The organism is Paenibacillus sedimenti (assembly GCF_014534655.1).
Taxonomy (GTDB): domain Bacteria; phylum Bacillota; class Bacilli; order Paenibacillales; family NBRC-103111; genus Paenibacillus_E; species Paenibacillus_E sedimenti.
In genome coordinates this window covers 115,343-173,013 of record NZ_JACVVD010000001.1, presented here as the reverse complement: position 1 = coordinate 173,013, position 57,671 = coordinate 115,343, and the positions used below count along the sequence as shown (strand labels likewise).

Here is a 57,671-nt window from a genome sequence, read left to right as displayed (position 1 = left end):
ACGTCCGCTTCGATAAGCCTGCGGGTTAATCGCCGCAAAGCGGCTTCGTCTATATGGTGATCGGCGTCGAAAGGCGTAACCATGGCGGGAATGACGCCTGAAGGCTGCAGCATACGTTCCATACGATCTCTCCTTCTTTACCTTATTCCGAATAAATCGGGATGCGGTTTATTTTCAATAAAGCTGCCTGCGGTTCTCATTCTGTCTGGGCGCAAGCTCGACGGCGGAACGGATCGCTTCAAGCATGCTTCGTTCATCCGCCAAGCCGGTACCGGCAATGTCAAAAGCCGTCCCATGATCGACCGAAGTTCGGACGATGCCTCCGTTTAAGCCGACCGTAATATTGACTCCGGCCTCAATGCCCATCACTTTGATAGGTACATGACCTTGATCGTGATAACAAGCCACTACCATATCGAAATCTCCGCGCACCGCTCTGTAAAACAACGTATCTGCCGGATAAGGCCCGGTAACGTCCACGCCTTCTTCCACTGCCCGCATAATGCCGGGAATCAACTTCTCTTCTTCCTCGCCGTTACCGAATAAGCCGTTCTCTCCCGCGTGCGGATTGATGCCGCAGACGGCAATTCGCGGACGATCATTGCCTGCCCTCCGCAGCGTCTCATGCGCCAGCATGATCACCTTGTACGTCCGATTCGGATCGATCGACTCGATCGCCTGTATAAGACCGAGGTGAGTGGTCAAATGGATGACCTTCAGCTTCGGGGCTGAAAGCATCATGGAGTAATCTTCAGTGCGGGTCAACCCGGCCAATATTTCGGTATGACCCGGATACAGATGGCCGCCTTTGTGCAAAGCCTCCTTATTCAACGGTGCCGTGCAAATAGCGTCAATTTGTCCGCTGGCCGCTAACTCCACCGCTTTCTCGACGAACTTGTAAGCTGCATGCCCGGCTTCGGCGCTTACTTGTCCGAAAGGCAGGCCCTGCGGCAGCAGACGCATATCCAGGCAATCGATACTACCGTGCGTGTAACGCCCTTCCAAGGGCTCCTCTACGGTGCGAATTGATGCCGAACCGCCGACGATGCGGAGCGCGCGTTCCAGCATGACAGGATCGCCGATCACTAGCGGCCGGCACGTTTCGTAAACATGAACGTTATGCAGCGCTTTCACAATAATTTCCGGTCCGATGCCGCTGGCATCGCCCATCGTGATTCCGATTATTGGTTTCATCGCGTCCCTATCCCTCTATTCAATAATTCCAGCGCGCTCACCAGCGCATGATCGGAACCGAATCCCCCCGCTTTGGTAACCGCCGGAAGCGGTTTGTCCATCACGAGCAGCCCGGCCGGTATGCCGCTTTCCACCTCGTCAACCAAACGGAACTCGTTCGTTTGAAGAGCGGCGCATATTTGTTTGGCGGTATCGCCTCCGGTCATAATAATGCCGCATACCCCGGCGCGTTGCAGCAGCCTGGATACGGATTCACCTAATGCCCGGGCTACCTCATCACTGACTTGCTGCGTATCCAGTCCGTTTCGCCTGCCGGTTTCTTGCGCAAGCCGAATGTCTTCCCGATCCCCGGACGCATAAATCACCGTATGAAAATTCGCACATAAAGCAAGTTCGGCTTGCCCTACTGCATGAATCAACTCCCGCTCCCTTTCCAACTGCCCGGAAATGAGGCGGAAAGCCTCAACTCGTATGCCCCGGACCCGAGGATGGCTCAAAAGAACGTCCAATTGGCGGCGTGACCTTGAACTGACACTGCCGATGACGACAAGAACCGGTCCTGCTGCTTTACGGTTTGTCGGTAGCTCGAGCTGACGGGAGGCAGGGACTTGCTCGGACAAATGACGAGCCAGACCGGCCGAACCGGCCCATACGACCGAATCAGGCATCACCCCGATCAGGGAAACCATACGCCTCAGGTCGCCATCATCGGCCGAATCGGCAACGAAGTAGCGGCTCCCCCGCGATATGCAGCTTCGCAGAAACGGCTCCAGGCCGCTTCTCCCTTTCTCCACGAGCGCGGATGGAATGACTTCCACAGGGCGCTTCGTCTGCTTGCGCAGCAAATCGGGGATGTACGATCCGGTTACAGGCGTTTTCGGATCGCGGGCGAACTCGGTATCCTGCAAGGGCATGCCATGAACATACAGCGTGCCTTGCCGGACGAGCCTGCCCATTTCAGGAAATGACGGCGCGATGATGACGAAGTCGGGACGAAAAGTATCATACACGGCATCGATTTCGGCTCCAATATTCCCACGCAAAGTAGAGTCGATTTTTTTCAGCACGAGATCCGCTCCGAAAGCTTGAGCTTTCAGCGAAGCCTGCGCTGCTCGAAGATAGGCAGATCCGGCGTCAAGAGACCGGCTGTCGGTATCAAGAACGAGCACGTCTCCTTCCGTCCCGCCCCCCGTCTCGGTCATGCTTTGAAGCAGCACGCATACCTGCAGGCCGCGTTTGGAAAACTGTACGCCCGTATCGCTCGCTCCCGTAAAGTCATCGGCAATGACGGCAACTTTCATAGAGACTTCCTCCTATATATAGGGATCTTTGAGCGATAGCTCAAAGTCTCTCCTTTTCCCATAGGTCAGGGAAGCAGTTTACGGTAAATGGACTTGATCGCCGCCAAATCCATTGGCTTGGGATTGTTATGTAAAAGCCTTGTGACCTTGGAAGCCGCAACCGCCAAATCATCCACATCCCCTTCTGTAACGCCGAATGCTCGCAAATTTTGCGGGATGCGCATCTCCGCAGTCCACTCGAAAATCCGCCGGATAACCGCTTCAGAGGAAGCATTCCCTCCCTCCATTCCATCTTGCAGCCCCATTGCGCGGGCGACATGACCGAGCCGATCATGTATGGCGTCCATATTATAGGCCATGACGTGCGGCAGCAGCATCGAATTGGCGACGCCGTGGGTAATGTTGAATTTTCCTCCAAGCGGATAGGCCAGCGCATGCACGGCCGCTGTTCCGGCGCTGCTAAGCGCCATACCGCCATACATTGATCCGAGCAGCATGTTCTCTCTCGCTTCAAGATCGGATCCGGTATGGTATGCTCTACACAAACTGCCGGCAATTAAACGAATCGATTCGAGAGCGAACATATCGCTGATCGGATTGGCCTTATTCGATATATAAGACTCCAGTGCATGAGTAAACGCATCCATTCCCGTTGCGGCCGTGATGGCCTGCGGCAGACTTACCGTCAATACAGGATCGATTATGACCATCATTGGCAGCAAGTGCCTGCTTATGATACCGATTTTCAATTCCTGTTCGGGAATGGTCACAATCGCGTTCGGCGTCACTTCGGAACCGGTGCCTGAAGTCGTCGGAACCAACACCGTCGGAATTCCCGGCCTCAACACGAGATCGGTACCGATCAGACTCATCACGTCCACCGGATCGGTCAGCAAGACGGAAAATAATTTCGTTGCGTCGAGAACGCTGCCCCCGCCGATTCCGATCAACAAATCAACAGGTTCTGCGGAGATGTTGCTGTATACTTCGCGAATATTATCGACCGTAGGTTCCGGTTTCACCTCTGTTACACATCTGCTGGATATTCCCGCCTGATTCAGTTCATCGGCAATACGCTCAATGACCCCCATCGCTTTTAACGAAGGTTGCGTTACGATCACCGCATGCCGGAAATCACCGTGCATCTTAATCCGTGGAACTAGTTCGGATATTGCGTTTTGTCCGGCAATAATGCTGCCTGCTGTCTGGAACTTATATGGAACGAAACCGTGATTGGCCTTCACTCGAGCTCCTCCTTCCGAGCTATATCGCCTCATTTCCCCCTCATCCTACGCCCGCATATAGTCGATGTCAATGCAGCGGGAATGTTAAGATCGCATCGACCTATATATCGGATACAATCACCCACACAGCAAGAAAGCGGATAATTGTAACCTGAATTATGAGATATCGTTAAGTGGAAATATTTATCGCCAATCAGTTATGACGAGGAGCGTGTCAAGTTGAATATTCAGCCTTATCTCACGCCATATAAACTTGGAAGTCCGGTTCTTGTCGGTTCCGGGTTGCCCGGTAATTTTGATGAACGCGCCGTCGATTGTCCGTTCGTTTTTCAACATAACGGCATGTTTTATATGATGCATGTGGGGTTTGACGGTACCGGTTATCAAACGGCTTTGGCTGTAAGCCATGACCTCATTAACTGGGAGCACCGGAGCGTCATTCTCAAACGAAATGAAAACGCGGCCTGGGATTCGGTCAATATTGCCGGTACCTGGATTTTAAAAGATAATCGACTGGATGCCCCTCCTGTATTGAAAAAATGGAACGACAAATATTGGCTGGTGTATCACGCATATCCTGAAAAAGGTTATGAAGAAGGCTCCGCCAAAATCGGAATCGCCTGGACGAAAGATGAGCAGCTGCTCGAATGGCACCGATGTCCCGATCCGATCTTAACCCCTGATGAAGGGGCTGATTGGGAAAAGGGAGGCCTCTACAAAGAATGCCTCGTTGAGCATGAAGGCAAGTTTTATTTGTTCTACAACGCCAAAAATAAAAATAAGGGACGATGGATCGAACAGACGGGCGTCGCCTTCTCCACGGATTTAAAACAATGGTACAGATATGAGAACAATCCTGTCCTGCCCGTTACGCCGGAAGGCTGGGACTCCGGATTTGCCAGCGATCCGTGTGTGCTGTATGACCGGGACCGCGACCGGTGGGTCATGTATTACTTCGGTTATAACTATAAAAAAGCGCAAGAAGGAATTGCGCTTTCCAGCGATCTTTTACATTGGGAGAAATATCCGGATCCGATCATTCGCGTAGGCGCCGAGGGCGACATCGACTCCATATTTGCCCATAAGCCGTCCGTCATTACGCATCAGGGCGTACTTTATCACTTCTATTGCTCTTGCCGGCCGTATCGCGAAGGGGATCCGACCAAAAACTACGGCAAAGAGTTCCGAACGATCAGCGTCGCCACTTCACATCCGATTTTTTCTCCATCACGGTGAGAAAGGGGAGCGAAACCGATGCAAGTGGATGAAATGTTTGTGGAAAGCCGTATCCGCCCCCTCGGGATTGATGTCCTGCAGCCGGCATTCGGCTGGAGTTTCTCAGACGCGACCGAACGCTCGCAAATGCAGACGGCATACCGAATCATCGTTTCTGAGAGCGAGGCTAACTTGCGGCTTGAACATGGCGACGTGTGGGACAGCGGTCAACGCTTAAGTAGGAAAAACGTACACATCTTATACGAAGGAGCCCCGCTTCAATCCCGGGTCCGGTATTATTGGAAGGTACAGATTTGGGACCGGCAAGACAGAATGACCGAAAGCTCTGTATCATGGTGGGAAATGGGTCTTGTCCATGAGAACGATTGGTCGGCGAGCTGGATCGGACATTCCGAAAGCGAGCACGCTGAACGCCCTGCCCTTCCCTTATTCAGACATGAATTCAACCTCGGCAAGCCTGTGGCGAAAGCCAGAGCCTACATATGCGGTCTAGGACAGTACGAGCTGCGGTTAAACGGGAAAAAAGTCGGCGACAGCGTGCTTGAACCGGGCTGGACAAACTATGATAAAACGTGTCTCTACTGCGTTTACGACGTGACGGACGAACTGAACGAAGGCGCCAATGCGATCGGCGTTATGCTGGGGAACGGATTTTTCAACGTGACGGGCGGCCGTTACAGTAAATTCAAAAGCTCTTTTGGCACCCCCAGATGCCTGATCCAGCTGGAAATCACGCATGACGACGGCAAGACGGTCACCATTGTAAGCGATAAGAACTGGCGCTCCGCTTCCGGACCGATCATTTTCTCCTGCATGTACGGAGGCGAAGATTATGACGCTCGCCGCCTTCAAGCGGGCTGGGATCGGCCAGGTCTGCCCTCAAGCGAATTGTGGAAACCCGCCGCCGAAGTGGACCGGCCAGCTGGAAAGCTGAAAGCACAAGCAATTTCCCCTTTGAAGGTGATGGAAACGTTCAAGCCTGTGCATATATCTCAGCCGATTCCCGGGGTGTACGTGGCGGATTTCGGGCAAAACTTTTCGGGTTGGGTTGAAATCAGCGTAAAAGGCCCGCAAGGCGCGCAAATTACTTTGACCCCTGCCGAACTGCTGAAGGAAAACGGCACCGCCAATCAAAAGTGGACCGGTTCCCCTAACAAGTTTACCTACATCATTAGCGGAGGCGCCCACGAGGAAGTATGGTCGCCGCGTTTCAGCTATCACGGTTTTCGTTACGTGCAAATCGAAGGCGCGGTTCCCGACGCTTTTGCGGCGAACGATAAGGACGTTCCCGTTCTTGTCCGCCTGGAAGGCCAGATGATCTATCCGGACACGAAGGTTTGCGGAAACTTCGAAAGCTCGGATTCGATGCTGAACCGTACGCACGAGATCATTAACAGGGCGATCCTCAGCAACATGAAGAGCATATTCACGGATTGTCCGCATCGGGAAAAGCTGGGATGGCTCGAGCAAATCCACTTGATGGGCCCTTCCGTCGCTTTTAATTATGATGTCGAGCGTCTTTTTGTGAAAACGATGGAGGACATCCGGGATGCGCAGCTGCCTGACGGGATGGTGCCGACGACGGCGCCCGAATATGTCGTATTCTCCGACAAATGGCGCTGCTTCCGCGATTCCGTATCATGGGGCGCAACTTACGTGCTCACAGGCTGGAATTTGCTGCAAATGTACGGCAATCGCCGGATTTTGGCCGAGCATTATGAGGGGATGAAGGCATATATCGATTATATAACCGCAAGCTCCGATCGATTGATCGTACATAGCGGTCTCGGAGATTGGTACGATGTTGGAGATAATCCCCCGGGTTTCGTTCAAAATACGCCGGTTGCTCACACCGAAACGGCCATGTTTTACCATATCGTTGATGTGTTCGCACAAATCGCAAGTCTGTTGGCATACGACGAGGATGCGATCCGATATGCGGAGCTTCGTGAAAAGATTAAAACAGCATTTAATGATGCTTTTTTCGACCGCAAGACGTATCAATATGCGACAGGCAGTCAAACCTCCAATGCCATGCCGCTAGTTTTGGGCCTTGCCCACAAGCCTTACGCGGAAACCGTTCTTGCCCACGTTATAGATGACATTCGTCAGCGCGGTTATCATACGACCGCAGGCGATGTCGGCCACCGTTATGTCCTGCTAGCGCTCGCTCAAAGCGGCCGTTCGGACATCATTTATGAAATGACGCGTAAAACCGATCACCCGAGCTACGGATATCAAATCGTTCACGGCGCGACGACGTTGACGGAAGCGTGGGACGGACCTACTGTAGGCAAATCGCAGAATCATTTCATGCTCGGTCACATTGAGGAATGGTTCTATACCGACCTTGCAGGTATTCGCTACAGGTTTGATCCCGATTTCGAAAGTTACAAACTGTCGATTCGACCTGTTCTGCCTGAAGGCTTGGACGAAGTCACGGCTGAATATCGCTTGCCCGCCGGGCGCATTCGTGTCGCGTGGAAACGCAGCGGTTTAAATCGGCTAACGCTCGGCGTGAACATCCCGGCAAATTGTATGGCGGAAATTTATGTTCCTGCATTATCAACGGATACCCTCTTGGAAAACGGGGCTTCGATTATGGAAACCGAGTCCGTTGAAATCGTCCGCCGCGAAAGCGGCCATATGGTTGTACGCGTAGGTTCTGGCAAGTACCATTTTGAAAGCGCTGTATGAAAATAGATGAGCTCATCGGCTTTAATATTACAAACTTGGGGTGCTGCTATGATTGATCGAAAAGCATTAGTCCAACGCCACAATCCAGTCATTGCCGGCTTTGACAAGTTTTCTTCCCTGACGGTCGGTAACGGGAATTACGCCTTTACTGTCGATGCTACCGGATTACAAACGTTTCCGGGGCTATATGCAGACGGAGGCGTACCGCTGGGAAACTTATCCAACTGGGCGTGGCATACCTCACCAAATCCGGAAGGATATCAGGTGGAAAAGTTCCCGCTTACCTATTACCCTACATTCGGAGGCAGAAGCGTCGGTTTTCCGTATATGCCGCCCGGTCAAGTGACCGATGAATACAAGTGGCTGAAGTTTAATCCACATAAGCTGCATTTGGGTATGGTTCGATTCCGGCTGATTTTGCCGTCCGGGGAAGAGGCGTCCCCGGACGACTTGAATGAGATCGAGCAGATGCTCGATTTGTGGTCGGGCGTAGTTGAAAGCGGATTTTCTGTCAGCGGAACTAGAACGAGCGTCACCACCTGCTGTCATCCGGGTCAGGATTTGGTCGCGGTTCGCGTTAAATCCGAATTGATCCGGCAGGGGCGCTTGCAGCTCGCCTTTCATTTCCCGTACGGCACATGGAAGTTCGCTGCCGTCGATTGGGGAAAGCCTGATCGGCATGAAACGGAAATCATTCGCTGCAGCGGCAGTTCCGTCCATATCCGCCGGAAATTGGATCAAGACTCGTATGACATGTCTGCCGCATGGTCGAACGGTACGAGCACGTTTGCACGCGACAAGCGCGACAAACATTTGTTTCTTTTGACCCCTTCCCCGGACAGTGATGAATTCGAGCTCCGGTTCCGCTATGCGCCAGAGGATGACGGAGGCGAGTTGCCGACTTTCGAAGCAACGCTAGCCGCATCCGAGCGGTACTGGAGAAGCTTCTGGACTTCAGGCGGCGCCATCGAACTTATCGGCAGCAAGGATGAACGGGCGCACGAGCTGGAGCGAAGAATTGTGCTTTCGCAGTATGTGACGGCCATCCAATCTTCCGGCGACTTGCCTCCCGCTGAATCCGGCTTGACCCATAACAGCTGGGCAGGCAAATTTCATCTGGAGATGCACTGGTGGCATTCCGTCCATTTCGCGCTCTGGAATCGGGTTGACCTCCTTGCGAACAGTCTGGAATGGTACGGCGGCATCTTGGATAAAGCCCGGGCATTAGCCGCTTCACAAGGCTATGAAGGCGCACGCTGGCCAAAATGCGTTGCTCCGGACGGCGTCAACGGACCTTGTTACATTGAGCCGTTTCTCATCTGGCAGCAGCCGCATCCGATTTATTATGCCGAGCTGATTTATAAAATCAAGGGTGATCGGGACACTTTGGAGAAGTACGCCGAGATCGTCTTCGAAAGCGCGGCATTCATGGCTTCCTTTGCGGAATGGGATAACGGTCAGCAGCGGTATGTGCTCGGACCGCCCGTCGCTCCCGCTCAGGAAATATTCGATCATGCGACGACCATGAATCCTGCCTTCGAGTTGTCTTACTGGGCGTTCGGGTTATCGGCGGCGAATGCATGGAGGGAAAGACTCGGGCTCCCGAGGGTGGAGAAATGGGATCATGTGCTGAAGCATTTGTCCAAACTGCCTGAAATTGGCGGTCTATATGTAGCCGCAGAAACAGCTCCCGATACATTCACCGCAGGGACAGGCACGAAAGATCATCCGACCATGCTCGCTCCGCTCGGCATTCTTCCCGGTGACATGGTCGATCGTGAAACGATGCGCCGCACACTGCACGAAGTGATGAAAGTATGGGACTGGGATGCGACCTGGGGATGGGACTATCCGATGGTTGCGATGACGGCGGCAAGGCTAGGCGAATGTCAGCTGGCTATCGACATGCTCTTAATGGATAAGATCACTAACACCTATCTTCCTAACGGGCACAACTACCAGAGGAAGCCATTAACGGTATACCTCCCAGGAAACGGTGGCCTCCTGAGCGCAGTTGCGATGATGGCAGCCGGCTGGGAAGGCGGACCGGACGCTCACGCACCGGGATTTCCGCAAGACGGTTCATGGAATGTAAGATATGAGGGCCTTGCAAAAATGTTATGATTGAACATCTGGGTATAACGATGTGGACATGATGTGTTTTTTCAAGATAATCCAGTAGCAAAGCAAAGGCTGCCAAATGGCAGCCTTTTTGACCACATAAGAAAGTATAAGTTTTCGGTTCCCGAAAACAGCTTTCTTATTGGCGATAAAACTTACCTCTAAACGCGGTCGCTCATCATTGAATGGCCTCGATAGAGGTTTTCTCATAACTAAAAGTTCAATTCGTTAATTTAGCATATACAACAAAGAACACCATCACTTCCCCAATGATCAAGTAATTGGGTACAAGGAAAAACAAATCCACCGTGAAAAAAACGCCAAGTAACCCTAACAATAATGCTAAATGATATATTCCCAGTCTTTGATCTTCGTGTCTATATTTATGGAAGACCAACGAAGTTGAAAAAAAATAGAGAAGCACAGATCCAAAAATAAAGTTTAACATAAATGTATAATGTACTTGCTTCAAAAATAACAATTGGATCGAAGCTGCAATCATACACAGAGATAAATAAATGAATAAATGACCATAAATGATCGTTTGCCCGGCAGTCTCTATGGTCTTGTTCACTTTCTTTTCAACATTGTCAAAATATTGCCACCACATAGCAATAATTAATAAAAATGTTAGTGAGGCAAATAAGATAGATTGCCACGTCCAGTAACTAGACTGCAATACTGCTAGTATACTGATTACCGATTCGCCAAGAAGAATGAGTGTAAACAACGAGAAGCGTTCTAATAAATGATGAGTATTTATAGGGCTTTTCACCAAGTATTGCCGACCGATTAATGGGAGCAAAATGTCTATAGCAATTCCAGCATATAAAACTGCATAACGAATCCACGAGTCAAAGAAAAGTGAGAAAGAAGATATCACCAGTCCAATCCAAAAGCGACTCCCTAAATAACGGGCAGTCATCTTGCTATATGCTTCTTCTTTTTTATGTACTGAAAGATATTGAATGGCTGTCATCGCTCTTAACCCAACATAGCCTATTAAGAATGGAACATAGTTTTGGTCAAAATTAACCGATAGGCTGGCCGTCATGATTAATACAAAAAATAATTGTAAAATCAGAAAAATTCGGTGTGATAAGATATCTTGTCCAAACCGATTTACAAAGAGGGATTGCCCCACCCAAGCCCACCAGATCGGAACAAAAATTAGGACGAACTTGATTAAGTATTCTACTGGTATTAAACCAGATTCGACATGTAACAAAACATGACTCGCTTTTGAAACTGCCGCTACAAAAAGTAGATCGTAAAATAGTTCAAGCCAGGTAACTTTCTTCTCAGCAAAAACTTTGTTATGTTGAAATCCTGGTATGTGTTGATTCATCATTTGCTCCTTTGCTATAACTCAAATTATTTAATAGATCAATAGGAATCTAATAGATTTCCCTACTTTCCATTAAACCCCATTTTTGTAGATGTGACAATTGGCCAACAGTCATAAAATTGACTTCTGTCGACTAAACCAAAAAGGTACTTGAAAAAACTAAAGGAAGCATAAATTTGCTAAACGGCAAATTATGCTTCCTTTAACATACGGCTTTTCAGTTATGCCGGACTTGCTTGTTTTTTACCTGCTAAGCTAAGCGTCCGCGCTGTTGAAGTATGAATTTCGTGGATAAGCTCCGGGTTTTTCAAAAGGGACACGCCATAAGAAGGAATCATTTCTTTTATTTTCGGTTCCCACGCTTTTATATGTTGCGGGAAGCATTTTTTCATTAACTCAAGCATGACGGAAACGGCGGTAGAAGCACCTGGAGAAGCGCCGAGCAATGCAGCTATCGAGCCATCAGCGGCACTAATAACTTCAGTACCAAATTGAAGCGTCCCTTTGCCGGCAGCCGTATTTTTGATAATTTGCACACGCTGGCCCGCTACCACTAAATCCCAATCCTCGCTTTTGGCGTTCGGGACAAAATCCCGTAAAGCTTCCATGCGCTCTTCTTTCGATAACATAACTTGCTTGATCAGATATTTTGTCAATGAAACGTTTTTTACGCCTGCCGCCGACATCGTTACGAGATTATCCGTTTTTACGGAAGTTAACAAATCAAACATTGAACCGAATTTTAAAAACTTTGGTGAGAAGCCGGCAAACGGTCCAAAGAACAACGATTCTTTCTTATCGATAAATCTTGTGTCAAGATGTGGAACAGACATTGGAGGAGCTCCAACAGGAGCTTGGCCGTATACTTTTGCATGATGCTGCGTTACAATATCCGGTTTCTGACACACCATAAATAGGCCGCTTACCGGGAATCCTCCAATACCTTTCCCTTCAGGAATGCCGGATTTTTGTAGCAAATGCAGGCTTCCTCCCCCGCCGCCGATAAAGACGAATTTTGCAGTATGGCGTTCGACGGCGCTGTTATCGACACTCCGCACTTTCAACTCCCACGAGCCGTCGCTCGTACGTTTAATATCATCAACATTATGTTTGAATTTTATGTCAACGTTTTTACTCTTTAAGTGGTCAAACAATATGCGCGTTAAAGCGCCAAAGTTGACATCAGTTCCAGATTCGATTCTTGTTGCCGCAATAGGCTTATTCAATGTCCGGTCTTTCATAATAAGCGGAATCCATTCCATCAGTTTTCCCGGATCATCGGAAAATTCCATCCCTTGAAACAGGAGATTGTTAGACAGCGCTTCAAAACGTTTTTTTAAAAACGTTACATCTTGTTCCCCTTGTACAAAACTCATATGAGGCAATGGCACAATAAAGTCCCGCGGATTGCGTATCAGATTTCTGTTTACAAGATAAGACCAAAACTGCTTTGAAACTTGATACTCTTCATTAATTTTTATTGCTTTGCTAATATCTATGGATCCGTCCGGTTGTTCGACGGTGTAGTTTAGCTCGCACAGTGAAGCATGCCCCGTTCCCGCATTGTTCCATTCGTTAGAGCTTTCCTCTCCTGCGTTTGCGCGCCTCTCAAACACTGTAATTTCCCAGTCCGGTACTAATTCTTTCAGCAGTGACCCCAAAGTCGCACTCATGATTCCGGCACCAATTAAGATAACGTCTGTTCTAGTTTGTCTGTTGCTCATTTTAACCGTCCTTATACCCTAAGATTTGCAGAAAGGATGCTGGCGCTCCTGCTTAGGCGCCATAGCAAGCCAGGGTGCGACCTAGTCACACATCTTTTCTGGATCAATTATACCCTGATCATAGTGTATCACTATTATTTATTATATTAAAATATTTATTTACTATTATATGATAGTTTTAGGCTATAATCCATGCTATTTCTACATGATCTGTCAACATTCCCGAGGCTTACATCAGTAGTATGATTATAATGGTTAAAAAGAGGATAAAATAGTATTGTAATTTTGAGTTGGGCAAGTTGCTTTGGAAATAATAAAGTGGTCTCAAGAGAAACCTCTCCGAGACCACTTTTAATTTTACGAGGGAGCGAATCACCGGCAGCCTTTGCAATCCTTGCAGCCTAGTTCACGATGTCCATTCGCTTCGATTTTCAAACTCTACGGAAACATTGGGTTCCGGCTCCTGCGTGAGAAAAACGAATCTCAAATATTCTCGCTGTATAACGCTCAGGTAGCTTAACACTCAGGCTGCCAGTAACAGGATACCACGTGCATTCTATACTTCCACCTGACGGGTAGGCTAACCGTACATCCGCCTCACTCCCTGCGAGGGCTTCAATCGGGAGTGTAATTGTATCCTCCTCGCTGTCTAAACGCCAGACCGCGAGGAGTACGACCTCTTTGTTGCAGAGCCCGTAGCTCATCCAAGAGTGAGCGAACCTTGGCAATCCCAATGGCCATATCGGGAGAGATTGCGGGATGTAATGCCGGATCGTCTTGTAATAGGCGATCGCTTCTTTGACCAGAGCAAGCCGAGGAGCGCTGATTTCTGCAAGATGACCGCTTTGGTTGACACGCAGCAGCAGACTGTTCACCATGTTGAACACGACTTCCTCGACATCGCCCTCGCGCAGCGGATACGACCATACCGCGCATTGCTCCGGTGTCACCAGGGATGCGGAGGCAGCCGCAATGATACCATTCTTGCGGTAGTCGGTCTGATCGCTGCTCGACTGAATGCTGTACCGGCTGAGCACCGCATAATCCAGGCGCATGCCGCCGCTGCCGCAGTTCTCGATCACGAGCTCCGGATAACGCTCGAAGATGCGGTCGAGCCAGGCGAGATAGGCCCGATTATGTTCCAGCAGCCCGTCTCCAAAACTGTCTGCGCCTGTTTCTGTACCAACACCTGCGTTAATGTTGTAATCCATTTTGATATAGCCGACACCGTAAGTTTGAACGAGGCGATCCATGATAGTGTCTGCATAGGCCGCTACCTGCGGATTGCGGAAATCAAGCTGATAACGCGAGTGATCGATCACTCTTCTGCCATGACGCATAAAAAACCATTCGTCAGGCAGCTTATCGGCAAGCTTGCAATGAATCCCCATCACTTCCAACTCAAGCCATAAACCTGGAATTTGATTCCCGCCGGAAATATGGACCTCGCTTAACCGGAACATCCTTTTTATCTTCTCATCCCAGCCCGCCAACTCCGCTGAATGAGGGCTAACGCCAAAATGAAGCAGCCTGACATCTTGCTCATCCGATACTTCAATCGTCAAGTACAGTCCGTTTTCCTCAATTTCAATCCATTGCGCCATCGATTTCCCTTATCCTTTCACCGCGCCGGCCGTCATACCGTCAATCAGGAATCGCTGCATAAATACAAACAGGATAACGACGGGAATCACGGACAATACGGACGCTGCCATAATACTGCCCCAATCTGTCATGTAAAGCCCTTTGAAGAGCGTAATCCCGGGCGTCAGCGTCCGATGCGCTTCATCGTTAATGAACACAAAACCGAACATGAATTCATTCCAAGCATTGACGAAAGCGAACAGAGCCGTTGCGATCAAACTGGGTATTGATACTGGCAATATAATACGGAAAATGATACCCACGCGAGAGCAGCCGTCGATCTCCGCCGATTCCTCCATTTCGTAAGGAATGGAATCGAAGTAGCCTTTTAGCATAAAAGTACAAAGAGGTACCATAAATGTCGTATACGCCAAGATCATGGAGTAGTACGTATCCAGCAGATGGTAGTTTTTCATAAGCAAATACAAGGGAATGAGCAGCAGTACGCCCGGAACCATTTGGGATAACAGCATCGTTACGCTGACGGCCTTAACACCGCGGTACGAGCTGAATCTGCTAAGCGCGTAGCCGGCAAAAATGGAAATAAAGAGGGATAAAATTGTCGTCGTTATCGCAACGTACATGCTGTTCCCGAAAAAAGTGACGAATTGGGACTCCAGCAAAACACGGGAGAAATTGCCGAACGTCACATCGTTGATGTAAAAAGTCGGATGACTCGTCCGCACTTCATTCATCGGCTTCAAGGCCGTATCCGTCATCCAAAGAAACGGAAACAGGCAATATGCGGCGAGCACGACCAACACGGCATAGGTCAACGCTTGAAGCCAAAACTTTTGTTTTTTGCTCATCAGCATGGCAAGCTCTCCTCCTATCAGACGTCTCTGTTTTTCTTGGCGGAACGAAGGTAAAACAACAGGAATGCGACCATCATGAAGCCGAGCATCATAGAGGCAAGCGCCGACGCCGAGCCTACGTCATATTCCTTCATCGCATAACGGTAAATCATAACCGGCAGCGTTTCCGTCGAATTGAACGGGCCCCCTTCGGTCATGACCCAAATGAAATCAAAGTTGATTGCCGTCCAGATGATATGCACGAACACGAGTACCATGGAGACGGATCTGAGCTGAGGCAGTACAATTTTGAAAAAACGTATGGTAACACCCGCTCCATCGATCGCGGCAGCCTCGATCATATCTTTGGAAACGGATTGCAGCCCAGCCAAAAGGCTAATTGTATAAAACGGAAAACTTCTCCAAATATTAACGAAGGTCACGGTCAGAAGCGCAGTTTGGACTTCGCCGAGCCAATAGTAAGGCTTGTCGATCAGCCCCAGCTTTACCAGCCAAAGATTGATAATACCGAAATCGGGGGCCAGCATCCATTGCCAGGTCAACCCTGCTACGACGATTGGCACCACCCACGGAATGATGATGATTCCCCGGAAAATAGCTCTGCCTTTCAGCGGCTGATTCAGCGCTACTGCAGAAATAATACCTAGCAAATACTCTCCCAGTACCGACAGAACCGTCCATACCACGGTATGCTGAAGCGAGCTCCAAAAGTTCTCATGCCGGATAACGGCTTTGTAATTTTCCCACCCGGCAAATGCAGCGGCTGCTTTGTTGACTATATTTTTGAATTGAAAGCTGTCCCAAATGACTGTGATCAATGGGTACGCAATGAGCAGTAAAAAGAAAAAAAGTGCAGGCAGGACGAACAAGTTGGCTAACAGCCGTGTTCTGCGTTCACGCCCGAAATAGGGTTTTGTCTCCATCGCTTATCACCATTTTTGGGAAAAGTAAAGCAGGCATAGTCAGGGTATGCCTGCTCGGTATGTTCTTCTCTAATCTCTGCTTCTTCGGAATGTTGTTACTTCGAGCTTAGTTCGCCGGATTTTTTCAAATCATTATTGATCGCATCGGACAACCATTTGGCCACGTCTTCAGGAGCTTCTTTCTTGATCAGCGCACGAGCGATGGAATCTTCCATATCTTTGGTAATGCCGCCAAGCGATACGCTTGGGAACACAACACCCGTAGGAGCAAGATCGGTAAAGCCTTTGCCCCATGGGCTGTCGCTGACAACGTCAGAACGGGGCGAGTTGGTTGGTCGAATGCTGGACTGCCATTCCTTGCCAAGAATATAAGTGGCAAATTCAAATGCTTCTTTCGGATGCTTGGAGCTTTTATATAAATATAGCGGACTGACTTCCAGGAATGTAGCCGCTTTCTTATTAAATGGCGGAGCAGCAACTTTCACGTCTTTCATTTCCTCCGGATTTTCCTTGGAGCGTCCTTCAATCCAAGGCCCGTTAACGACCATCGCATATTGACCTTGAGCGAAGTTCGTATCTTCTTCCTGCCAGCCCCAAGTTTTTGCTTCCGGCTTGATTGCGCCCTTGGCTAGCAAGTCTCCATAGAACCGGTACACTTCTGCGGCACGTTTTAGTTCGTCGGCGTTGTCTTTCCAAGTGTTCTTGAACTTGCCGTCATCCATTTTCTTCGCGATGACCACATCATTCTGTGCAAACAGGGAAAGCAGCTCTTGCGGGGAGCGGACTCCCGCAGCGGCGATACCGAATGCTTCCTTGCCGTTTGCTTGTTTCACTTTATCTGCCATTGCCAGCAATTCGTCCCAAGTTTTAGGCGGTGCACTAAAGCCCGCTTTTTTCAGCATGTTCTCGTGATAGAGCAGCGCCCGGATACCGAGATATTGCGGAAGCGCAAGCACTTTACCGTCAGTCGTTAATGAAGCCATCACGTTCGGATATACTTTGTCTTTATCGCTCCAAGCGTTGAAGGATGCAGTCAGATCCTGGAGGGCATCCATCTTTGTAAACTCGCCGAACCATTCGCTGAGTCCCCAGCTCAGATCGGGCGCGTTGCCTGCATTAATTGCAGCAATCAGTTTGTCATGCAGCACATCGAACGTAATTAACTGCACTTTGATTTTAATGTTCGGATGGGTCTCTTCAAATTTCTTGATTTGCGCCTTCGTCTTCGTCTCTTCATCCGAATTCGGCGACCATGCCGCCCAGTAATCGAGTGTGACCGGTTCTTGCTTGGCTACTGCCGCCTCTTGCTTCTTTGGAGCTTCCGTACTGCTTCCCCCATTTGCCGCCGTATTATCTGACTTGGCGCAGCCTGCTAACACCGAGAGAGCTACGATACCTGACAAAACTGCCGGAATCATCTTTTTGTTTGCCATACGTCCAGGTCCCTTCCTTTATCATGTTTGTTGGTTGCTTACATCCTCATTGTACAAAGGGACGACAACTCGCAACATGCGGTAAAACTCATAACAAAGTGTAAAATATTCAGGTTTGTCTCAAGTTGGAGCTTGATGCTGCGCGGTACTGTTTTGGCAGCAGACCGGTCGATTTCCGGAACACTTTGCTGAAATAACGCTGATCCTGATAGCCGACCCTTTCGGCAATTTCATAGGCTGTCAGCCCGCTGCCCGCCAGCAGCTGCTTAGCATGCTCCATCCGTACCTTCGTCAAGTACTCGGAGAAGTTTTCTCCGGTTACGCTTTTGAACAAAGAGCAGAAGTAATTTTTATTTAAATAAAACCGTTGCGATATACTTTCCAGATTAACGGTTTGATAGTTCTCCGCCACATACTGCTTGATGCTGTAAATGAGCTGCTTGCCGCTTCGCGTTTTGTGACTATTGGTCACGTTTTTGAGCAGCTGGTCCATCATCTTGCGAAGCAGCCTATGCACATGTTTTACTTTCAATTCATTAACGCCCGCCCTCGTTTCCTGCAGCCAAAGAGGGATTTGCTCGGAACGATGCGAAGACTGCTCGATTTTATCAATCAAATGCGTCACGGCATGTTTAAAATCCTGAAAGCTCATATTTGCCATCGACTGCTGATGAAGCGCCTCTTCGAGCTTGCCAAGCAAGGCCGTCTCATTGTCGAGCGTTCCAGTCTCCAGCAGACACTCAAGCAGTCCTTGCAGCTCGATCCACTCCTTTTGCTTAGCGGCGACATGCTCTTGGTGCGGTTCCTCTCCGTACCGGACGATTGTCTCCTTTGCGCCGAACCGGATCCTTTCCAGCGCTTGTACGCCTTCGTAATAGGCCGCAGCCAGAGCATCAATTCGCTGCTTCACCGAGCTGATCCCGATGAGCACCTTGACGCGCAGACAGGTGGTTAATGATAAGTGGATGCTTCTGGCCCACTTCATTACATCGTAGATCGCCCCTTTCACTTCACAGACGGCTACGAACTCATTGGATTTGTTCAGGTTGCGGAACACGGTTCCGCCCTGTCCCAGCAGACTCTCCTCCAAGATGTTACGCACGGCAAAGTTAAAAATCGAGCGGTCCCCTCTGTACCGGTCTTGGATGTGCTCATCGAGGTCGATCAAATGTATAACGATCGTGTGGTACTTAGACTGGGGCAATTCCAGAAACAATTGCTCAGCCCTGACGAATATATCGATTTCCTCTTTAATGCGTCCCGCCGCGATTTGGCTCATGAGCTCGTCCTGCATAAGCACAATGCCTTGATTTAAAACTGCCTTCTCGCTAATTTGCTCAATTTTGCGGTTGGAGTCGACGGCGAGCTGTTCCACCGCTTTGGTCAACGTTCGAACAAGCTCGACTTCTTGCAGAGGCTTCAACAAGTAATCAAACGCATGGAGTAAAAAAGCCGGACGGGAATATTGGAAGTCCCCGTAACCGCTGAGGACAATGACTTTGCCATTGAACTCGCTGCTCTTCATCCACTCCATAAAACTGAGTCCGTCGAGTAAAGGCATCTTAATGTCGGTTATAACAATATCCGGCCTGAACTGTTCCACCATGCGGCATGCTTCCTCGCCATGGTAGGCATCCCCAACGATTTCCCAGCCCAATTCCAATGTCGGAATGCAAGCTTTCAACTGCTCGTGGATCGCTTCCTCGTCATCTACGATTAATATTTTCATCTGATATCTCCCCCCTCGCATTAGCTGCTTCGCTATTAACAGGAAGTTCGATCACAACCATCGTTCCCTTCTGCGCCCTGCTTAACAATCGCATGCCATACTCTTTGCCGCACAGCAGCCTGATTCGGGATTGCACGTTGTGCAAACCAATCGATTGGTTCGCCTCCTGTTTCCGCTTGGCTGTCCATTCATGCCCCTCTAACTTGGCTTCCAGGCGATTTCTGACCGCATCCGTCATACCCGCTCCGTTATCCACGACATAAATGCGCAGCTTCTGCCCATTGTGTTCTTGTCTTACAAAAACTTTTAGCAGTTTCTTAGATTTACGGGATGGAATTAATCCGTGATCAATCGCATTTTCGATAATAGGCTGGAGAAACAGCTTTGGAACCTGCATCCGCTGCAGCGTCTCATCCACCCGAATGTGAATGCGCAAAAGTTCCGGGTAACGCTTGTTGATAATATATAAATAGTTGCGAATATGCCGGATTTCATCCTTCAACAGTACCCATTCTTCCTCAATATTCATATTGTAGCGGTACATATTGCTCAGGCACTGGCAGATGATCTTGACATCCGGCGCATTCTGAATCATGGCGATGTTGGACATCGTTTGCAACGTATTATGCAGAAAATGCGGCGATATTTGCGCCTGCAGCGCCTTAATCTGCACCTCTTTGTTCACCAACTGAAGCTTTAAATCATGATCGATCAAATGTTCGATTTGTTCGGCCATCCGGTTGAATTGGTTTCCGAGAAAACCGATTTCATCTTGGGACTTGACCTCCGTCCGCGCCGTGAAATCCCCGAGCTGAATACGGGCCATATTACGGTGAAGCAAAATAATCGGCTTTGTAATGCCGAAGCTGAGCGTAAGCGAAAAACCGATCATAAGTACAACAGCCAGCACGATCACGGCAATCGCCATATTTCGAAATAAAAGCAAGCTCGGGTTCACCATATATACATAAAACAGTTTCCATCCGTTTTTATCCAGGTTTGTGGTAACCAGCATACTGTGCGGCGCAACATTTTTCATGTCCATTTCACCGGAAATCTGCTGGAGATCGGTATGATATACAATGCGGTCCGAGGCGTTGGCAAGTACGACCTGCCCTTTGTAGTACGTGTTGTACTTTTCAATCAATTGCTGTAATGATGTGCCCGGCACATCAATGACGAGGAGTCCGACCTGCTCTCCGCGGTAATGTAACGGAAGAATATATTGATATATCGGTTGGTCATAAAAGCTTTGCCGACGATACTCCAGCAGCGGCCCCTGCCCTCCGTTTTGCTCCACTGTATCCAAAAGGCCGTGCAGATAGTTTGGGTCCAACCCCGAATAAGTAACGGGGACGTAAGAAAAGAAGCTTCCGGCCGGTTCTCCCTTGGAATTGATCAAATAAATGCCCAGAATATCTTTAAGTTTGGAATTGTAATACATCCCCCAAAATAAATCCCTCATATCCCGTAATGCGTCATAGTTGCGGCTATTATCAGGCTGGTAATCGGCATTGCGGCGCAAACTTTCGAGCAGATCGAAATTGTAATAAACACGGTAAGCCGTATCGTACAAGTCCTGATTGTAATCCTCGATCCGGCTTTTCATTTCCTGGGCAATACGAGACTGCGCCTGTTCGGCATCGCCCAGTATCGTCTGTGACACCTGATACAGAATGATTCCCGCCAGAATCGTGATCGGGATTCCCGTTGTGAGCAGCATAGCTACCAATATTTTCATTCGAATCCGTTTGAATTTCATCGGGTCACAACCTTCTGCGCGATTCTTTGGAGACTTATTTCTCTTTATCAAACTCAAAATCCTCTGCCTAGCGTCTGCAGTTCATGCCGGGTCATCACATTTCGGAAAAGTTGTATGTATACATTTTCAGTATAAAATACACCACCTACGCAGCCTATGCGATAAAATTCAGAGACTTGTGGAAAATATTCAGCAACCTTATAATTCAAAACAAAGGATATCAAAGCCTATGGGAGGTCGGTGATTTCATCAACATTGGTTTAATGAAATAATGTAACCGCTTACTTTAAACGTTTCATATTGAGGCGTATTTCAGAAAGGGGGACACTTATGAAAAAACCTCTATCGAGGCCATTCAATGATGAGCGACCGCGTTTAACAAGGAGAGACTTTGGTCTCCGACCAAAGATCCCTATATTAGATTTTATCGCCAATAAGAAAGCCGTTTTCGGGAAACGAAAACTTTTACTTTCTTATGTGAAAAAAAATAGGTTCAACCTGTTGGCCAAATTGTTGATTTCCTATATTTTGGTACTGCTATTTCCAATGATGGTTATTCTATTTTACTATTACCCGTATTCGACGGAAGTTGTGAAGCAAAAGGAAATGGACTGGAACGCTCATGTCACCGAACAGGTTATGAACTCGATGGATATTTTCACCCGTTACGTGTACAATCTTCCGTCTGAGCTGGTGAACAACCGGGAGCTCAAGTTGTACTTGGCTGGGGACGACGATTATCAAAGAATCGTCATTGCGAATGAAATGCGGAAATACAATGCGACGGATGCATTCATCGACAATACCTTTTTATATGTCAAAAATATCGGCTTTTTGTTTGCCAAAACAGGAATCGCATACACGATTCACGATTTTGAAAGTCCGGGCGTCGGATATTATTACGAGAACTGGCCGCATAAAGCGATGTTCGAGGAATTGAACAGCCTGACTTCACCCGCTGTCCGGCCTGCGGAAAGCGTCATCGTACCCGGAAATAACCGGATGCGGATGCTGACGTTTCTATCACCGCTGCCGTTAGGCGGCCTCAACTCGCCTGCGACGGTACTTATCATGGTGAGAGAGGAAACCATTATCCGCCTGATGAAGTCGGTTTCCGAAGCCTATAACGGGGACTTCTTTATTTTTAATCAAAAGGGAAACCGGTTGGCCGCTTCAAACGAGACCTCTTACTCCAATTCGAGCGAATTCAAAGAGCTGGTTTCCGGCTTTGGCGAGGGCCGTTCAGGATCGGGTATTTATCGGATCAACGGCAAATCTTTTATCGTTTCACACGGAATATCGGATAAAAACGGCTGGAAATATGTCAATTTGATGCCAGTCTCTGAAACGCTGCAAGATATCCGAATTATCCAACGCAATACCGTCGTTCTTTTTATTCTGATTTTATTACTCGAAGTAATCGTCATCTATGTATCCATCCGTAAAAATTATCATCCGATCAAAGGTTTGGTCCATCTCGCAAAAAACCTGTTTACGCCAAGGGAACCGAGAACAATGAACGAAATCGATACGATACGGTACGCGCTGGATCAACTTTCCTCCGACAACAGCAGGCTGGACGAAAGGGTGAAAAGCACGCTGCCGGTCATGCGCGATAATCTGTTGTTCGAGCTAATATGCGACCGTTACCCGTCATGGGACGCGTTTCAAAAGGAGGCAGATCCGTACGGAGTCTGCTTCAACTATTCTCATATTTCGGTTGCTGTCCTTTCTTGCGAAACAAGAGAAGGCGGCATCCAAGCGGCAGCGGAATATTGCCGGATGGTGGAAAACAGACTGCCTGAAGGGCTTCAAGGGTACTTCTTCAACAGCATTTATAATCAAGAGATCGTCTTTGTTTGTTCCCACGACTCTTACTTTCAATTGAAGGCGTATCTCTGCGGTCTTCAGCAGGAGCTGCTCGAACGAACCAGAATACATACGCTGATCGGAATTGGAACACCGGGACAATCCCCGGAAGGGGCTCACCTGTCTTATTTGCAGGCTATTCGCGCGGCTGAACATCTACGGGTCCGGAATCAATACTCGGTTCTAGTTTTCGACGAAATCGAAGTTCAGCAAACCAGCGCAGTTTCCTATTTTGCGGAACAACTGCAATCGCTTGAGCTGTTCATATTAAAAAACGACGTCTCCGCAATCGAATTGGTCATGGAGCGCATCATCGCTTATATCGGGCACGACGGTACGCCGCCGCATATGGTCAGAGTCGTTTATTTGAACACGGTCATTGTCATATTCAACGGATTGCAGCGTTTCCGGCAGGGCGGCCAAAGCTTGCTGCAATTGACCAGTGTCTCTTCCCTCCACCGATACACAATCGAGCAGATGATCGATATTATGCGAGAAAGCTGCAGCAAGCTTTGCGATCTCATCCGCGACTCGCAACCGCCTTCCCGGACGGCATCACAGAATGATATCCTTGCGTTCATTGAAGGAAAAGGCATGCATCCTGAATTCTCGCTGCAGCTCATTGCCGACCATTTCAGCATGTCGATTTCGGGCTTCAGCTATCACTTCAAGAAAACGATGGGACAAAATTTCAAGGAATATATCGATCAGCATCGTATTCAAAAATCGATCGTTTTGCTGCGAAACACAAATGAAACGCTCGAATTGATCGCGCAGCAAGTCGGCTATTCGAATCCGTCGAGCTTTATTCGATCCTTCAAAAAAATGGTCGGTATTACTCCGGGCCAATACCGCGATTCCAACAAATGAAATGCAAGGAAGCTACCCGTCGCCAGCCAGCGTGGTAGCCGTCTTTTTTAGTAAAGACGCATTTTTTGAAGATATACATTTTTTGAAATCCCACCTGTAAGACTCGTCTGCAATTGCTTTCAAATGCCGATGTTAAGCGTTTTCAAAAAATGGGCATTCATCAAAAACTGCTCGTTTACGCCCCCCCGAACGAAGATTAAAGTTAAGGTGCAATCGGCAAGGTTTTGCAAATTACCAATATTGGATGGGGTGATGATGGCAATGCGTAAAAAGTTGGCAGTTGTAATATCATTGTTTATGGTTTCTGCCATTGTAATGGCAGGCTGCAGCGAATCCGGCACCAAAGCCGGAGGCGAAAGCGGAGGAACTAGCAACTCCGGAACGGGAAATGCAAGTAATAGCGGTGCTAAAGTACAATTAACAGCCATAATGGTCAAACACCCGCTTACCAAACCGCTTGCTGAAATGGAATGGTTGAAAAAGGCGGAAGAAGAAGCAGGCGTTCAAATCAAATGGCAAGAGATTACCGCAGATTGGGGACAGAAAAAGGGTACCATGCTTGCCAGCGGTGATGTTCCGGATTTATTTGTTGGTCCTAATGTCATTTCTGATGCCGATTTTGCGCAATTCCAAGGCCTGTTCCAAGATTTAACCGATTTGGTCAACAAAAACGCTCCGAATGTTCAATTGATGTTTAATTCCAAACCCGAAACAAAAATGATTGCCACGCAACCTGACGGGAAAATTTACGGCTTGCCCAAATACCAACGCTTTTGGCCCGCTTCTGCTACAAGACAATTTATCAATCAAAAATGGCTCGACAATCTGGGGCTAAAAATGCCGACAACGTGGGATGAATTATATCATGTACTGGTAGCGTTTAAGGAAAAAGACGCTAACGGCAACGGCGACCCGAATGATGAGATCCCTATGGACTGGCCGGGAGGTATCGGCGGATATTTCAATCCTGCTGTTCTCTTGGGAAGTGAAGGCATTACATTATCCGACGGAAGCGGCCAAGGCTATTATGTGGAAAACGGGAAAGTGAAAAACTTCCTGATCGACGAACGTTTTAAAAATTTAGTTGTATTTTTGAACAAATGCTACGCAGCCGGGTTGATTAACCCCGAAGTATTTACTCACGATTACACGAAATACCAGTCGATTGCCCGTGGCACCGGAGATACGGCGAAAGTCGGCTTTACATGGGGCTGGGTCGCATCAGACAGGTTCGGAGACCAGGTAGCGCCGCAATATGCGTCGATGTCCCCATTAAAGAGGTCAGCAGATTCTAACGCTAAATTATCCTGGAGCTATGATTACAACTCCTTGAACTTCGGAAGCAACATGGTAGTCATGTCGGCGAAAACGAAGAATAAAGATGCGGCTATGAAATTCATCAATAAATTGTATGATCCTAAAGTCAGCATGCAAGTCTTGTTCGGTTCATTAGGTCCGAATATCAAGGATAATGGAGATGACAGTTACAGCGTACTGCCGCCATCGGATTCGAAAATGGATCCGGGAACTTGGAAATGGACGTCTACGATGGCGGATAACGGACCTATGTATATTGCAGATGCTTTAAAATTGAATCTCGGCAAGGATATGAGCGAGGTTCTCACGCAATCCGAACCGCTAAAGGGCGCTCTGAGTGTAAGTACGAAGACCGACGTCTTCCCTAACTTGTTAATCAAATATTCGACTGCGGACAATAGCACGTTAAGCTTGAACAACACAAATCTCATGAATTTGGCGAATCCCAAATTTGCGCAATGGGTTACGAAAGGCGGCATTGAAGCTGGGTGGGATGCGTATGTGAAAGAATGTCAAAAAGCCGGACTGCAGCAAAATATTGAGATTATGCAAAAATACTACGATAACTTCATGAGTAAGAACAAATAAAATCGCATGATGATAGATGCTATGCGATCTATGCGGACGGCATAGCATCTATCCAAAAGGGAGAATGCCTGAATGAGCTCTCAAATAAGCGAAATCAGCAAAAATACGGTCGGTATCCGCTTAGCGAGAAAACCGACTGTTGTCAGCACCTTCAAACGCGACCATCAATTGTGGATCATGATTTTGCCGGCAATCGCCGTCATATTAATTTTTAATTATGTTCCGATGTACGGTATTCAACTTGCTTTCCGGGATTATGATTTTGCAAAGGGTATCACGGGAGGAGCTTGGCGCGGGCTCTTCTATTTCAAACAATTTATGAACAGCTATTTGTTTATCGATTTAATGAAAAATACATTTACCATCAGTTTGGCGTCGATTGTACTCGGGTTCCCCGCTCCTATTATTCTGGCATTGATACTGAATCAGATCAGAAGAAAAAAAGCAAAGCAAATCTTACAAACGACGGTGTATTTACCCCATTTTATTTCGACGATCGTTCTGGTTGGGATGCTGAACGTTTTGTTGTCGCCGGAGACAGGCATTGTTGGATATTTGATGAAGTCCGTTGGTATGGGCGATATAAATTTGCTGGCCTCCACACAAACCTTCATACCTGTCTATGTGCTTTCTGATATTTGGCAGCACTGCGGATGGAACAGCATCATTTATCTAGCTGCGCTTTCCACGGTCGATCCGCAATTGTATGATTCCGCAAAAATGGATGGAGCCAGCAGATGGCAAACGATACGTTACGTGGATATACCTGCTATTGTTCCTACGATGATTATTTTGTTTATTCTCAGCATGGGGAATGTGCTAGGCACCGGCTTTGAAAAAATCTTTTTAATGCAAAATTCGTTAAATCTCCCTGTCTCCGAAGTTATTGCCACTTATGTATATAAGATCGGTATTGTATCTAATCAATTCAGTTACTCGTCGGCAATTGGTTTGTTCAATACGGTCGTTAATTTTATTTTCTTGATTGCCGTGAACGCCATCTCGAAGAGATATTCAAATATGAGTCTATGGTAATGGGATGTCGAAGGAGGGAGTGGACTTGGGTCTATTAAGCAAGAATGGCAATGAAATCATATTCCGTACTATTCTATTTGTGCTATGTATCTTGATCTTTCTAATCATTGCATATCCGTTGTACTTTATCATTATTGCATCCGTTAGTGACTCTACCCTTGTTTCAACCGGTCATGTCTTTTTTCTGCCGAAAGGCATCAGTTTTTTTGGATACCAGGAAATTTTTAAAGACGCCAGAATTTGGGGCGGTTATCGAAATACAATTGTATATACGTTACTCGGCACTTTTGTAAATTTGCTATTCACTTTGCCAGCAGCCTATGTGCTATCAAGGAAAGAATTTTTGGCAAGACGCGCGCTAATGTTAATCTTTGTCGTTACTTTGTTCTTTAACGGAGGCTTGATTCCAACTTACTTATTGATAAAAGGGCTGCACTTGACCAATACAATGTGGGTTTTCATTTTGCCATTTGCCGTTAACGTGTTCAATCTCATTATTGCACGAACGTTTTTTGAAACTTCTTTGCCATCGGAATTGTATGAGGCAGCTGCGATGGACGGTTGTTCTCACTTCAAGTTTTTTGTACAGGTGGCGATGCCTTTGTCCAAAGCGCTTATATCCGTTATCGGCCTGTATTACCTGGTCGCACACTGGAATGATTTCTTCACGGCCTTGATTTATATCAGAAAAAATGAGCTGCAGCCGCTGCAAATCATATTAAGAGATATTCTTTTATCGAATCAGGTTTTTGCTGGTGGAGCAGGCGTCGGCGGCGATGCGGGTGGCTATGCGCAAAGATATGCCGATCAAATCAAGTATGGTGTTATCATCGTATCTACGCTGCCGATTTTAATCCTGTATCCGTTTATCCAAAAATACTTCGAAAAAGGCGTATTGATCGGCTCTATTAAAGGCTGATCGGGCATAGACTCGCGGGATTAATAAGGCTTATCGGACTGAGCAGGTTTAGCAGATTCAAGCAACGTTCATTCCAAAGAATGATTTATTAGATTCATCCATAGTTAACTCATAAAAAATGGTTAAGGGTTCCTTTGCAAACCAGCCCTTAACCATTTTTGGGGTTATCAACGCTTCGCCTTCATTTGCATGTACGAACTAGATTACCAAGTAGCTTCCTCCGCATGATTTTAGCATTCGCATGATGATAATGTTCGCGCCTGAGCACCTGAAGCTCTTAAACCGGCGGGAATCTCAGCCTGCCATCCACATCTAATTCCACGGTCCTGGGGCCGACATGGCGCCGCACCAGTTGTTTTCCCCGTAGGACCGAAGTTTTCGACTCGGGCCGCCTTTTCACCTACTTCCACTCCGCAATCAACCACATCGTCGTTTCGGCCAGCTTCTCTCTCACCTCATCCGAAGCGCTGCTGCCATCCAGCACGCGGAGAAAATCCTCCAGAAACTTCACGGCTTGCTCCTTTGATCCTTTACTAAGCTGGTGCGCGGACTGATCCGCCTTATTCTTCAACTGCGCATACAAGGACTTCTCCAATTTCCCGGCTGCCCCGTAATCCTTGACCTGCTGCAGCAGGGTGCTGATGCTGACGTTAAGCTTAACCGGAACATTCACATCGTCGATATTAATATGCCCCCAGCTGCCGGTTGCTTTATCGCCAATCTGGATATACAGCTCTTCCCCGATATAGGCTGAGGCGTCCCAAAACCGGCGGAGGTACATTTCCCAATTATGGCCGGTCTGTTTCATTAATACTTTGCCGTCGGACGCGCGGACTAAGGCAATGTACAAGTTATTGATGTCGCTGCCTCCGCCGATCAGGAAGTCGATCTGCCCGTCGCCGCCCAGCACGAAGGTTTCCGAACGCAGTTCTCCGGTTCCCCCATCTTCGACCTCGCCGGGACGGATACCCCACAGATGATACTTGCCTGGAACGCCCGCCATATTGAATGGTCCGCCCCACCCCCATTCATTGCGGTCGTTCACATTGCCATTGCTGAAGGTGCTGCCGCTGACGACGGTCCAACCGGTGAGATCGCCTGTCTGAAAGTCATGATTCGTCAATTCTCCGGCAGGCGGTCGCAGAGCTGGCTCGTAAGCAGGTACCGTCGGTCCGTACGCTGAATTCATCTGCCACACTTCCATTGACTTTACTTTGACGTCGCCATCCGCCCAGACTTGCAGGCCCAAAGAATCGGAACGGCTCGGGTAGGCGCGGGTCGTTAGGCTTTTCAGCCCATTGGCGTTTGCCTCAATCATCGAGCGATCCAAATAAATATGCAGCTTCAGATTTTCGCCGTTCAGCTCCAGCTTGCCACCTTGGATGCCTCGCGTAATTTCATCCGGATCAAGCGTTGATTTCTCACGGTTTACGTTGAAAGTGGCTGTGTCCGCATCGTAGTACAGCAGTGTCTCCTCTTCCCCGTTCTGGGAACGACGTACCTTGATGCCGTATTGCACCGCTTCCGTCTTGCCGAACTCCATCACGATTTCCAGCATGTCGCCTTTCACGTTTTTTAAGAGTTCGTTGGCCTTCTCAAGTTTTGCGTCTTGTATCGTCACCAGCTTCGGTCCGCGCAGCGATTCCAGCTCTTGAATCGGTTCGATGCCGAGCTGACCATCCGCGCGTAGAGACAAACTTACCGGCAGGCCACCGTTATGGGCCCAGCCCGCATCGTACTCGCTCTGTGCCGTGCGTTCGCCCTGCGAAACCGTAAACAGAATGGTCCGCCCGGTTAGCGGATCTACAAATCCGCTCGGCCCCGTGAAATGGTAATCTCCAACGTCGAGCAGACGAGGCTCTTCATGATCCGGCTCGAATTTGAATGTTTCGCTATTCCAGGTACCCAACCAGTAGTAAACTTCGACATCGGCATCCTTACCCGCCGGATTAATGGCTAAGATATGCTTCGTTTGGCCTTCCTGGTCTTTCCCTACCGGCAGCAGGACGGGAAGCTCCCACACCGTGCCGAGGAACGGATATTTCGCATAATTGCTTTCGAATAACGGGCCTCGGTAGGCCCAATCCGTCAAATTGTCGGATGTGTAGACGAGCGCCGTTCCGCCGCCGCCATCCAGTCCGGAGCCTACCAGCTGCACATAATGGTCTCCGTCTTGGAACACGAACGGATCGCGGAAATCGCCGAATCTGCCTTTTCCAGGCTCTTGCCGGGTGACCGGAACCGGGTGTTTGACCCAGGTTTTCAAGTCGTTGTCGCCGTCTTGCATGAAGGTGCTTCTAGCAAGCCCCGTGCTTTGGTTCGGCGATGCGGCGTCATTACCCGCCGTAAAGAACAGGACCGGAAGGCCGTTCTCGTCGTACGTCGCGCTGCCTGACCATGTACCGTCCGGATCGGGAGCGTTCTTCTCAGGCGCAAGGGCAACCGGCATATCCCGCCAATGCACCATGTCGTCGCTTACCCAATGACCCCAGTGAATATGGTGCCAGTAAGGTCCTTGAGGATTATGCTGATAGAACAGGTGATACTGGCCGTTAAAATAAATCGGGGCATGCGGCTCGTTCATCCAATGTCCCGGAGCGCTAAGGTGATACTGCGGCCGGTGTCGGTCGTCGGCCAGCAGGGCTCGGTCGATCGCCAAATCCTTCTCCGCAATCGCAGGAATGTTCCCCCCTGCTTGCGGCACATAACTGTCGAAAGCTTCCTTGATTTCATCAGCGCTCAAAGCACGTTTATGAATTTTGACTTCATCCATCACCCCGTTAAACATATTCATCGTGGTGGTGCCTCTTAACAGCACGCCTTGGTTGTTTTTGCCGATCAGCAGATCGCTGAACGACGGATTAATGGTCGCGTTTTTAGGCGTTTTTTGTGTGGTCACAAGCTCCCCGTTCAAATAAAGCTTGATTTCCGAAGCCGCTTTATCGTAGGTGCCGACGACGTAGGACCATTTGTTTTTCTCGAGCGGTTTGTTCTCCGACCACGCTTCCACCCACTCCGAGCCGAGTCCGAGCTGCATCGTCCACGAGCCGTGACGGTACATGCCCAGCAAGTACCCTTGCTTCGCACTGCGGTCATGCTGGTTGACGATCGCTGAAGGCCGTCGGTCGTCGCCCCATTCATATGCTCTCGGTGCTACCCACGCTTCAAGGGTGATTGCGTCCCTCGGCTTCTCGATTTTCGCCACACTGCGCGTAATCCATGTGGAATAGCCGTCGAATAACAGCGCATTCCCTTGGATGCCTTGGCGGCGCACCGGATCACTGTCCGCTTTATAACGGGCGTTATTGAATACATAATCGATCGGATCTTTCATGCCGCTCATCGTATCTTCGGCCAGCTTGCCGGAGGCTTCATCCAGCTTCCATACCGCGAGCGGTTTGGCGATATACGCATGGAAATCATCGACATTGATATGGCCCGTCAGCGATTGATCCACCACTCTAAAATAAAGCTCCTCACCCAAATAAGCAGAAGTGTCCCACTTCACTCTCCGGTACGTTTCAAAATCGGCAAGATGCGGTCCCGTTTCTTTTATCAGAACCGTTCCATCCGATGCCCGGATCAGGGCTACATACAGATGTTCGATGTCCTTCGCTCCGCCGATCAGGAAATCAACCTGCCCTGAGCCGTCAAGCAAGAAGGTCGACGAAGTGAGCGTGCCGGTACGCGAATCCGGATTAATGCCGTCAGCCGCACCGTGATAGCCCCACGCATGGTACGTTCCGTGCTGGTTGAACGGCCGGTTCGTATCCCAATAAGTCGACTTATCGGTGACAGAGCCTTGGAAGGCATCTCCTTCAACCGTCCAACCCGCCAGGTCGCCGGTTTCAAAATCCGGGTTCACGATATTTTTCGTGTCCACCCAAATCGTTTTCAACGGATAAATATCCAGCGATTTCAGTTTTACGCTGCCTTCCTTGGCATACAGCGCCAAGCCCGTACTTTCGGGCCCTGGGAAAATCTGATCCGTGATCGCCGCTTGGCCGTCATTGCCGAACAGTTCGATCGATGACGCATCGACGAATACATGCAGCTTGACCGTACCGTTCTCTACCGCGAGCGGCGCCTTCTCTACACTAGGGAACTGCTGGTGGAACCCGATCTCGCCGGAGTTGGTGCGGTCGACAAACATTGTACCGCTGCCATAAACGCTGCCGCTCACAGTCTGCCCGTAAACGTACCCGACTACGGTCTGTTCACCGTCCGACTTTCGAACCTGCAAGCCGAACTCTTGGGCGGTTCCGAGCTCGAACTCCGCGATGATTTCCATCACGCCGCCCCTCACACCTTCCAATAGATTACTTCCCGGCTCGATCGTCTGATCGGACCAGCTCAGCTTCTCCTGCCGCAGCTTTTTCAGTTCCTCCACCGGCTTTTGCACCAAACGTACGCCTTCCGGGCCGCTCTGCAGCGATAGCTCGCGAGGAAGCGTCATGGCACCGCGCCATACTTCAGTCGGTGTAACCCCCGCATACTTCCAGTTGCTCATCCACCCTGCCAAAATGCGTCGTCCGTCTTCATCCGGAATATCCGACCAAGTCACGCCGGCGTAGATGTCCCGGCCATGGTCAAACCAAAGCACCTGCTCGGCCGGATTCGCATTTGTAAAAGTCCGGCCGTCGAAATCCCCGATAAAATACTGCATTCTCGAGCCTTCCGGATAGGCATCGTCATTGCCGATGCTGACGACGAGCACCCACTTCTTATTGGAAGGGTCGCCATCTACTGAAAGCGCAAACAAATCGGGGCATTCCCACATGCCTTCGTGCGAGCCTTCCCCCTCCCCGAACTTGCCGGTAAATGTCCACTGCTTTAAATTGGACGACGCATAGAAGCTGACGGAATGTCCTGTCGCAAGCGCCATCACCCACTGCTTGGAGTCTTCATGCCAGAACACTTTTGGATCGCGGAAATCGGTTATACTTTCGTCCGAAAGTACAGGATTGTTCTCATATTTCGTCCAAGTTCGGCCATTATCTGTGCTATATGCCAAGCTTTGGCGCTGCCGGGAGCGGTTCGTGCCCGGATAGGTGTCCGCGTGCGTGAAAATCGCAACCAGACCGGAACCCCCTTCGAAAAATCCGGACGTGTCGTTCTTGTCGACCACTACGCTCCCCGAAAAAATCCAACCGTTCGCGTCCGGCGCAAGCGCGATCGGGAGGTGCTCCCAGTGCGCCAGATCACGGCTGACCGCATGACCCCAATGCATCGTGCCCCATTCGGTGCTATTCGGATGATGCTGGTAGAAGAAATGGTACTCGCCGTTATAATAAACGAGCCCGTTCGGATCGTTCATCCATTTGGTTTCCGGGCTGAAATGAATTTGCGGACGGTAATTCTCCGAATAGGGAGCCGTCTCTATATTCATTCGGAAATCGTCGACGTTGATGTGGCCGAATCCGCCTGTATGACGATCGACGATCTTGATGTAAACCTCCTGATCGAGATAAGCCTTGGCCTCCCACGTTACACGGCTGTACGTTTCGGAGTTTTGTCCGGTCGCCTTGAGCAGCTCTTCCCCGTTCGATGCCCGAACCAGCGCTACGTATAAATTGTCGATATCGCTGCCACCTCCAATGAGGAAGCTGATCGTGCCGCTGCCGGATACTTGGAAATGACTCGACTTCAACACACCCGTCCTTCCGTCCGCTTGCTCACCGGGCACGCCGGAAAATCCCCAGAGATGGAACTTCCCGTGGTGCTCAAACTTATGGGCACCGCCCCAATAGTGAGTTTCGGCTGTTACCGTTCCGGCAAAAGCATTGCCTTCAAGGACCGTCCAGCCCGTCAAATCCCCCATTTCAAAATCCGGATTGATGATGCCCGGAGGCGGGAGCTTCGTACGGAAATCGTCGACGTTGATGTGGCCGAATCCGCCCTCCGCGTTATCGACGACCCGGAAAAACAGCGTCTCCCCGATATAGTCCGAGGCGTCCCAAGTGATTCGGGTATAGCCCTCATCCTCGGGTCCCGTCACCTTGAAAAGTTCGAGTCCGTCCGAGGCACGAACAAGCGCTACATACATAGCGTCTTTGCGGTTGCCTCCGCCAACGAGAAAGCTCACCCGTCCGCTGCCTTCGACCGACTTATCGCCGGCCAAGCGAAAACGAGACGATTCCATCGTCCCCTTTTGATTATCGCCACCATCTTGATACCCCCACAAGTGATACTTTCCGTTATGCTTAAAAGGCTTCTTCTCGGCCCAATAGGTCTCCACATCGGAGACATCCGCCGTACTGAAAGCCTCCCCCGTCGTCGTCCAACCTGTAAGATCTCCGGTTTCGAAATCCGGATTCACGATTTCATCCGGAATATCATCTGCGGCAGCAGCTTGATTGATCGATAGGCCTGTGCCGGGGATCCCGCTCATACATGAACTGAAAACGAATACAAATATAAGTGCATAAAGATGAAAGCGCTTAAACCAGTTCCAATGCCTCATTTGACAGATCTCCTCCTAAATAAGATTCATCTATTTTCTCAATGAAGTGGGAAATGCAATGCTGGTATTCTACTAGATAAAAAACTTACCAACTCAAGAAAACGTTTGCGTAAACGTTTACGCAAGGGGCATACCACTTTGTTAAAATTAACCGCCACCCTACAATTTGACGTAAACGTTTACGTAAACTCCGTAGTAAATTTCATGAATCCCTTCCTTTCCAAGTTTATTCATACGATCGTTTAACCCGCAACCTAAATAGCCGCTTCGTAAACTAACCTAATCATATTTTCTTAACAAGGTTCTGTCAATTTATATAATAATATTTTTCTCGAGGAATACAGGAGCCATTTTAGAAAGATGCGGAAGTTAGGTTTGATATTACTTAAACAGAGCCTTTCTAATAAAAAATTAAAGGAAAGGTAAATGTAACGAAAGCTGCCCATAGTCCGTAGACCGGTAAATACTTAGTAATGGCATCTTGGATGGCCAACGGTCCTGTTTTGTTTTGTAGAAAACGCATATAGGACAGCATAATCCAAATCAGATTGGCCCAGATAAGTATGTTTACGCCTAAAACAGCAAGTCTATTGGGCGTAATCCCATAAGAAGAAAGCCTGAACACTATGGCTGATAAAGCCACACTGTCAATGATAAGAGCAAGAACAATCAGGGCAAAATTTATATAATCAGAAATGTTCTTTTTCTTGTCTGTGCCGCTTTCGGTAATGGTGAATATGGTGACGGCCAACACACTAAGGAGTATTCCGTTGAAGGATATGAGGAAATTGCGGTCCAAGAATGGATTTTTTCCGACCCAAATAACCGTTACAAGATAGACCAACAATGTTGCCAGTACAAGAGGACTAAAAATTCGGGCTATATATGGTGCTATATTTTTAGCAAGTCTAAGGTTCTTTGATACCAGGTATGTAGCCACAATAGCGAGAGCGGCAGCACCAAATAAAACGACATTTTTAAAATAGAATTCAGATATATCCATGCCGACAAATCTAAATAACTGCATGGTTAATGCTGTTAGCAGCATTCCGCTGATTGCCATGCTGGCGTAGAGTATGCAAAATTCCCCATTAAATTTAAGATAGGCTAATCTTGTGCTGCCTATGCCATATTCATTCCCTGTAAATGCAAGCCCTAATAATACCCATAAGAAAATGGGAAGGTGTAGATAAGCCAGGATAATACTGTCTTTATGCTCTAGTGGCAGCATATTAAGATAAAATCCGGAGATTAGGAATAACGATGCAAGGGTGTAAAGAATATTTTTTTGGGGAGGATTATTGAATACAAAATAGGCGGCAATAAAGGGAAGTATACCAAAAACAAGGTTAATAGGGGCTATTGCTTGCTGTTCGGTAAAATGAAAAATTATCCTGCTGCCTATCCCGGCCAGAATCGCTAAAATGCCCATGGATAAGAAATCCTTCTTAAGCAAGGAAGCTTTGTCTGTACTTACCGTCTCCTTGAAATGCAATCTTTCATACCAAACGGCAAGTACCTGCGAATCAGGGTTTTGTTCCCAAGCGTATGAGAATGACTTTTTAAAAGCTTCGGGTTCTTTTCTAAACATTCTCTCCAGCTCATGGGGGTTTGCCATATTTTCAATAATCAGATTGTTAATGTCCATGGTTATACCTCCCCTAATAATTGTCTTCGTCAATTTTGTATTCTAAAATATCTCCAGGCTGACATTCTAAAGCCTTACAAATCGCCTCTAAAGTTGATAATCGAATCGCTTTTGCCTTTCCATTCTTCAATATAGAAAGGTTAGCCATTGTTATTCCAACCCTCTCCGAAAGTTCGGTTACGCTCATTTTTCTTTTAGCCAGCATCACGTCAATGTTGATTATTATCGCCATGTTATTCACCTCAGACCGTTAAATCATTTTCTGATTTTATATCAATCGCTTCTTGTAAAAGTCTTTGTAGAACAGCAGCGAATACTGCGATTACCATTGAAGCAAAGATAGGGACCATTCCGATTATGATGAGACCTGGGGCATCGTCTTTCTCAGCTACGAGATAAACGAATGGCATCATTACCACATACAAGGTACTGATTGTGATTGCACAGTATTTAATAATCTTTAAAGCTTTAACAGATATTTGTGAGAAAGCTTTGTTCTTGTCAATATAACTTAGAAGTCTAAAAGCCTGATACAATGCAATGTAAAACGGTATCGCTGATACAAACATACCTATTAAAACGGGATACAGTATATGGTCATAATCTGGATTTATTGGATTTTTAGCTAACCAAGGCAACCCAAATATACACAAAGCAAGAACTGGAGTTCCAATAAGAAAAACTGCTATCTTTAAAAACAATGTTGTTCCTCGTTTCATAAAAAGCACCTCACTTATGTATTATTAATTTGACTTTAACACATTATATATCGTTTTACAATAAAATATTACTGTTGTTAAATATATTATTGTTGTTAATGAAAAAAGAGAAGCTGCACCGTGGCAAGCTCCTCAACTATACTTCTTCGATAGCTCAATTCGCCCATACACCTTGTGAAATCCAGAACGAATTGCTGTCTCTCATTCTATAGATTTTAATGATTCAATCATATTTATTTTACTTATTTTTCTCCTAAGTAATAAGTTAGACAGAATGGTAAGTAAATATGCAAGAATAACAGATACCGACAGGATAAAAACATTTAACTTATCCGGGATTTGTTGATGGGTACTAGATAGTGCCTTAATAATAATCGAAAAAATATAGCCGCTTATCGGTAAAGCTACAATGACCGCAAATGTGGTCAGTATGATGTTTTCCAAAAATATAAGTCTGTTTATTTTATTTTTTTGATAACCTAGTACCTTAAGTGTTGCAAGCTCACGATTCCTTTCATAAATGTTTATGGAAGATATCGTATATATGGCTCCAAAGGAGAGTATGACGGCACAAGTGATAAACATGATAAATACAAAACTGTTTTGATTCAAAATATATTGAGCTGATTTCTTTAGATCATTCTTATCTGCAATTGTATCTGCATGATGATCTTGTTCAAAGAAGTTACGAACGCTTAAAAGATCTGTAGAGCTATTTGCTTTAACTAAAAGCGAGGTTGGACTGTAGTCTATGTCAAAGCTCTTTAAATACGCCGGTGTGCAATAAAACGACGGATTTGAATACTGTGTAGATATTTTTAAAACCTTCATATCTACAGCTTTATTTTTAAGCTCTGGTGCTGTGAACTTTATTTTGATGAGATCCCCCTCTAAAATATGATATTTGTCGGCATAAGATTTGGGTACCAGTACACCATCATTTTCTAAAGAGATCCTTTTGTCATTTTCATCAAAGAAATGAATGAGATTGTTTTCTTTTTCAGTAACAACTAAAGTGGCATTTTCTTTCTTATCATCTTTTATGAATTCAACAGGAAAGGTTGATAAAAAATAACTATTCTTAATACCGTAGGGTAGTTTTAACGTATCAGAGGATGTATCCATTGTATAATCTACTCTTAAATCATAGTTATAAACATCTTCAATTTGATCCGCTACTTTTAGCAAGGCCGATTGCGTGCCAAAAGCAGTGATTAATAAAACCGCGCTTACAACCACACCAATGGAGCTAGCTAAAGCTTTTTGTTTATTTAAAAATATATTTCTCAAAATGAGTTTGTAACTGTAGGGAATATGACGCCACATACCCGGAACTCTTTCGATTAATAGCTTTTTCATCGTCTTTGGCGGTTTGGGACGCATAGCCTGTGCCGCACGTTCTTTTAATATGGCTCTGCCGCTTAAGTAACAGGATAGGATTCCAAAAGCACTGGAGAAAATGATGGGAGGAATGATCGAAAAAAAAGAAAGGGAGAATGTAATGCCAGGCAGCGAGTAGGCCCTTGCACTCGACTCCGTGACGAAAGGAACAAATACAAGATCGGCAATGGCACAACCTAGGATTGAGCCTATGATACTTACCAGCACAGGGTATCCCATGTAATGAAGCATGATGGTTCTGTTTTTCACACCCAATGCTTTCATAATCCCTACTTGCTTTCTTTGAGAATCAATCATTCTTGACATGGCAAGAAAAAGGATAATCGCTTCAATCACAAAGAGAACGAAAGGGATCACCTTACTCATCAAGTTATTGTTATGAATCGTTTCATTGATTTTAGAAAAACTGAAAGTCCGTTCTTTACTTACTTGGCTGACATAAGCAAGTTGTTCTTGTTTGGATTGTTCTTCAATTGATTGACCTAATTTGTCAATATCGTAACCTTCCTTGGCATCAATCATGATTTCATTATAGTAAAAGCCGTCTACGATTTCAGGTATGGTCTCTTCGGCCATATAGGCTACTCCGTAGGTTTTATGGTCTTGAATTTCGTTCTTTTTTGCATGCTCCACATTCTCACACAAGCCGCTAATGGTAAACGTAAAATTTCTTTCATTCGTACTTATACGGATTTGATCACCGACATGAATATGATGTTCTGCTGCATAATGGGAATCTAATAAGATCTCATCCTTTTTTGACGGGATACTGCCCTCAATTATAGTAGGCGTGTTGATTTCATTTTGTACAGGGATCGAATGAAATTTTAATGAAGCTTTATCATCTTCAAAGGCTTGCGTCGCTTCAAAGGTATAACGTCCTTCCATTTTAGTTATACCTTCACTTTCGCTTAAACTAGCCACATCATTTTTGGAAATTTGATTGTAATATACATTTAAGTCACTTAAATTATGTTCTTTGAAATACCCCTCCGTATAAGCACTAAGATTATTGCTATATGTGACCAGCCCCGCATAGAAAAAAGCTCCTACTGCGATAACCAAAACAAAGGCTATAAATTGACCTATAGATTGTTTAGTGTCCCTTATTAACTTTAGAAACAACTTCATATCACCATTCAATCCCTTCAACACCTTGTTTTTCATCATTAATTATAACGCTTTCGATCATCCCGCTTTTAACCTTAATCACTTTATCAGCCATTGGAGCAATTGCAGAATTATGTGTGACCAATACGACACACTTTTTCGTATCCTTATTCAAATCTTGAAGAAGCTTTAAGACGGACTTGCCTGTCACATAATCCAATGCTCCGGTTGGTTCATCACAAAGTAAAAGTAAAGGATTTTTTGCAACAGCTCTAGCTATAGCAACTCGTTGTTGTTCTCCTCCAGAGAGCTGGGAAGGGAAATTTTTGATCCGATTTATTAACCCAACTTTTTGCAAAATATCTTTAGCATCCAGGTGGTTTTTACACACTTCAGTGGCAAATTCAACGTTTTCTAGAGCATTTAAATTCGGAATTAAGTTATAGAATTGAAATACAAAGCCAACTTCCTCACCGCGATATTCTGTTAATTTTTTTTCATTGAATCTTGTTATTTCTTGATCACCAACAAACACTTGACCTGAGGTAGCCGTATCCATACCGCCAAGTATATTCAAAATTGTACTTTTACCGGCACCGCTTGCACCCAAAATAACGACGAATTCCCCTTCTGATATGGAAAAATCAACACCATTAAGAGCCTTGATTTGCACTTCTCCTATTTTGTATTCTTTCGATACATTTTTGAATTCGATTAACGTTTTCACTTCTTACATCTCCTCGTATCGTATTAATCAAACCTATTACCAGAAACTGTCAATACGATTATACGAAGCCGGAAGACGAGGAACAACCAACTTCCGCCCCATCCTTCGGCTGGACCAAAGTCTGGTTGTAGTCGGGCTGAAGGCTGAAACGAAACAGTAAACTTTTGAAATTTTTGCCTAATCCATGCGTTTCCCATACAATGATTAGAGCAGACGGAAAGCGGCTGAAAGCGGTTCAACGGTTCGATTCGATTACAGGGGGCGCACTATGAGACCTTTCGGCAATAGAGATAGAGTCGGTTACATGTTCGGAGATTTGGCCAACGATTTGTTCTTCGTCTATATGGCCACGTATCTGATGTTGTTTTATACGGATATTATGGGTATCAGCGGGCATGCCGTCGGGGTTATGTTCTTGGTCGTTCGGCTGTGGGACGCGCTGTGCGATGTAGCGATTGGCTCGTTCATCGATAGTAGAAAGCCGTCTCCAGAGGGCAAATTCAGACCTTATCTGATCCGGTTCTCCGTACCGATTTCCGTGCTCGGGGTGCTTTGCTTCACCTATTTTCCATCGATGTCGGAGCAAATGGCGCTGGTCTACGCCTACCTTACTTACATGGTTTACGGCACTCTGTATTCCTGTGTGAATATCCCGTACGGCTCGCTCGCTTCGGCGATCACAAGCAATCCTCTCGAACGGACCTCCCTTTCCACATATCGGACGCTTGGCGCGGCTATTGCGAATATTGTTATTGCCTTTACCGTGCCTAAGCTAATCTTTGACGTGAACAACGTGCCGCAGGCAGGAGGGTTCTTGACGGCTGCGGTGTTGTTTGCGGTGCTTAGCGTGATTTTCTATTATGGCAGCTATAAATTAACGACAGAACGGATCACCGCCGGCTACGATGAAGTGCCCCGAGTCGACTGGGGAGAGACCGTCCGCGGCATGCTGCGGAATCGGTCGCTGATCGCCTTCATCATCGCATCGATCATCATGCTAACCGTCAATTTCCTCATGGCATCGCTCAATCCTTATTTGTTCAAAGACTATTTCAAGAACGGTGAGCTGCTCAGCTGGATGACCTTGATCGTCCTACCGGTTTCGTTTATTTTGCTGCCGACTGTAAAGCCGCTTGTAGCCCGATTCGGAAAGAAGGAAGTGGCGGCGGGCGCACTCATCTTGACGTTCGTCAGCAACCTGCTGCTATTTTCGCTTCCGCACGTCAACCCATGGGTGTACTTGGCGTTTCAATTCCTCTCGCTGATCGGGCTGGGGTATATTACGATGCTGACATGGGCGCTAGTGGCCGATATCATCGATTATCACGAATATATCACCGGCAAGCGGCAGGAGGGTACGGTCTATTCGGTGTACTCCTTCGCACGTAAGCTGGGTCAAGCGCTGTCCGGCGGACTGGCCGGCTTCGCGCTGGGCGCTATCGGCTACGTACAGGGGCTTGCTGAACAGCCGCCAGAAGTCGCGCACCGCATCAAGCAGGTGATTACGATCGTACCGGCAACCGGCAGCTTGGCTATAATCGTGCTGCTCGCTTTGGTGTACAACTTATCCAAGGAACGGGTGGAGAAGCTGCTGGTGGAGTTAGAAGCGCAGCGGGGGCATTAAGGTGTTCGGACTTGTTCTCCGATAGCTCAATAAAGTCGTCATCTCGCAACAGACTATCCAATCCCCCAACGGTCCAAATACCATATCCTTTTTTTAAACGGGCAGATTCCCTTAGTGTGACAACTAACGGGTTTGGACAAAGAACCACCACATTAAAAGGGCGGCTTTGGATATAGGATATGAAATCATCTAACATTGGTCCAACCACAACGTCTTGAACTATAACTGTAAACCCTGCTTGAAAATAGGCATCCGCGGACTGTGCGGCCAGTCGATATCGTAGCCGCAATTGGTTCAGTTCATCACTTCCAGCATCTGGGTGAACCTCTCTGCGGTTATTAACAATCATTCTCCGGAAAATATCTCCCCGCAAATGAACCGATTTCACGAACCGTTCGGAAAGCAACTCTGCTACCGTTGATTTCCCACTCGCCATTATTCCGATAATTAGGCCGCCTGGTTTGATCGAATCTTACATCCGATATCGTCTTTTTTGTATGTGTATCATGTTTACAAAAAGTTACAATGTATAGAAAGAGGAATTATTCCCATTACGTGGAAATGTTTGTCGAGTGAACAACGGACATTTTCGAGTCCGGATTGAAGGAGGAATATTATGCCCATCCATCCCTACGGATTGCTCAAATGCAAAGTACACGACCGGCGTCTCGGAACCAACGAAAACCCGCATTACCAGGTGCACACTATCGCAAATAACGAGCACTTCCGCATAGCGATCAATGTCAAGTCACAGTTGCGCCCATCCGAGCTGTTGTACTGTACGATTGAGCATTTTCAGCATGTCATGACGGCTGAATTGCCTGGTATGCCATTTGGTTTTTCACCGCTCGCAAGCAAGCCTGACGGACAAGCACTCGATTATATTCGTAGCAATCTATTCGATCGTCGCAATATGCTACCACTTGCATTCAACATACCGGGAAGAGACAACGATCTGAACGAGAAGCTTGACTTCTACATCAGACGCGCGATGGAAACAGATGATGCCGTTCTGTACGCATTCGGTGAAAGATGGGGTCCTGAACACGGTAAGGCGGACAAAATTTTTGGATTCGAACCCGGAAACGGCATTCACAATATACATATGAATCAAGGCAACAGCGGCACATTTAAGAAAGACGACGGTGTCTACCAGGACGGGGGGTTACTGATTCATTTCCCGTCCGAAGACAGGTGGATCGCCGTATTCCTCGCTTTCCAGTCCCAGTCATGGCACACCGATGATAATTCTGGACACGTAATCACTGGCCCTACGGAGGAACCAGTTCTAGATACCGACGCGGCGCCGTTTCAGGTGGAAGGCGGCGTCATTCGAATCGCTGGGGCAGTCGTTCTGACTGAAGATGGCAGCAGCGAAACGGTCACACTGCTGAATGCTTCAAATCGTTCCGTAGACTTGACAGGGTGGGTCATTGCAAACAAGGCTAAGCAAAAGTACAAGATCCATGGCATCATCAAACCCGGACAGTTTATGTCCATCCTCGTAGCTGAACCTGCATTCTTCCGAGATAAGGGTGATATTATAACTTTACTTGATCGTAGAGGCATAAAAGTCGCCGGGGTCTCATATACGAAGCATCAAGTAAAACCAGGCTGGACGATACTCTTTTGAGTGCAAGCAAATTTCGAAGCCAAACGGCAGCCCTCATTTGTATTGGAAAAACCTAAAAAAGAAAGAGGTACTCCATGAAGAAAAAACTCATTCCTGTAATTCTACTTTCCTCTATCCTCCTCGCCATGCCTCAAGGAAGCGGCGGAACGGTCAGCGCAGAAACGTTGACTGCAGGCAACGTCTCGTTTCTGTACTTCAACGACGGTCATGAAATCAATCCCGTTGTCGATAAACTCGGCACCCGTGGTGGTGTGGCCCGGATTAAAACATTGATCGACAGCGTAAAGGGAGACAAAATCGTCGCGTTCGGGGGTGATCTCGGCGGCGGGACATTGTTTGGAGGTGTATTCAAAGGGTTTCCAATGGTAGAAGCATTCAATCGAATCCCGATCGATCTCGCTAACTTCGGCCAGCATGACTTTGATGCGGGTACGGCCAATACACTTGAGTTGGTAAAAGCGTCTAAGTTCGCTTGGGTCTCATCCAACCTGATCGGCAAAGACGGTAAGCCGTTCGGTAACGTGCCGCAGTACCAGGTATATGAGAAGCAGGGTATCCGCATTGGCGTCATCAGTCTTACTACTGCGATGGAAACAACGATACAGGACGAGAACGTGAAGCAATCCGATGTAATCGAATCCGCCAAAGCAACTGTTGAGAAGTTGAAGAAAGAACAAAAACCAGATTTGATTGTCGCGCTAACCCAAGAGTCTGTTCAAGATGATAAGTTGCTTTTACAAGCGGTACCGGATATCCGCGTTATCTTCACGGAAGAAGAAGCGGAAGAAAAATCGTTCGTATATGATTTCGACGGTTCCGGAAAAAGGTATATTTTCTCGCCCCAAGGCAATATGGGTTCCATTATCCGTTTAAATATCAGTAAAGCAGCAGACGGACAACTAACTCTCACCAATGAGATCCTGAAGGTAGACGAAGCTGTAAAAGAAGACGATCAGCTTGCCGGGTTGGCCAAGGAATACCAGTCCAAACTTGACCAGGAATTGAGCAAGACGATCGCCAATTCGGAGAGTGACTTGATCTACGGGGACAACCATGAGTCCCGATTCAAAGAAACCGCAATTGGCAACTTGATTGCTGATGCTTATCGGGATTACTACAAGACCGACATCGCGGTTGCGAATGGCGGCGGCATCCGCGCTAGCTCCACAAAAGGAAATTTTACACTCAAGGACGCGAAATCGATTCTGCCGTTCGGCAACAAAATCGTAGTGGCAGAAGTGACCGGAGATATGGTGGCTGCAGCACTCGAAACGAGCGTTTCCGCGGTCGATAAGCTCGCGGGCGGTTTTCTTCAGGTATCGTCGGGTACCTCCTATACATATGACACGACCAAGCCGATAGGTCAACGAATCGAGAAGATTACAATAAACGGTCAGCCTCTGAACAAGCAGCAGAACTACAAATTAGCCCTCTCTAACTATATGTACACGGGTGGAGATAAATATACCATGTTCGGCAATGCGAAAACTGTGGTGGGAGCAAACGAAGCCCTGACAGATGTTGAACTTCTTGTGGCATATGCTAAAAAAAGCGGAACCATTCGAGCCAAAGAGGAAGGACGCATCAATGTGAAGGGATTTACGGACATCCCGTCGGACTATTGGGCAGCACAGGATATTTATCGACTGAGCAACAAAGGAATCATCCGCGGTGTGGACGACGCGCGCTTTGCACCAAATCAAATGGTCACACGCGGTGAGGTTATCGACTTCCTTGCTAAAGCTCTTGTACTGGACCAAAAAGCACTAGAAAACGAAGGTGGCTTGAAAGGTCTGGAACCGAAAAATCCGCTTACTCGTGAAGAGATGGTGCTTATGATGAAGTGGATCTATGAAACCAAAACCGGTAAACAACTAGCATCGACGGAAGAGTCGCCTTTTGCAGATGATGCCCAGATTGCAATTGGTGTGAAAGCTGCCGTATCCGGCTTGGCTAAACAAGGCCTGTTAAACGGCAGACCTGGAAATCTTTTTGCCCCTAAGGATACAGCAACAAGAGCCGAAATCGCTCATGTGATTTGGTCACTACTCAGTCTATAACATGAAGAACGAGCTATGTCAAATCATTTTCTGATTTTATATCGATAGCTTCAACCCGTCGCACGAGTAAAGGGCTGCCTCGCGGCAGCCCTTCAAATGTTAACTATCGTTTTCCACTACACCATTTATTTTTTAGCTTTGGCTTTCAGTATAAATTTGAAAGGTCACGCCGAATTTGTCAGTTACATCACCAAAACCTGGGCTAAAAGGGGTTTCTTCAAACGGCATATTTACTTGACCGTCTTGCCGTAAGGCTTCAAAAAATCGTTTTGATTTTTCCATGTTGTTAGTTGAAAGGCAAATGGTTACCTGTTTACCCTTTGGAATAGACGAACCGCTTGGAGCATCCGAAACCATGAGTTCCGTTTCACCAACACGTAACTTTGCGTGTGCCACAAGATTCTTTAAATCATCAGTGAAAGTATTTGGCATTTCCGGCATATCTCCATAAGTAATGATTGTGAGGACTTCGGCACCTATTGCTTGTTCATAAAACTGAATAGCTTCCCTTGCGTTCCCTTCCATATTTAAATAAGGGGTAAGTTTTACTGTCATCATTGATCATCTCCTTTTTTTTTCAAGCATAGCAAATAAATAATGCTTTGATTTCTTTTAGATTGCTATCTTGAATAACCCATAGCCGTTTTTAGAGACTGCTCTTGTAACATTAGAGCAATATGCTCTATACAACTCAGCTACTTGCTTCCATACCCGTATTGGTCGTATTCATCAATGCATCCATAGCAGTGTTAAGATTCGTTGCAGCTTTATTAACATCGGTTTGAGAAACAGCCGTATTTGCCGCTACCTCTCGAGCACTTGTTAAGCCAGCTTGTAATGCACTCCAGCTTTCGGATGTGTAATCGCTCGGATTCAACGTTTCGATTGCTGCAATTAATCCTATTAATACGTTTTTATTCACCTTATATTGAACGATTAATGAAGGTCCGTATTGACCAGGGCTGCTTGTTCCTGAAACATATTCTTTTGTCGCAGGATTACCTTCAGCACTTGGTACAGACAAAAGGAACGTAGCTCTGTTCCCTTTTTCGGCTTTCAAGATTTCTGTCACATTGAGATTCCAGCTCGCATTAATGTTATGCATTGTATACGCATTTTCCGGCTTAATTCCGGCCGATGCAGACTGTCCTGCGAAGAAGGCAGCAATTGCTTGCGAATTTCCGCCAAAATACTCACTTTTCAATTGAGCCCCAAGTGTACCGCTTGCTCCCGGTTCGACCCAGTCATCCCAATCTATATGATGAGCTCTCATAGTGGCCGTTCTACCATTGTATCGATACATTCTTAACGTTACGGATTCAATGTCCGCATCATTGAAATCCGGAACGGTGTTAAATGTAACGATACCATATCTTTTATTTGCTTCGTAATCGGCTCCATTGGAAAGAATAGTAAATTCCGTACTGCCGCCAGGTGCAGTAGTGTTAAATCGCAGCGTAGCGTCCTTTTCAACCTTTATTGTAATCAATCCATCTTCACCAGTATAAATCTTTGCTGTCCTGGCACTTTCCAGTTTGCCCGGAGCTGTTACGGATACATACAGCTTGCCGGAGGTCACACCGATTTGAGGTATGCTAATGGTCGCGTAGGTACTTCCTGTAACGGTTGCATAGGTGCTTCCGGTAACGGTTGTTCCGAGAACAGCAGTACTCAAAGGTGTACTGTATACCTTCACAACACTTCCTGCCGACAGCCCCGACACTTCAATCGTATCCGCAAAACCTGCGGGATTGTTGGTTATCTTGATGTCGGATACTAAAGGCGGTGCCGTTTCAGCAGGAGGATAGACCGTATCGGAGATACGTACCGTTCCATCCAAATAGATAGCCGCAATTTTATAACCCGGTGAATCCTCAAAGCCCGTCTCCTTGTCAGTAAATGACATCACCATCGAATTCGAAACGAGAGTGGTCCATGGCGAGCCTTCCACCAGCTCGGTAGTACCTTCCTTAAATACAAGATCTGTTAAGCTGGTCTCCTTATCATAGGTGCGATACAAACTGAAGCTGACGGCTTGTTTCGGTTTGTTCCAGGAAAGAGAAACGCCATTATTCACTCTTTGAAGATAAGGATAAATGATACCGCGAGCCGTTTCTTCTACGGTTACATCACTGAACTGCGCATTCTTCGCAGTCGTGATTCCCGCATAGACTGCGTAAGGGAATGGGGTGAATAATTTCTTCACCATGATCCAATCCGTGCCGTCCCTAGACACGTAAGCATGAATGAAATGCGAATCGTAGTCGCGTACCAATTTAATATACGGAAAATCGTCCGCATGGAATCCTATGAGCCCGGCATTGAATGGACTCATCTTGAGATCCGTAAATGTATGTCTGGAATCTTTCGTACGGTTCTGCAGTACGAGATTTCCATCTTGATCTGCGCCAAAATAAATATAACGTGCATTGGAATCCAATTTATCACGCATCATAATTCCGCTTGCGGCCCCGTCATATAAATCGATTTTAGTACTTATGAAACTATTCCCTGCTGTCACTTGATTTACATAATGCAAAGAATCATGAATATCTCTTTTATAAATATTATGATCATCGCCATCGCCTAAACCTTTGCCATTAACGGATTGGATAGCAATTGAAGCTCCGTTAACCGTTGCTCTGCCTGCCGAAATATCGCCAATGCGATCGTCACGCCATATCGTTTCGCCAAGCCACGATACCGGTGCCGTTAAATCAAGCTTAGCGCGATAGGAATCATCTCCTGCTCCAATCTGATTCACAGCAGCTACTTTATAGTAATATGCTTTACCATTTTGGGCAGTCGAATCTTTATAATAATTGCCCTTTATTCCGGTTGCAATTACTTCGTATTTACCATTTTCCGATTCCGAACGTTTGACCGTATAGGATTCTGCCCCAGCCGTCGTCTTCCAGGTAATTCCCGCATAACCGTTACCTGCTAATGCATGAACAAAATTAACGGTAAAAGGCTCCGGATCTTTGTGAAAATCGGATGTTAATTTCAACACCATCGAAGATTTTGGCGGTATCGTCACTTTTCCGTTTTTCGCTACCGGAATTTGTTTTCCCGATACCAGATCCAATACGGTAGTCCCTTTATAATCTGCCGGTATCTTCACATCAAAGGATTGTTTATTCCCATACTCGTCACGGGTTGTATTGAAAACCATCAAATACTTCCCGTATCTTGCAGTCAGTAGATCTGGATAACCGGCATAAGGAGTGTCAGACTCAAAATTATCGCGATCCGTTTTACCGACACCGGGTTGATAAGTAACCGGTATAATTTCTCCTGCAAGAGACTGAGGAGCTATACCGCCATTCGTCAGTTGGTCATCGAAAAAATCGATATCGATATTGCCCATTCGCGTATAATAATCTTGATATTGAAATTTGCCGTTGGTCGCGATTTGTACAATATTGTCATAGCGGTCGTTCAACACATGAAGCCTGCCGTTTCCGCTATAGCCTTTATTGCGTTCATTCAGGTGCGCAAAAATACGAAGGTCGCCGTCCCGCATCGAGATGAACATATTATCGATATCCGTCCAAGCAAACTGCTCATAGCTGCTTGGGTTCACGCCCAGTTCGGAAATTTCTTCTTGTGTATAATAATCAAAATCAGTTTGTGGAAGAACAACTCCGGCTCTCAGGCTGTCAAATCGATCATAACCGGCACGAGTTTCGGTAATGTATTTATACGTATCAGCCAACAAATAATCGGTTTTATTTTTTTTGGCTGTTGTGCTGCTGAAATAGTTAAAATACTGATGGTCGGCCAGCTGCTGCTGCGCAAAACCTACTGCTTCTTTGGCATATTCCCAGTAGAGATCCCATTCCGGATCGCTATATTTTTGTTCATTTTGAGCCATATACATTTCCAGTGACGCGTACAACAAGGCTTTTCCTTCATTTACTCTTATTCCGTAACCGGAATTCCCTGGATATGTAGCATTCCGTTCATCAATGACTTGTTCCATTCTCATGATTCTTTTTCCGTCGTCATCCGCACTTGCATAGCGTGTAAATCCTCTGGCATGCAGATTTTTTAATGCCAATTTCAATATTTCGTTATTTAATTGTTCATCTCCGCCGTTAAATAACGTTTTGAAGAAATATTCCGGCAAATAGTTCGTTGACTCGCCATAATTTGCCACATAGCCATTTTCTCTTGTTTGACCGGCTTCCGTAATGCCCGTGTAATGTTTGCCGTATGGCAAGCGTCTGACTACCTCTCCATTTGAATCCAGCTTGCTTTTTGCCAGTCCTTTGGCGACAATTTGCAAATAATCATTCGTAAATCTGGCCGTTTGGTCATGATAGAACAGGGAATGATACAAATCCAGCTCTTCGCCGTTCGGGCCTACCAGCACTTCTTCTCCCAGGAACGGCCTGGTCCCTAGAGATTCAAGCAAAATTTGATGGCTTCGTTCCTTGCCTTCGAAGAATCTAGAGCCAATGATACGTAATCCCTCATGAGCTTCCCAGGCGCCTTCGTAAGTATACATGACCTGATTATAAATATAGGACAGTCGTGAACGGGCAAAATCAAAATTTGCTTTCAGCACTCGTTCCCATGCTTCCCGGCGTGATAATTGACCACCATCCCAGTCAACACCTGCAAGAGAGTATTCACCGGCGACGGCCCCCGTGATAAAGGGTTGATCGAGCAAAGCCTGGAACGCAAAACGCTTCGCCCAATGCGCCATAATATCCGCCCCAGTCGCCCTGATGTCCGCCTCTTGTCACTATTCTTGTGTTTCCATAATAATCCTTGACATGATTGTCAATCACTTTGAAAATACGCTCCAGCGCCGCTTTCTTTAGTTCCGGTGTTTTGGCAGGAGACCAGTCATAATGCAATGCATTCGCATAAAATCTCAGATCGTCTTCATATCGAACGATCGATAGTTTAGCTCCGGCGCTTCTGTCCACCGTGGCTGAGTGATCGTTAAAAAGCTTAATCTGACTTTGCGTATAACCATCGATGATGGCTTGCTTATCCGAGTCCGTTATATCGGCTCTTAAAAGCGAATTTTCATCCTGAAATTTTACGCCTTGTGTTTCTCCATTTACATTCAAGTAGGACTGAGTATGGGTATAAGCGTTATAGTAACCTCTTGATAGCATGTTAACTTTACCGCCAAAGTCCCCGCTGAACGTTCTAACAATGATCTGGACGGTTTCTTGTCCTTGCGTAGCTTCCAGAGGAAGCATGATCGTATTATAGTAAAAACGATTTGGCAGACCTTTGCTTATACCGATATTGATCGCTTCGTAATCGCCATTACGGCGATAACCAATTTGTTCACCATTGATGTAGACAATACTTTTATACGATGAAGCATCATCTCCCCAAAACTTCAACGTGAAATAGTTTTGGGCAACAGGATCGACATTCATGGTAAAAGTCAACTCTCCGCCTTGTATGTCCTCTGGAATACGTGGTAGAGATACCCGCGCAGATTCACCTAAACCGCCGCTTATAACGTTTGTAAAGTCGCCCTCAAAATTGTGTTCTTGTTCTGATTCCGTATTGCCGAAAACAATTTTATCCATATAATAACCCGCTGTTTGATTGGCCTCAGCATAGACCGTACCAGATTGAACTGGTACAGTTACAGGCAGAACCAATGTCACAATAAGACTCACAGCCAAAACGCGTTTTGCATGTTTGGATATCATCCTCAAAAGGCTGAAGATTTCTTTACGTTTACTCTGCATGATAATCCTCCTTATTTTTCTGAAAACATACGAATGCTTTACAAGCATAGTTTAATCCAAATTACAACCCTTAAGTTCTCACCTCCTGTTTATCTCTACTCCTCTCATTCCTTGGTTTTAAGAATACCTCACCCAAAGAATACGCTTACAAGTTTTAACTATAGCATGCATAATTATTTTATTGGATGTATGATTTTTAAGTTATAACTGCTATTTTTTAAGAGATTCATTGGTTTGTTGCGATTACTTATGATATGGTTCGCAAGTCACTGGTTCCTTTCATGCTTTTGAGATAAATTGGAAAAAAGGAGGAGATTCATATGAAGAAAAAGCTAATGTTGGCTGTGGTGGTGGCGATGATGGGAGGGGCTGCGGTGGCGCCTGCGATGTTTGCTTCGGATGGGAAATTTAGAGCTGCAGAAGTGTCGATCGCGGTGGATTTGGATCCGGTCAGCGCAGCGGGGATGAGGATCGAAGGACTTACAGGTGACGAGCAGGGGCGCTTATACACGATCGATTTGGATTCGAGACGGTTGTTTCGCATCATACCCGGAACAGGTGAAGTCGAAGAACTGACGATTCTTCCGAGACCCGCAACTGGCATGGCGTTCGATGAACAAGGAAATCTGTATATGGCAAGCGGTGGAGGAGCCGGCGTAGATGGCGTCATTCTGCGTATCTCGGCAGATACGCTGGCATACGGCCCATTCAAGACCGGACTAGTGGAAACGTTTGTCCAGGATGTCGACGGAGCGAACGGATTGGCATTTGACCGCGAAGGAAATTTGTATGTCAGCGGCGGTGCTACGGGCAATATTTACGTCGTCTCCCCGCAAGGGGAACGAACCGTGTGGGCAAGCGGGATTGCAGCCGAGCGGCCGCAACAGCTCATTACCGTCAACGGATTGGCTTTCGGCCGGGACGGACGGTTGTACATAGCCAATACCAGCTCCGGCGAAATCAATCGCGTTAGGATTGAGAAGGACGGCACCTTTGGAGAAGTCGAGCTGTTCGCCAAGGATCCCCTGCTGTATGGAGCGGACGGTATCGCTTTCGGTCCGGATAGCAACTTATATGTGGCGGCCAACGAGCGCAATGCCATTGTGAAAGTGACCCAAGCAGGCAAAGTCACCGAGATTACGGCAAATAACAATCAAGGACCGCTGGAGTTTCCGGCCAGTCTGCATTTTGTTGGAGAAACCTTATATGCCAGCAACTTTGACATCGCCAGAGGAGCCAATTCGCCTAACCAGCCCGGAATCGGAGCCTCCATCGCCAAGATCGAATTGTTGAAAAAACACGGCGATCAGCAATGAATCTGATGAAACTGCCGATCGTGCCGGCAGCTTCGTCCATTCATTTTTATTTAATTATAGTTCTGCGTTAGTTTAATGGTATAATATACCATAGTTCTAAATTTATCATAGTGAGGCGGTAATTATTATGGAAACAGGTGAAAAAGTAACAATTACGGTAGAAACCACAGTCCATGCACCAGTTGAAAAAGTGTGGGAACATTGGACAGAACCACACCATATTACAAATTGGTCTTTTGCTTCTGATGAATGGCATGCACCAATTGCCGAAAATGATTTAAGGGTTGGCGGAAGATTTTTTACAAGAATGGAAGCAAAAGATGGAAGCTTTGGATTTGATTTTGGAGGCATTTATGATGAAATTAGAATATACGAATTCATTTCTTACACTCTTGGAGATGGAAGAAAAGTTGCGATTTCATTTATTAGCCAAGAAAACGACACTAAGGTAATTGAAGATTTTGAAGCTGAAGCCACCAATTCCATTGAGATGCAACAAGCAGGCTGGCAGGCTTTTCTTGACAATTTCAAAAAATATTGTGAGCTTTCAAAGTAAATTAGGGTAGGAAGAATCTAACATGCCGGTTGAATAATAAATATTGAAGCCTTCCTTTCGGAAGGTTTTTTTATGTTAAAAATATAGCCTTAAATTCATTCATACAGCATAGTTACAACCCCAGCATATTCTGACAAATTTTCTTTGGAAATATCCAATGTCTTAACTTCGGTGGTTCGATGTCCGGAAATCTGAAGAAACTTATCTACCTTTGAAAACATCAAGCCAACAACCGACAATGCCTTTGTTCTATAGTGCATAGGAATTGTAATAGTAGGTTTCAATTGACGCATTACTTGAGTAGCTTCAAGTGCATTAATTGTGAATGTACCTCCTACGGGAATCATGAGAATATCTACTTTTCCAATTTCATTTACTTGTTCTTCTGATAATAGATGCCCTAAATCTCCACAATGACAGATAATTAGACCGTTCATTTGGAAACGATATATAATATTGAGGCCTCTCTTCTCACCATTAACCTTGTCATGGAATGTCTTAAATCCACTAATTCTTACATCATCGCGGATGTATACTTTTGGCTCATTAACAAGCAAGTAATCACCTGTTGCAGCTTGAATTTTATTGTGATCAAAATGATTATGTGTAACGGCAACTATATCTGGTTCAATAATCGGCATACGGTAGCGGATGAAGCGATAGTATGGATCAATGAGAATCCTGGTTCCTCCTTCGGATGTCAGTAAAAAAGTTGAATGTCCAAACCATTTTATTTTCATACTAAAATTCTCCTTACTATGCAATTAATTTAAAATTATTAAAATCAAGCAACTGAACATCTCCCCAGTCACTTTATTTTTTCTTGCTCTATCTGGAGATTTTCGTTAGTTTATACGCAGTACGCTTTCCGATCATCCACAGCAGCCGCTTAGCCGCAGGATCTCTGACCGCTTCATCGCCGGACAACCGATCCTTAATCTGGTAAACCACCCTTCGACATTACTTGGACGCGGTCGGATTCGTTCCGGTCATGAGACGGCCGCTCTTTAACAAATCTCGCTTAAGGTAAGAGAGGACAACTACAAAAACTAGGACCGCAAAGGGAGCCAATGCATCCGCGACGCGGCTTGCGGCAAGATTTGTCACGGTTGCACCGATCAGGATGACAAACATTACGGCGATCGAGGCGACCGCCCATTTCCGACTGCGGTAGCCGGCGATCAGAGACAGCGCCGCCAGAGTCTCAAATACACCGACGGTGTAGATCAAGGCGACCGGCGTACCCAGCTTATCGGTGAACAACTCCCTGATTTGATCCTCGGTTGAAAAGATCTTAGATGCTCCGGCAATTAGAAAATTCAACGCCAATAAACCTTGCAAAATTCGAACTATCCATTTCATCTGGTAAACACTCCTTTAAGCTTTAATTGTTTTTTTTGTTTTTAATATCTCATTTTCCTCTCTGAGACAGTCAGTTTTCCAGTAACCTCATTTGTCGTATAATAGAACTGACCTTTACAAGAATCAGATTACCTATTTTTTAAAAGGCAGTGATTATCCGATGTTCGAGATCCTTCTGTCAGATTTATCCGGCCAGCCTCTCTATCTTCAACTCTATACGCAAATGCGGAACCACATCCGAAGCGGCGTAATTCGGAACGGTACCCGACTGCCTTCCATCCGGTCTCTGCATCAACAGTTGAACATCAGCAAAACTCCCATCGAAACCGCATTCCAAATGCTTTTGTCCGAAGGCTATATTGTCAGCAAGTCACGTTCAGGAATTTTTGCGGTCAACCCGCATGAAAACTGGCCGGCATTCCGGCCATCGATTGATTTGCGTCAACAAGGCGACGTGCAAAACCCGATCCCAAGCCAATCTATAGCCGCGCAGGACATCCGGTTCGACTTCAAGCCTGCCGGCGTGGACAATGAGATGTTCCCCGTCCGCATATGGCGGAAAATGATAAATGAAGCTATCGAGAATCATTCGGCCGACATCAGCAAATACGGCGATACCCAAGGAGAATATACATTACGCGCCGTACTCGCAGATTATTTGAGGAAATCCCGGGGCGTCGTTTGTTCGCCGGAACAAGTTATAATTGGCTCCGGTATTGCGTACAGTATTGGCCTGATTGTTCATCTCCTAAAAGGGATTGGGCGGATCGCCCATGAGGAACCCGGTTATGTACAGGTCAGGGAAGTGTTCGCCCTAAACGGATTCCATATGCTTCCGATCCCCGTCGGAGAGAAAGGGATATCTCTGGAAGCCTTGGAGGCGAGCGGAGCCCAGGCCGTCTATGTAACGCCCTCGCACCAGCTCCCGACCGGGGCGGTCATGCCTTATTCTGAGAGGGAATATTTGCTCGAATGGGCCAGAACCGCTGATGCTTACATCATTGAAGATGATTATGACGGGGAATTTCGGTATTTCGGGAAACCGATTTCCTCGCTGCAGAGCCTTGACCACTACGGCCGGGTGATTTACATGGGTACTTTCTCCAAAGCGTTCACGCCCGCCATCAGGATCAACTACACAATTCTCCCGATTCAACTGGTACAGCGACTGGAGGAACTCCAGCATATCCTTAACGCCCCCTCGCGGGTGGAGCAATGGGCGATGACGTCGTTGATTGAACAAGGTCATTGGTATCGTCATGTCCGGAAAATGCGCAATACGTACCAAAGAAAGCACCAACGTTTGTTGGAACTCATCGAATCCCACTTTTCAAACAAGGCAAAAATTACGGGACACAGCGCCGGGCTTCATATCCGGATGGAGCTGAAGACACATTTGCCTACCGAAGAATTGCTAAAAATGGCCGCGGAGTACGGAGTAAAGGTGTATGATTTTCGGCACTCGTGGATAAATTGGGTTGAGCCGGAATATCCAGAGATTTACCTCGGGTTTGCTGGCATAAGTGAAAGCGCCATGGAAGAAGGAATCCTGTTGTTAAAAAAAGCTTGGGCCAGAGTTTGGTCGTGAGGATATGCTGGTTCTCCAGTTCATAGGTGCAGATATGCGACAGCGTTGTAATGAACACCCTTCGTTAAAACATAGCCGGTTTCTGAACACGACTTCGATATAATAAAAGGCTAAGTGAAACAATCACTTAACCTTTAGCAGTGAATGCACGAACTTACGCCTGAGAGAAGGCGTTCATGTCCATATAAGCAATTTCCCACAGATGCCCATTCAGGTCCTCGAAGCTTCTGACGTACATGAAGCCATGGTCCTTCGGTTCTTGGGTTTGCTTGCCTCCCGCGGACAACGCCTTGTCCGCCAGTTCGTCCACATGGGCCCTGCTGTCTGCGGATAGCGCGATAATCCCTGCAGCAGCGCTGGGGACATCGGCTACCGGCTTGTTGATGAATGTTTGGAAATACGACTCCAAAAGCATCTGAACGAAGGTATTGTCATTGATTACTAGGCAGGCCGCATTTTCGTCGGAAAACTGCGGATTAAACTCGAAACCGATACTGCTGAAAAATTCCTTCGTCTGATTCAGATCTTTCACCGGAAGGTTTACGTAAGTCTGACTTGGTTTGTACGTCATTGTTTGCTCATCCTTCTTTCCAAATATATTCCTTTTACTTCATCACTTTAAAATAAAACAGCCCTTTCAGGAATGGTCAGTTTTGAAACATAATTAAAGACAGATCAGAGCCCGGTTTCAGCGGCTGCTTCCTGCTCAAGCGAATGTTTCTTCTGTATCAGCTTTGCAACCAGAAAGTAGCGTAACAAAAATAACCAGTATTAATTGGAATCGTTTCATTTAAATACTCCTCCCCCCACTGAATAACCCTGTAACACTTTTCCATAACTGGATCATTCAAGCAACCACCTTCCTCTTAGCTCTCATTTTGTAAACTCAATAATCTTGAATGCATATTTGAAACAATGCAATTTGTTATGATATGTCTTTAAACCATTTTCCTGTAGTAAATCATTTAAGCCCGTCAGTTTTTCAATGAGTTCTTCTGCAAAGAGTAGAACATTCTCCCTCGAAAAAATAAACTTTTTGGGAATTTGCCTTATTGAGTAAGCGAGTTAAAAACTCTGCAATAACAAAAACTTCATCCTCATCTTCTTTAACATCACGCTCTTCTGCCGTTAACGTAACGAAGGCAGCCGAACAATAATACCAGCTGCCTTTACTTTATTTTTATTGAGCTCTAGTTCCTCATTAGTTGAGCGATTCTATTAACGTTCGATGACGACCTTCGTCACTCTTTTCTCCGGTCCGACCTCATATCCTGCAAACCAAATCTTAACGCTTTCTCCGACCTTCGCCGGTTTTCTCCAGTCCCGTAACTTTGTCTCTTGCATCGCCAATCCCACTGTCCCTTGCCGTTATTTCGAGGTGCAGACCCGTTCGGCTTATCTCCCAATTCCTCATATGAAGAATGCTCCTTCCCGGCAATAGCATTCAGGCGAACCTCTTCGGCTACAAAACCAAGGACATAATTTTTCAGCATAGACGCGATCCACGGAACCTGGGGGTCAGAAAAGCCTGCCGAGACGAGTAATTGATATAGTTTTTCGATTTGTGTTAACCGCTCATATCCCACGGCAATCGTTTGATTAAACAACTCTACCGCGTTTTTGTGCGCGAGCAGAACCTTTCTGAACTGATCCGCCCATTGATATACCTGCTCTTCCCATGGTAAAGACGTTTCCGGCCAAACCAATTCCCCGCTTATCTTATCTGTGAGTAGCTGCATCAACTGTTCCTTGTCTTTGACATGATAATATAAGGAGGCTGTTTTCACATGCAAGTGATCTGCGATTTTCCTCAATTAATCTAACGTCATTAGATAAAGTGTGAACTTTTAATTTCAAGGGATGATCACTTAACGCTTTAGACAATCAGTGCCCGTTGTTCAAGGAAAGAAGCTTTCAATTTACATAAAAATATAATAATAAGAGGAGAGAATCGAATGAAACTGAA

At 46.7% G+C, this 57,671-nt stretch carries 40 protein-coding genes and 1 pseudogene (2 of these 41 running past the window's edge); 15 read left to right on the top strand and 26 right to left on the bottom strand.

Features of this window, described 5'->3' with window-relative positions; genetic code table 11:
• The 4 genes from dapA to ICC18_RS00590 form a co-directional block, all read right to left on the bottom strand.
• A protein-coding gene (gene dapA / locus ICC18_RS00605) for a 4-hydroxy-tetrahydrodipicolinate synthase (protein WP_188173173.1) crosses the window boundary here: on the bottom strand, positions 1 to 113 show its 5' portion. Its footprint begins 781 nt before the window's first position; the window shows 113 of its 894 coding nt (coding positions 1–113); the start codon lies at positions 111 to 113; the stop codon falls past the left edge of the window.
• A gap of 61 nt (positions 114 to 174) precedes the next feature.
• Positions 175 to 1,194 (bottom strand): 4-hydroxythreonine-4-phosphate dehydrogenase PdxA, encoded by a 1,020-nt coding sequence (gene pdxA, locus ICC18_RS00600; protein WP_188172447.1) that lies wholly within the window; start codon positions 1,192 to 1,194, stop codon positions 175 to 177.
• Positions 1,191 to 2,495: a four-carbon acid sugar kinase family protein gene (locus tag ICC18_RS00595; RefSeq protein WP_188172446.1), complete on the bottom strand. Its 1,305-nt coding sequence runs from the start codon at positions 2,493 to 2,495 to the stop codon at positions 1,191 to 1,193. Before ICC18_RS00595 ends, pdxA begins: the two co-directional genes overlap by 4 nt.
• 65 nt (positions 2,496 to 2,560) lie before the next feature.
• Entirely contained in the window at positions 2,561 to 3,739 is a 1,179-nt protein-coding gene (locus tag ICC18_RS00590; RefSeq protein WP_312029460.1) for an iron-containing alcohol dehydrogenase, read from the bottom strand.
• Positions 3,740 to 3,958: 219 nt separating this feature from the next.
• On the opposite strand from ICC18_RS00590, the gene ICC18_RS00585 reads away from it, so the two are divergent.
• The 3 genes from ICC18_RS00585 to ICC18_RS00575 are packed head-to-tail and all read left to right on the top strand — an operon-like array spanning position 3,959 to position 9,796.
• Positions 3,959 to 4,975, top strand: coding sequence for a glycoside hydrolase family protein (locus tag ICC18_RS00585; protein ID WP_188172444.1), 1,017 nt, complete (start codon positions 3,959 to 3,961; stop codon positions 4,973 to 4,975).
• 18 nt (positions 4,976 to 4,993) lie between these two features.
• A complete protein-coding gene (locus tag ICC18_RS00580; protein WP_188172443.1) occupies positions 4,994 to 7,672 on the top strand; it encodes an alpha-L-rhamnosidase in 2,679 nt (892 codons plus the stop codon).
• A 48-nt stretch (positions 7,673 to 7,720) separates the two neighbouring features.
• Complete coding sequence (locus tag ICC18_RS00575; RefSeq protein WP_223192230.1) at positions 7,721 to 9,796, top strand: glycoside hydrolase family 65 protein; 2,076 nt, start codon at positions 7,721 to 7,723, stop codon at positions 9,794 to 9,796.
• A 217-nt stretch (positions 9,797 to 10,013) separates the two neighbouring features.
• Here ICC18_RS00575 and ICC18_RS00570 read toward each other — a convergent pair whose 3' ends face one another.
• The 8 genes from ICC18_RS00570 to ICC18_RS00535 form a co-directional block, all read right to left on the bottom strand.
• Positions 10,014 to 11,141: a low temperature requirement protein A gene (locus ICC18_RS00570; protein ID WP_188173172.1), complete on the bottom strand. Its 1,128-nt coding sequence runs from the start codon at positions 11,139 to 11,141 to the stop codon at positions 10,014 to 10,016.
• 221 nt (positions 11,142 to 11,362) lie between these two features.
• On the bottom strand, positions 11,363 to 12,865 hold the full coding sequence (locus ICC18_RS00565; protein ID WP_188172441.1) for a malate:quinone oxidoreductase: 1,503 nt from the start codon (positions 12,863 to 12,865) through the stop codon (positions 11,363 to 11,365).
• A 431-nt stretch (positions 12,866 to 13,296) separates the two neighbouring features.
• On the bottom strand, positions 13,297 to 14,469 hold the full coding sequence (locus tag ICC18_RS00560) for a glycoside hydrolase family 36 protein (protein ID WP_188172440.1): 1,173 nt from the start codon (positions 14,467 to 14,469) through the stop codon (positions 13,297 to 13,299).
• A gap of 9 nt (positions 14,470 to 14,478) precedes the next feature.
• Positions 14,479 to 15,324: a carbohydrate ABC transporter permease gene (locus tag ICC18_RS00555; RefSeq protein WP_188172439.1), complete on the bottom strand. Its 846-nt coding sequence runs from the start codon at positions 15,322 to 15,324 to the stop codon at positions 14,479 to 14,481.
• A 17-nt stretch (positions 15,325 to 15,341) separates the two neighbouring features.
• Positions 15,342 to 16,247, bottom strand: coding sequence for a carbohydrate ABC transporter permease (locus tag ICC18_RS00550; RefSeq protein WP_188172438.1), 906 nt, complete (start codon positions 16,245 to 16,247; stop codon positions 15,342 to 15,344).
• Positions 16,248 to 16,342: 95 nt separating this feature from the next.
• Entirely contained in the window at positions 16,343 to 17,680 is a 1,338-nt protein-coding gene (locus ICC18_RS00545) for an ABC transporter substrate-binding protein (RefSeq protein ID WP_188172437.1), read from the bottom strand.
• Between the two features lie 109 nt (positions 17,681 to 17,789).
• Positions 17,790 to 19,409: a response regulator transcription factor gene (locus tag ICC18_RS00540; RefSeq protein WP_188172436.1), complete on the bottom strand. Its 1,620-nt coding sequence runs from the start codon at positions 19,407 to 19,409 to the stop codon at positions 17,790 to 17,792.
• Entirely contained in the window at positions 19,387 to 21,171 is a 1,785-nt protein-coding gene (locus ICC18_RS00535; RefSeq protein ID WP_188172435.1) for a cache domain-containing sensor histidine kinase, read from the bottom strand. Before ICC18_RS00535 ends, ICC18_RS00540 begins: the two co-directional genes overlap by 23 nt.
• Positions 21,172 to 21,501: 330 nt before the next feature.
• On the opposite strand from ICC18_RS00535, the gene ICC18_RS00530 reads away from it, so the two are divergent.
• The 4 genes from ICC18_RS00530 (at position 21,502) to ICC18_RS00515 (ending at position 27,769) form a co-directional block, all read left to right on the top strand.
• Entirely contained in the window at positions 21,502 to 23,910 is a 2,409-nt protein-coding gene (locus ICC18_RS00530) for a helix-turn-helix domain-containing protein (RefSeq protein WP_223192229.1), read from the top strand.
• 261 nt (positions 23,911 to 24,171) lie between these two features.
• On the top strand, positions 24,172 to 25,815 hold the full coding sequence (locus ICC18_RS00525) for an ABC transporter substrate-binding protein (protein ID WP_188172434.1): 1,644 nt from the start codon (positions 24,172 to 24,174) through the stop codon (positions 25,813 to 25,815).
• Between the two features lie 177 nt (positions 25,816 to 25,992).
• Entirely contained in the window at positions 25,993 to 26,850 is an 858-nt protein-coding gene (locus ICC18_RS00520; protein WP_223192287.1) for an ABC transporter permease, read from the top strand.
• Positions 26,851 to 26,875: 25 nt separating this feature from the next.
• Entirely contained in the window at positions 26,876 to 27,769 is an 894-nt protein-coding gene (locus tag ICC18_RS00515) for a carbohydrate ABC transporter permease (protein ID WP_223192228.1), read from the top strand.
• 400 nt (positions 27,770 to 28,169) lie between these two features.
• Here ICC18_RS00515 and ICC18_RS33520 read toward each other — a convergent pair whose 3' ends face one another.
• From ICC18_RS33520 to ICC18_RS00480, 6 genes are all read right to left on the bottom strand, one after another.
• Positions 28,170 to 34,232, bottom strand: coding sequence for a GH32 C-terminal domain-containing protein (locus ICC18_RS33520; protein ID WP_223192227.1), 6,063 nt, complete (start codon positions 34,230 to 34,232; stop codon positions 28,170 to 28,172).
• A gap of 400 nt (positions 34,233 to 34,632) precedes the next feature.
• Positions 34,633 to 35,880 carry a DUF4153 domain-containing protein gene (locus ICC18_RS00500; RefSeq protein WP_188172431.1) on the bottom strand — a complete coding sequence of 416 codons (1,248 nt, stop codon included), beginning with the start codon at positions 35,878 to 35,880 and terminating at the stop codon, positions 34,633 to 34,635.
• A 13-nt stretch (positions 35,881 to 35,893) separates the two neighbouring features.
• Positions 35,894 to 36,112 (bottom strand): helix-turn-helix domain-containing protein, encoded by a 219-nt coding sequence (locus tag ICC18_RS00495; protein ID WP_188172430.1) that lies wholly within the window; start codon positions 36,110 to 36,112, stop codon positions 35,894 to 35,896.
• Positions 36,113 to 36,122: 10 nt separating this feature from the next.
• Positions 36,123 to 36,599: a DUF2975 domain-containing protein gene (locus ICC18_RS00490; RefSeq protein WP_188172429.1), complete on the bottom strand. Its 477-nt coding sequence runs from the start codon at positions 36,597 to 36,599 to the stop codon at positions 36,123 to 36,125.
• Between the two features lie 201 nt (positions 36,600 to 36,800).
• A complete protein-coding gene (locus ICC18_RS00485; protein WP_188173169.1) occupies positions 36,801 to 39,131 on the bottom strand; it encodes an ABC transporter permease in 2,331 nt (776 codons plus the stop codon).
• Between the two features lies 1 nt (position 39,132).
• Entirely contained in the window at positions 39,133 to 39,837 is a 705-nt protein-coding gene (locus ICC18_RS00480) for an ABC transporter ATP-binding protein (RefSeq protein WP_188172428.1), read from the bottom strand.
• A gap of 268 nt (positions 39,838 to 40,105) precedes the next feature.
• On the opposite strand from ICC18_RS00480, the gene ICC18_RS00475 reads away from it, so the two are divergent.
• Positions 40,106 to 41,461, top strand: a complete 1,356-nt coding sequence (locus tag ICC18_RS00475; RefSeq protein WP_188172427.1) for an MFS transporter — start codon at positions 40,106 to 40,108, stop codon at positions 41,459 to 41,461.
• Here ICC18_RS00475 and ICC18_RS34690 read toward each other — a convergent pair.
• Positions 41,370 to 41,900 (bottom strand): P-loop nucleotide/nucleoside kinase family protein, encoded by a 531-nt coding sequence (locus ICC18_RS34690; RefSeq protein ID WP_376745602.1) that lies wholly within the window; start codon positions 41,898 to 41,900, stop codon positions 41,370 to 41,372. The genes ICC18_RS00475 and ICC18_RS34690 overlap by 92 nt on opposite strands.
• A gap of 177 nt (positions 41,901 to 42,077) precedes the next feature.
• Here ICC18_RS34690 and ICC18_RS33515 point away from each other — a divergent pair.
• The 3 genes and pseudogenes from ICC18_RS33515 to ICC18_RS00460 all read left to right on the top strand — a co-directional run.
• A pseudogene (locus ICC18_RS33515) lies at positions 42,078 to 42,719 on the top strand (DUF2278 family protein); the annotation flags it as partial.
• 57 nt (positions 42,720 to 42,776) lie between these two features.
• Entirely contained in the window at positions 42,777 to 43,094 is a 318-nt protein-coding gene (locus ICC18_RS33510; protein ID WP_312029478.1) for a lamin tail domain-containing protein, read from the top strand.
• 74 nt (positions 43,095 to 43,168) lie between these two features.
• Positions 43,169 to 45,154, top strand: coding sequence for a 5'-nucleotidase C-terminal domain-containing protein (locus ICC18_RS00460; protein WP_188172424.1), 1,986 nt, complete (start codon positions 43,169 to 43,171; stop codon positions 45,152 to 45,154).
• A gap of 132 nt (positions 45,155 to 45,286) precedes the next feature.
• Here the strand turns inward: ICC18_RS00460 and ICC18_RS00455 are convergent, their stop codons facing one another.
• The 3 genes from ICC18_RS00455 to ICC18_RS00445 all read right to left on the bottom strand — a co-directional run bounded on the left by ICC18_RS00455 (position 45,287) and on the right by ICC18_RS00445 (position 50,883).
• Positions 45,287 to 45,709 carry a VOC family protein gene (locus ICC18_RS00455; protein WP_188173168.1) on the bottom strand — a complete coding sequence of 141 codons (423 nt, stop codon included), beginning with the start codon at positions 45,707 to 45,709 and terminating at the stop codon, positions 45,287 to 45,289.
• A 136-nt stretch (positions 45,710 to 45,845) separates the two neighbouring features.
• A complete protein-coding gene (locus tag ICC18_RS00450; RefSeq protein WP_188172423.1) occupies positions 45,846 to 49,868 on the bottom strand; it encodes an FIVAR domain-containing protein in 4,023 nt (1,340 codons plus the stop codon).
• Complete coding sequence (locus ICC18_RS00445; RefSeq protein ID WP_188172422.1) at positions 49,792 to 50,883, bottom strand: hypothetical protein; 1,092 nt, start codon at positions 50,881 to 50,883, stop codon at positions 49,792 to 49,794. The genes ICC18_RS00450 and ICC18_RS00445 overlap by 77 nt, the downstream gene beginning before the upstream one ends.
• A gap of 320 nt (positions 50,884 to 51,203) precedes the next feature.
• Here ICC18_RS00445 and ICC18_RS00440 point away from each other — a divergent pair, with 320 nt between their 5' ends.
• Together ICC18_RS00440 and ICC18_RS00435 are read left to right on the top strand one after the other, a co-directional pair.
• Positions 51,204 to 52,199 carry an SMP-30/gluconolactonase/LRE family protein gene (locus tag ICC18_RS00440; RefSeq protein ID WP_188172421.1) on the top strand — a complete coding sequence of 332 codons (996 nt, stop codon included), beginning with the start codon at positions 51,204 to 51,206 and terminating at the stop codon, positions 52,197 to 52,199.
• Between the two features lie 127 nt (positions 52,200 to 52,326).
• Positions 52,327 to 52,755 (top strand): SRPBCC family protein, encoded by a 429-nt coding sequence (locus ICC18_RS00435; RefSeq protein ID WP_188172420.1) that lies wholly within the window; start codon positions 52,327 to 52,329, stop codon positions 52,753 to 52,755.
• 95 nt (positions 52,756 to 52,850) lie between these two features.
• Here the strand turns inward: ICC18_RS00435 and ICC18_RS00430 are convergent, their stop codons facing one another.
• Together ICC18_RS00430 and ICC18_RS00425 are read right to left on the bottom strand one after the other, a co-directional pair.
• Positions 52,851 to 53,495, bottom strand: a complete 645-nt coding sequence (locus ICC18_RS00430; protein WP_188172419.1) for an MBL fold metallo-hydrolase — start codon at positions 53,493 to 53,495, stop codon at positions 52,851 to 52,853.
• Positions 53,496 to 53,715: 220 nt separating this feature from the next.
• The gene (locus ICC18_RS00425; RefSeq protein ID WP_188172418.1) at positions 53,716 to 54,117 is read right to left on the bottom strand and encodes a DoxX family protein; all 402 of its coding nucleotides are present in this window, start codon (positions 54,115 to 54,117) and stop codon (positions 53,716 to 53,718) included.
• A gap of 160 nt (positions 54,118 to 54,277) precedes the next feature.
• Between ICC18_RS00425 and pdxR the strand changes: the two genes are divergently transcribed.
• Positions 54,278 to 55,705, top strand: coding sequence for a MocR-like pyridoxine biosynthesis transcription factor PdxR (gene pdxR, locus ICC18_RS00420; protein ID WP_188172417.1), 1,428 nt, complete (start codon positions 54,278 to 54,280; stop codon positions 55,703 to 55,705).
• A gap of 154 nt (positions 55,706 to 55,859) precedes the next feature.
• Here the strand turns inward: pdxR and ICC18_RS00415 are convergent, their stop codons facing one another.
• Together ICC18_RS00415 and ICC18_RS00410 are read right to left on the bottom strand one after the other, a co-directional pair.
• Positions 55,860 to 56,276, bottom strand: coding sequence for a VOC family protein (locus ICC18_RS00415; RefSeq protein WP_188172416.1), 417 nt, complete (start codon positions 56,274 to 56,276; stop codon positions 55,860 to 55,862).
• A gap of 670 nt (positions 56,277 to 56,946) precedes the next feature.
• A complete protein-coding gene (locus tag ICC18_RS00410; RefSeq protein WP_188172415.1) occupies positions 56,947 to 57,519 on the bottom strand; it encodes a TetR/AcrR family transcriptional regulator C-terminal domain-containing protein in 573 nt (190 codons plus the stop codon).
• 141 nt (positions 57,520 to 57,660) lie between these two features.
• On the opposite strand from ICC18_RS00410, the gene ICC18_RS00405 reads away from it, so the two are divergent.
• Positions 57,661 to 57,671, top strand: partial view of a VOC family protein gene (locus ICC18_RS00405; protein WP_188172414.1) — the 5' portion only. 349 nt of this gene lie beyond the right edge of the window; 11 of the gene's 360 nt are visible here — the first part of the coding sequence; it begins with the start codon at positions 57,661 to 57,663; the stop codon falls past the right edge of the window.

What these genes read in the sequence shown, in the direction of transcription:
- ICC18_RS00475 (WP_188172427.1), top strand. Translation starts at nt 40,106, where the DNA reads ATGAGACCTTTCGGCAATAGAGATAGAGTCGGTTACATGTTCGGAGAT.
- ICC18_RS00570 (WP_188173172.1), bottom strand. Translation starts at nt 11,141, where the DNA reads ATGAATCAACACATACCAGGATTTCAACATAACAAAGTTTTTGCTGAG.
- ICC18_RS00525 (WP_188172434.1), top strand. Translation starts at nt 24,172, where the DNA reads ATGCGTAAAAAGTTGGCAGTTGTAATATCATTGTTTATGGTTTCTGCC.
- ICC18_RS00450 (WP_188172423.1), bottom strand. Translation starts at nt 49,868, where the DNA reads ATGGCGCATTGGGCGAAGCGTTTTGCGTTCCAGGCTTTGCTCGATCAA.
- ICC18_RS00555 (WP_188172439.1), bottom strand. Translation starts at nt 15,324, where the DNA reads ATGCTGATGAGCAAAAAACAAAAGTTTTGGCTTCAAGCGTTGACCTAT.
- ICC18_RS00445 (WP_188172422.1), bottom strand. Translation starts at nt 50,883, where the DNA reads ATGCAGAGTAAACGTAAAGAAATCTTCAGCCTTTTGAGGATGATATCC.
- pdxR (WP_188172417.1), top strand. Translation starts at nt 54,278, where the DNA reads ATGTTCGAGATCCTTCTGTCAGATTTATCCGGCCAGCCTCTCTATCTT.
- ICC18_RS00535 (WP_188172435.1), bottom strand. Translation starts at nt 21,171, where the DNA reads ATGAAATTCAAACGGATTCGAATGAAAATATTGGTAGCTATGCTGCTC.
- ICC18_RS00550 (WP_188172438.1), bottom strand. Translation starts at nt 16,247, where the DNA reads ATGGAGACAAAACCCTATTTCGGGCGTGAACGCAGAACACGGCTGTTA.
- ICC18_RS00425 (WP_188172418.1), bottom strand. Translation starts at nt 54,117, where the DNA reads ATGAAATGGATAGTTCGAATTTTGCAAGGTTTATTGGCGTTGAATTTT.
- ICC18_RS00520 (WP_223192287.1), top strand. Translation starts at nt 25,993, where the DNA reads ATGATTTTGCCGGCAATCGCCGTCATATTAATTTTTAATTATGTTCCG.
- ICC18_RS00545 (WP_188172437.1), bottom strand. Translation starts at nt 17,680, where the DNA reads ATGGCAAACAAAAAGATGATTCCGGCAGTTTTGTCAGGTATCGTAGCT.
- ICC18_RS00580 (WP_188172443.1), top strand. Translation starts at nt 4,994, where the DNA reads ATGCAAGTGGATGAAATGTTTGTGGAAAGCCGTATCCGCCCCCTCGGG.
- ICC18_RS00495 (WP_188172430.1), bottom strand. Translation starts at nt 36,112, where the DNA reads ATGGCGATAATAATCAACATTGACGTGATGCTGGCTAAAAGAAAAATG.
- ICC18_RS33520 (WP_223192227.1), bottom strand. Translation starts at nt 34,232, where the DNA reads ATGAGGCATTGGAACTGGTTTAAGCGCTTTCATCTTTATGCACTTATA.
- ICC18_RS00435 (WP_188172420.1), top strand. Translation starts at nt 52,327, where the DNA reads ATGGAAACAGGTGAAAAAGTAACAATTACGGTAGAAACCACAGTCCAT.
- pdxA (WP_188172447.1), bottom strand. Translation starts at nt 1,194, where the DNA reads ATGAAACCAATAATCGGAATCACGATGGGCGATGCCAGCGGCATCGGA.
- ICC18_RS00440 (WP_188172421.1), top strand. Translation starts at nt 51,204, where the DNA reads ATGAAGAAAAAGCTAATGTTGGCTGTGGTGGTGGCGATGATGGGAGGG.
- ICC18_RS00540 (WP_188172436.1), bottom strand. Translation starts at nt 19,409, where the DNA reads ATGAAAATATTAATCGTAGATGACGAGGAAGCGATCCACGAGCAGTTG.
- ICC18_RS00575 (WP_223192230.1), top strand. Translation starts at nt 7,721, where the DNA reads ATGATTGATCGAAAAGCATTAGTCCAACGCCACAATCCAGTCATTGCC.
- ICC18_RS00595 (WP_188172446.1), bottom strand. Translation starts at nt 2,495, where the DNA reads ATGAAAGTTGCCGTCATTGCCGATGACTTTACGGGAGCGAGCGATACG.
- ICC18_RS00485 (WP_188173169.1), bottom strand. Translation starts at nt 39,131, where the DNA reads ATGAAGTTGTTTCTAAAGTTAATAAGGGACACTAAACAATCTATAGGT.
- ICC18_RS00530 (WP_223192229.1), top strand. Translation starts at nt 21,502, where the DNA reads ATGAAAAAACCTCTATCGAGGCCATTCAATGATGAGCGACCGCGTTTA.
- ICC18_RS00460 (WP_188172424.1), top strand. Translation starts at nt 43,169, where the DNA reads ATGAAGAAAAAACTCATTCCTGTAATTCTACTTTCCTCTATCCTCCTC.
- ICC18_RS00565 (WP_188172441.1), bottom strand. Translation starts at nt 12,865, where the DNA reads ATGAGCAACAGACAAACTAGAACAGACGTTATCTTAATTGGTGCCGGA.
- ICC18_RS00415 (WP_188172416.1), bottom strand. Translation starts at nt 56,276, where the DNA reads ATGACGTACAAACCAAGTCAGACTTACGTAAACCTTCCGGTGAAAGAT.
- ICC18_RS00430 (WP_188172419.1), bottom strand. Translation starts at nt 53,495, where the DNA reads ATGAAAATAAAATGGTTTGGACATTCAACTTTTTTACTGACATCCGAA.
- ICC18_RS00455 (WP_188173168.1), bottom strand. Translation starts at nt 45,709, where the DNA reads ATGACAGTAAAACTTACCCCTTATTTAAATATGGAAGGGAACGCAAGG.
- ICC18_RS00560 (WP_188172440.1), bottom strand. Translation starts at nt 14,469, where the DNA reads ATGGCGCAATGGATTGAAATTGAGGAAAACGGACTGTACTTGACGATT.
- ICC18_RS00490 (WP_188172429.1), bottom strand. Translation starts at nt 36,599, where the DNA reads ATGAAACGAGGAACAACATTGTTTTTAAAGATAGCAGTTTTTCTTATT.
- ICC18_RS00500 (WP_188172431.1), bottom strand. Translation starts at nt 35,880, where the DNA reads ATGGACATTAACAATCTGATTATTGAAAATATGGCAAACCCCCATGAG.